Source organism: Bacillus sp. T-10(2022), from assembly GCF_056502895.1.
The window spans coordinates 100,001-156,387 of sequence record NZ_CP113518.1; the positions used below are offsets into that span (position 1 = coordinate 100,001).

Here is a 56,387-nt window from a genome sequence, read left to right on the forward strand (position 1 = left end):
GTGGAGCGCTTAGAAGTGAGAATGCCGGTATGAGTAGCGAAAGAAGGGTGAGAATCCCTTCCACCGAATGCCTAAGGTTTCCTGAGGAAGGCTCGTCCGCTCAGGGTTAGTCGGGACCTAAGCCGAGGCCGAAAGGCGTAGGCGATGGACAACAGGTTGATATTCCTGTACCACCTATACATCGTTTGAACGATGGGGGGACGCAGAAGGATAGGGTAAGCGCGCTGTTGGATATGCGCGTCCAAGCAGTTAGGCCGGAAACGAGGCAAATCCCGTTTCCATTAAGGCGGAGCTGTGATGGCGAGGGAAATATAGTACCGAAGTTCCTGATTCCACGCTGCCAAGAAAAGCCTCTAGTGAGATGTAAGGTGCCCGTACCGCAAACCGACACAGGTAGGCGAGGAGAGAATCCTAAGGTGTGCGAGAGAACTCTCGTTAAGGAACTCGGCAAAATGACCCCGTAACTTCGGGAGAAGGGGTGCTTTTTAGGGTGAATAGCCCAGAAAAGCCGCAGTGAATAGGCCCAGGCGACTGTTTAGCAAAAACACAGGTCTCTGCGAAGCCGCAAGGCGAAGTATAGGGGCTGACACCTGCCCGGTGCTGGAAGGTTAAGGGGAGAGGTTAGCGCAAGCGAAGCTTTGAACCGAAGCCCCAGTAAACGGCGGCCGTAACTATAACGGTCCTAAGGTAGCGAAATTCCTTGTCGGGTAAGTTCCGACCCGCACGAAAGGTGTAACGATCTGGGCACTGTCTCAACGAGAGACTCGGTGAAATTATAGTACCTGTGAAGATGCAGGTTACCCGCGACAGGACGGAAAGACCCCGTGGAGCTTTACTGCAGCCTGATATTGAATTTTGGTACAGCTTGTACAGGATAGGTAGGAGCCTGAGAAGCCGGAGCGCCAGCTTCGGTGGAGGCGTTGGTGGGATACTACCCTGGCTGTATTGAAATTCTAACCCGCGCCCCTTATCGGGGTGGGAGACAGTGTCAGGTGGGCAGTTTGACTGGGGCGGTCGCCTCCTAAAGAGTAACGGAGGCGCCCAAAGGTTCCCTCAGAATGGTTGGAAATCATTCGTAGAGTGTAAAGGCACAAGGGAGCTTGACTGCGAGACCTACAAGTCGAGCAGGGACGAAAGTCGGGCTTAGTGATCCGGTGGTTCCGCATGGAAGGGCCATCGCTCAACGGATAAAAGCTACCCCGGGGATAACAGGCTTATCTCCCCCAAGAGTCCACATCGACGGGGAGGTTTGGCACCTCGATGTCGGCTCATCGCATCCTGGGGCTGTAGTCGGTCCCAAGGGTTGGGCTGTTCGCCCATTAAAGCGGTACGCGAGCTGGGTTCAGAACGTCGTGAGACAGTTCGGTCCCTATCCGTCGCGGGCGCAGGAAATTTGAGAGGAGCTGTCCTTAGTACGAGAGGACCGGGATGGACGCACCGCTGGTGTACCAGTTGTCTTGCCAAAGGCATAGCTGGGTAGCTACGTGCGGACGGGATAAGTGCTGAAAGCATCTAAGCATGAAGCCCCCCTCAAGATGAGATTTCCCATGGCGCAAGCTAGTAAGATCCCTGAAAGATGATCAGGTTGATAGGTCAGAGGTGGAAGCATGGTGACATGTGGAGCTGACTGATACTAATAGATCGAGGACTTAACCAACGCTTTTTAAAAAATGAAATACCTTCTTATTATCTAGTTTTGAAGGAACAACGTTCCTTTTATGTTTGGTGGCGATAGCGAAGAGGTCACACCCGTTCCCATTCCGAACACGGCAGTTAAGCTCTTCAGCGCCGATGGTAGTTGGGGGTTTCCCCCTGTGAGAGTAGGACGCCGCCAAGCCATTTATTAAGATCAGCCATCCAGCTGGTCTTTTTTGATGTTCGTAATTAAAAAAGTTTTTTATTTCAGGGACAGCATGGGCTGGCCTTATTTTTGGTGAGCTGAGAATTGGGCAGAATTTAAGTTGTGAAACCTTAAGGAGAAGGAAAAAATAGCAGGTTTTGCATTTATCTTTTTAGGGTATTAATGTAAGATATTTCAACTTTAATGTTCAATGGGGTATGTAACTACATATAATTTGGAGAAAATGGATATTACAGAAAGAAAGTGCGTTTAAGTTGCAAAATGCATTTTTCCTTGTATAATAATAGTCAAATATAGTCAAAGTCAGAATGGAGGAGGCTGAGTGAGAAACATATCTGATGTTATCGAAACTTATTTGAAGCAAGTACTTGAAATAAGTCAAAAAGATATCTTGGAGATTAAAAGAAGTGAAATAGCAGATAAATTTCAGTGTGTTCCTTCTCAAATCAATTACGTAATCAATACCAGGTTTACCATCGAGAGAGGTTATGTTGTAGAGAGTAAGCGTGGGGGCGGCGGTTATATACGCATCATGAAGGTGGAATCACAGGATTCCGTGCAACTTATCAACCAATTATTATCGCTTATTGGTTCCAGGGTAACTCAATCGATGGCTGAAGGAGTAATTTCACGGCTGATGAATGAAGACGTCATTAATGAAAGAGAAGCAAAGATAATGATGAGCGTCATAGATAGATCGGTGATTTATATCGACCTACCTGACCGCGATGAACTTAGGGCTAGAATTTTAACTGCGATGCTTACGACTTTAAAATATAAATGAAACTGGCAGAGGTGATGAACGTTGATTTGCCAAGAATGTCATCAAAGGCCTGCTACCCTGCACTTCACCAAAATCATCAATGGAAAAAAGACTGAAGTCATGATTTGTGAGAAATGTGCTCAGGAAAAAGGCGAAATATTCATGGATGCAGGCGGACCTGGTTTTTCAATAAATAATTTATTAGCAGGATTGTTGAATATGGAGTCGAATATTCAACAGACGAAGGCAAATGCATTTCCTAAAACGGAAGAGAGGCGTTGTCCGCATTGTCATCGATCTTATAAAGAATTTGTCCATATTGGCAAGTTTGGCTGTGCCGAATGTTATAAAACGTTCAATGAACAGTTAAATCCCATTTTAAAGAGAGTTCATAGCGGAAATACAGCACATATAGGGAAAATTCCAAAAAGGATCGGTGGCACCATCTATCTTCGAAAGCAAATTTCAGATTTGAAAGAAGTTTTAAAGGCCCACATTGATCAAGAGGAATTCGAGAAAGCGGCAGAGGTAAGAGATAAGGTACGTTCCCTTGAAAAAAGGTATGAAGCCCAAGAGGGAGGCGAGGAATTATGAGCTTGGAAAAGTTTGTAGAAAACGCTTTGAGTTCCTGGATGAGTGCCGAAGGGCCGGAAATCGATATTGTATTGAGTTCGCGGATTCGGCTGGCCAGGAATTTCAAAGACTTTACCTTCCCAACCTCCTTTTCTAACGAAGAAGCTAAAAAAATAATTGAATTGGTCAAAAAAAGAAGTGAAGAGGAAGTGACTCCAGAGATTGGGAAACTGGAACTTTTAGAGATTGACCAATTGCAGCCACTGGAAAAGCGCGTTCTCGTTGAAAAACATTTAATCAGTCCTCATTTAGTCGAAGATTCAGCGAAAAGCGCATGTCTCCTTTCGGAAAATGAAGAAATAAGCATCATGATAAATGAAGAGGATCATCTCCGTATTCAATGTTTAATGTCGGGATTGCAGCTGAAGGAAACCTTAAAGATTGCAAATGTTCTTGACGATTGGATTGAAGAATCCATAGACTATGCATATGATGAAGAAAGAGGATACCTAACTAGTTGTCCGACTAATGTGGGAACAGGATTAAGGGCTTCAGTCATGATGCATCTTCCCGGCCTGGTCCTTACACAGCAGATGAATAATATCATACCGGCTATCAACCAATTGGGGTTGGTGGTTCGAGGGATTTATGGAGAGGGCAGTCAAGCTTTAGGGAATATTTTTCAAATCTCAAATCAAATTACTCTTGGAAAGTCGGAAAGGGATATCGTTGAAGACCTAACAAGTGTAGTGCAACAAATCATAGCCCAGGAACGGTCAGCGAGGGATGCATTAGCGAGGACTTCCCACATACAATTAGAAGATAGAATTTTCCGCTCATATGGAATTTTGTCCAATGCTCGAATCATCGAGACCAAGGAGGCAGCTACCTGTATCTCCGACGTTAGGTTAGGGATAGATCTTGGGTATATAAAAAATATTTCCAAAAGCATTTTAAATGAGTTGATGATTTTGACGCAGTCGGGATTTTTACAAAAGTACGCAGGCGGCCCTTTAAGAACCCATGAAAGGGATATTCGTAGAGCAGCACTCATCCGGGAACGCTTGAATTTCACGGAATCTTCCTCCACTTAGAGGTCATTGACCTCTTTAGGGAGTATCAAATTTCATGTAATAGATATGGAGCAAGAATAAGCTTCTGCCATTACTTAGAGAATTGCCAGCAACTTTATTCAAAACGAAAATTCTTAAGGAGGAATTCCCTATGATGTTTGGTCGTTTTACTGAAAGAGCCCAGAAAGTATTAGCATTAGCCCAAGAAGAGGCAATCCGTTTAGGTCATAATAATATTGGCACGGAACATATTTTACTGGGTCTTGTCCGAGAAGGTGATGGTATTGCAGCCAAAGCGTTATATGCTCTTGGATTGGGTCCGGAAAAGATTCAGAAAGAAGTGGAAAATTTAATTGGCCGTGGACAGGATACGGCTCAAACGATACATTATACCCCGAGAGCCAAGAAAGTCATTGAACTTTCCATGGATGAGGCAAGAAAATTAGGTCACTCATATGTTGGGACAGAGCATGTTCTTCTAGGTCTTATACGAGAAGGGGAAGGTGTAGCTGCCCGCGTATTGAATAATCTCGGTGTAAGTTTAAATAAAGCCAGGCAACAAGTATTACAGCTTTTGGGCAGCAATGAATCAGGTGGTCATCAAGGTTCTGCCGCTTCAAATGCGAGCACACCGACACTGGATGGCTTAGCCCGTGATTTAACGGCGATTGCCAGGGAGGGAAGCCTGGATCCCGTTATCGGAAGAAGTAAGGAAATACAGCGTGTCATTGAGGTATTAAGCCGTCGTACAAAAAATAACCCAGTATTGATCGGTGAACCTGGGGTAGGTAAAACAGCCATTGCTGAAGGGCTTGCCCAACAGATCATCAATAATGAGGTACCTGAAATTTTACGCGATAAACGCGTAATGACACTTGATATGGGTACTGTTGTGGCTGGTACTAAATACCGTGGTGAATTTGAGGACCGGTTGAAGAAAGTCATGGATGAAATACGTCAGGCGGGTAATATCATCCTATTCATCGATGAATTGCATACATTGATTGGTGCAGGTGGTGCAGAAGGTGCCATTGATGCCTCCAATATCCTAAAACCATCATTGGCCCGTGGTGAATTACAATGTATCGGTGCTACAACATTGGATGAATACCGTAAGTATATTGAAAAGGATGCTGCGCTTGAACGTCGCTTCCAGCCAATCCAAGTCGATGAGCCGACTATTTTGGAATCCATCCAAATTCTCAAGGGGCTGCGTGACCGTTATGAGGCACATCACCGCGTATCGATTACTGACGAAGCGATTGATGCCGCAGTCAAATTATCCGACCGTTATATTTCCGATCGCTTTTTACCGGATAAAGCAATTGACTTGATTGATGAAGCTGGCTCCAAGGTTAGACTGCGCTCATACACAACGCCACCTAACTTAAAGGAACTTGAAGTGAAGCTAGATGATGTTCGCAAGGAAAAGGATGCTTCCGTTCAGAGTCAGGAATTTGAAAAAGCTGCTTCGCTTCGCGATACGGAACAACGCTTAAGAGAACAATTGGAAGAAACGAAAAAAACTTGGAAAGAAAAACAAGGGCAGGAGAACAGTGAAGTCACTGTGGATGACATTGCACATGTCGTATCCAGCTGGACGGGAGTGCCAGTCACTAAATTGGCGCAAACAGAGTCAGATAAACTGCTTAATATGGAGTCAATCCTCCATGATCGTGTAATTGGGCAGGAAGAGGCCGTCATTGCGGTTTCTAAAGCAGTACGACGTGCCAGGGCAGGTTTGAAAGATCCTAAACGTCCAATTGGTTCATTCATCTTCTTGGGACCTACAGGGGTCGGTAAAACCGAGCTTGCCCGTGCTTTGGCTGAATCCATATTTGGTGATGAAGATGCCATGATTCGCATCGATATGTCTGAATATATGGAGAAACATTCGACTTCACGTCTTGTTGGATCCCCTCCAGGATATGTTGGATACGAAGAAGGCGGTCAGTTAACGGAAAAAGTGCGGAGGAAACCATACTCCGTCGTTCTGCTTGATGAAATAGAAAAGGCGCATCCGGATGTCTTCAATATCCTTCTTCAAGTATTGGAAGACGGAAGACTGACAGATTCCAAGGGGCGTACTGTCGATTTCAGGAATACCATTCTGATCATGACATCGAATGTAGGTGCGTCGGCCTTGAAAACCGATAAGTATGTCGGCTTTAACATCCAGGATACTGGCCAGGACTATAAAAATATGAAAGGGAAAGTGATGGAAGAACTCAAACGTGCATTCCGTCCGGAATTCCTGAATCGTATTGATGAAACCATCGTGTTCCACTCATTAGAGAAGGATCATTTGAAACAAATCGTTACATTAATGTCAAATCAGCTTACTACCCGTTTGAAAGAACAGGAGATATACTTGGAGCTGACAGATGCGGCTAGAGAAAAAATTGCTACGGAAGGTTTTGATCCGGAATATGGGGCAAGGCCAATCCGTAGGGCGCTTCAGAAGCATGTAGAAGATTATCTATCCGAAGAGTTGCTTAAGGGCAACGTGAAAAAAGGGCAAACGGTCGTAATGGATGTCGTTAATAATGAGTTTGCAATCCGGCAAGGCGAGCCTGTTAATGTAAGTGAATAACCTGATCCTAAACTTCGAGGTACACGCAGATTCTTTTGCAGTGTACCTCTGTTTTTTATCTATAGGTAGATATGAGTATAAACGGGACAAGCAAAGTGAATATTTTTTTAAAAAAACTTAGCCTTAAGAAGGTTTAAATAAAACAGAGATATAATATCCTTAATATAGATATTTTTTCCAAAGGAAGAGGAGTAATTTATGGCTGTAAAAAAGAAAACAAAATTTATGTGTCAGTCTTGTGGATATGAGTCCGCGAAATGGATGGGGAAATGCCCAGGCTGCGGTGAATGGAACAAAATGGTCGAGGAAACCGAAATTGTTAAACCTGCTAGAAAGGGCGCTTTTACCCATTCGGAGGTTAGAGGTTCCGGGGAACGGGAGAAGGCAGCACCCATAACGACCATTCAATCAGAAAAAGAACCACGGATTAAGACGGATTTAATGGAATTGAATCGTGCTCTTGGGGGCGGGATCGTACAGGGGTCACTTGTATTGATCGGAGGGGACCCGGGTATCGGTAAGTCCACCCTGCTTTTACAGGTATCATCCCAATTGGCGCATAAACAGAAAAAAGTGCTATATATATCAGGTGAAGAATCAGTCAAGCAGACCAAATTGAGAGCGGACCGGCTTGGGACCATGTCGGAACATCTATTCGTTTATGCTGAAACCGATATGGACTATATCCAACAGGCCATTACAGAGGTAAAACCGGATTTGGTCATTATTGACTCCATTCAAACGGTATATCATTCGGAGGTTACATCTGCCCCGGGAAGCGTTTCACAAGTGAGGGAATGCACAGCCTCACTCATGCGCATAGCTAAAACGAACGGGATCGCGATTTTTATCGTCGGTCACGTTACAAAGGAAGGGGCCATTGCAGGGCCGCGACTGCTTGAGCACATGGTTGACACCGTTTTATATTTTGAAGGAGAAAGACACCATACATATCGAATTATACGCGCGGTCAAAAATCGCTTTGGTTCGACGAATGAGATGGGTATTTTTGAAATGAAAGAACATGGATTGGAAGAGGTTGCGAATCCATCGGAAATTTTCCTTGAAGAACGGTCGCAAGGAGCTTCGGGTTCCACGGTCGTCGCATCCATGGAGGGCACAAGGCCGGTGCTTGTCGAAATTCAAGCATTGATTTCACCTACGAGTTTTGGAAACCCAAGGCGAATGGCCACGGGAATTGACCACAATCGAGTTTCGCTTTTAATGGCTGTTCTGGAAAAGAGAGTGGGCTTGCTGCTCCAAAACCAGGATGCGTATTTAAAGGTTGCTGGTGGGGTCAAGCTTGATGAACCGGCAATTGACCTCGCTGTTGCAATAAGCATTGCATCAAGCTTCCGTGATAAACCAACAAACCCTGCCGATTGCATCATTGGTGAAGTGGGGCTGACTGGGGAAGTCAGAAGGGTGTCACGGATAGAACAAAGGGTGCAGGAAGCAGCGAAGTTAGGGTTTGAGCGGGTTATCATACCGGCTAATAATATAGGGGGATGGACCGCCCCGAAAGGTATTAAGATCGTTGGTGTTTCATCGGTTTCGGAGGCTCTTAAACAAACGTTAGGGGGTTAAGTATGACAGATAAAAAAGGGTATGAGAAAACAAAATTGGAAATTCTGCAAATTGTAGCACCGGGTACCCCGCTTCGGGAGGGCATTGAAAATGTCCTGAGGGCAAATACAGGTGGTTTGATAGTTGTCGGATATAACGAGAAGGTGCGAACGATCGTGGATGGCGGCTTCGAAATCAACTGCAACTGTACCCCCAGCACATTATATGAGTTGGCGAAGATGGACGGGGCCATCATTTTAAATGAAACGGCCGATAAGATCATTTTTGCAAATGCCCAATTAGTGCCGGATAATAGCACACCTTCCACTGAAACGGGAATGCGGCATAGGACAGCGGAACGTGTGGCAAGGGAGACCAAGTCGTTGGTCGTCGCAATCTCACAACGCCGGAATGTCATCACTTTATATCAGGGCAATTTCCGGTATGCCCTTAAAGATATAGGTGTCATACTCGCCAAGGCTAATTTGGCCATCCAGACCCTGGAAAAATACAAGGTGGTCCTGCAGCAGAGCATATCGGTTTTAGGAGCGCTCGAGTTTGAGGAAATCGTGACCTATGCCGACCTTTTGCAGGTATTTCACCGTTATGTAATGGTGCTCAGAATCAAGGCCGAGCTACTAACGTACCTTAATGAGCTTGGTACGGAAGGAAGATTGATCCGTTTGCAAATGAATGAAATCCTGGCAGATATTGAAACGGAAGGAAAATGGCTTATCAAGGATTATACCTCCAGTAATGATGAAAATCCCGAGGAAATCATTTTTAGGCTTCAAGAGTTGGCCATGCAGGAAAAACTGGATGAAAGCATTCTTCTAAAGGTGCTGGGCTATCATGGATACATACATCTTGATGAGTCAGTACATCCCCGTGGTTACCGTATTCTTCATAAAATCCCACGCCTGCCGGGTTTGATCATCGAAAATTTAGTGAAACAGTTCGGAAGCTTTAGTGAAGTCAATAAAGCAACGGTTGAAAACCTTGACGATGTGGAGGGTATAGGCGAAGTCCGCGCCAATAAAATCAAAGAAGGACTCCGCATTTTAAAAAATCAGCTGGTCACAAATAGAAGGATGTAAGGAGCAGTTGGCCTTTTAACATTCACCTGAACCAGCTTGAAATTGATTGGTGTTTATTTTTGACACTCAAAACTCAGGGTGCTAGGCTAATATTACGAAAAAGAGAAGAAGTCGTATTTGTAAATCCACTAATTCCTTAAGTGAATTTAACGTATATAATGAAAACGAATTTTCGAAGGTTTCATTTTATTTTATTGGTCAATAATGAGTAGAGGGAGGTGAAAGGGATGTTAAAACGCATTATACAAGCATGCTTCTTAATAGTCGGCGGAACACTTGGTATGTTACTAATTCCTGAATTATTAATTGTTTTACATGCAGACGATATTGCTTTATTAAACAATCCTTATGTAAGTGTACTGTTGGGTGCCATTATCTTTTATCTTATAACTTTTTGGGCAGTAGATCATGTGATCTATTTTATGAAGTGGCTGGAGGAACAGCTTGTTAAGATACCGATTACGGATATAATCTTTGGCAGCGTCGGCCTTTTAGTTGGACTGCTTGCGGCGTTCTTGGTTGGCTCCGCCTTCAGTGCCATCAAGGTTCCTATTTTAAATACAGTGGTACCTATCATCCTTACGCTTTTATTTGGTTATCTTGGTTTTCAGGTGGGCTTTAAAAAACGTGATGAGCTATTGAGTTTATTCATGAAAAGCAATAAGAAAAAGAATACTGATGGTGAAGCGAGCGAAGAGGATGAAGAGGGGTATAGCAAGCGGCTGAAGATTCTCGATACTAGCGTCATCATTGATGGTAGAATTGCGGATATCTGTCAGACGGGCTTTCTGGAGGGTACCATAGTCATTCCTCAATTCGTATTAAACGAACTGCAGCACATTGCCGATTCATCTGATGCATTGAAAAGGAATCGCGGAAGACGCGGTTTGGATATCTTGAATCGAATTCAAAAAGACCTACCGATTAAAGTGGAGATGTACGAGGGGGATTTTGAAGACATTCAGGAAGTGGACAGTAAACTAGTGAAGCTTGCCAAAATATCGGGCGGAATGGTCGTTACCAATGATTTCAATTTAAACAAAGTATGCGAGTTTCAAAATGTGGCGGTCCTTAATATCAATGACCTGGCCAATGCTGTAAAACCTGTTGTACTTCCTGGGGAAGAGATGAATGTTCAAGTCATCAAGGACGGGAAAGAGCAGAACCAAGGCATCGCTTATTTGGATGATGGCACCATGATTGTAGTCGAGGGTGGCCGTGATCATATCGGGAAACGGATCGATGTACTTGTCACAAGTGTATTGCAAACCTCTGCAGGCCGGATGATATTCGCTAAACCGAAACTATTAGAAAAAGCATTATAAAGAAGAGTAGGAGAAACCGTTATGTTTTATGAAGTAGTGATACCTGCAGCTGGACAAGGCAAAAGAATGAAGGCGGGCAAGAATAAACTTTTTATTGAACTATCGGGTATCCCGATCATTGTTTATACACTGCGTGTCTTCGAAGAAGATCCTGACTGTCGGGGGGTTATCCTTTCGATAAACCCGGCAGAAAAGGATTATTTCAATCAATTGATAGCAGCGTATGGGCTTAAAAAGGTCAAGAAACTGGTCATGGGCGGCAAGGAGCGCCAACAAAGCGTGTATAATGGACTGCAACATGCAGAAGAAGACATCATCCTGGTCCATGACGGTGCCCGCCCTTTTATCAATCTTGGGCAAATCAGTGAATTGACTACTTCCGCCTCCCTGCATGGAGGTGCCGTAATTGCAGTGCCCGTTAAGGATACGATTAAAAAAGCGGCAAACAAAGAGGTAGTGGAAACAGTGGAACGATCAAGCTTGTGGGCGGTACAAACTCCACAAGCTTTTCGTTTATCCATATTAAAAAATGCGTATGAACAGGCAGAAGCTGAAGCATTTTTAGGGACGGATGATGCAAGTTTGCTAGAGCGGATCAATGAACAGGTAGTTATTATTGAGGGCAATTATGATAATATTAAAATTACGACTCAGGAAGACCTTTATTTTGCAGAAGCGATTTTACATAAACAACAACATGGAAAAAGATGATTGGGGAGAATGATATGTTTAGAATAGGACAAGGATATGACGTTCATCAGCTTGTGGAAGGAAGACCTTTGATAATTGGCGGGATTACGATTCCGTATGAGAAAGGTCTGCTAGGTCATTCGGATGCGGATGTCCTTCTGCATACTGTTTCCGATGCTTGCTTGGGGGCAATTGGTGCAGGGGATATCGGTAAGCATTTTCCGGATACCGACCCTGAATTTAAAGATGCCGATTCGGCAAAACTGCTGCAGCATATTTGGGCGATCGTAAAAAAAGAAGGATATTCCCTAGGCAATGCGGACTGTACAATCATTGCACAAAGCCCAAAAATGGCACCGTATATCGAGGAAATGCGAGGCAGGATTGCTGAACTTTTAGATGCGTCGATAGACAGAATTAATGTAAAGGCGACCACTACCGAGAAACTTGGATTTACAGGCAGGAGCGAAGGAATCGCGGCACAGGCTGTAGTCTTATTGGTTAAATCAAACTAAATTGTTTTTAGGGTGGATGCCTTTATCCCAATGTATTTAAATGATAATATATACAATAGAATTGAACGACTGGGAGGTCTATATATATCATGAGCAGCGATATTCGAGTTCGCTATGCACCGAGTCCGACTGGACATTTACATATTGGTAATGCACGGACTGCTTTATTTAATTATTTATACGCACGAAATAAAGGCGGGAAATTCATCATCCGTATTGAAGATACCGACCAAAAGAGAAATATTGAAGGCGGAGAGGAAAGTCAGCTTAAATATTTGAAATGGCTTGGCATGGATTGGGATGAAGGTGTTGATGTAGGCGGTGAATACGGGCCATATCGTCAATCCGAAAGGAACGACCTTTATCAGGAATTGTATCAAGAGCTTTTGGATAAGGGTTTAGCATATAAATGCTATTGTACGGAAGAAGAGCTTGAAGCAGAGCGTGAAGGACAGGTCGAACGCAATGAAACGCCAAAATATTCTGGGAAGTGCAAGCATTTAACTGAGGAAGAGCAAGCGGAACTAGTGGCACAAGGAAGAAAACCGAGCATTCGCTTTGCCGTTCCAGCTGGGAAGGTCCTTACTTTCAAAGATATGGTCAAGGATGAGGTTTCATTTGAAACAGATGGCTTTGGTGATTTTGTTATCGTTAAAAAAGATGGCATTCCAACTTATAACTTTGCAGTGGCCGTCGATGATCATTTGATGAAGATTTCCCATGTCCTTCGCGGTGATGATCATATCTCCAATACTCCAAAACAATTGATGATTTATGAAGCTTTCGGCTGGGAACCGCCGGTATTCGGACATATGACGCTGATTGTAAACGAAAGCAGGAAGAAACTGAGTAAACGTGATGAGTCGATCATTCAATTCATTGAGCAATATGAAGAGCTAGGTTATGTTCCTGAAGCGTTATTCAATTTCATTACATTACTAGGATGGTCTCCGGTCGGGGAGGAAGAGATTTTCACGAAGGAAGAATTCATTAATAATTTCGATGCTGACCGGCTGTCTAAATCACCTGCACTTTTCGATAAACAAAAGCTTACATGGATGAATAACCAATATGTGAAGCAATTGGACGTCAATCGTGCAGTGGACTTGTCAATGCCTCACTTAATTAAAGCGGGGAAGGTTTCAGAGACACTGACCGCCGAAGAAGAAGAGTGGGTACATGGGCTAGTTTCCCTTTTTCAAGAGCAGATGAGTTATGGAGCGGAAATAGTCGAGCTATCTGAACTGTTTTTCAAGGATGAGGTCGTGTTCGAGGAAGAAGCTAAGGAAGTGCTGGCTGAAGAACAGGTGCCGGAAGTCATGAAAGCTTTCCTTCAGGAGATTGAAGGGCTTGAAGAATTTAACGCGGATGAAATCAAGAAGTCGATTAAAGCCGTACAAAAAGGCACAGGTCATAAAGGGAAAAAATTATTCATGCCGATAAGGGCTGCCGTCACGGGCCAAACTCATGGTCCTGACTTGCCTAAGGCGATTTCATTACTGGGCAAGGAAAAAATTAAACAGCGTATTCAGAGTATTTTATATTAACAATTTGTCGAAAATGTAATATAGTATTTAATAATCTTACAAAAGAACGCGTAGATGGGGAGAAGTAAGTAAACGAAGCTTTTTAGAGAGAACCATAACCTGCTGAAAGTGGTTCAAGCCTCTCGTTTTCTGAAATGCACCCTTGAGTCCTTTGCTGAACTAACTTATAGTAGGCACAGGCGGAATTTCCTCCGTTACAGGGATTAAAGTTGGGGATGAAAAAAACAGGAAAAAGCTTTATCTGGTTTTTACATTCCAAACAGAGTGGAACCGCGCTTCAAGCGTCTCTGTCTATTTGGACAGAGACGCTTTTTTATATGCTTTAAAAGCTTCAAAAGGGGATGTTGGAAAAGGACGGCACATAGGGGGGAATCATTTTGTTAAAGATGTTTAAAGAGGATATCGAAGTGGTTTTTGATCAAGATCCTGCTGCGCGCAGCTATTTGGAAGTCATATTGACGTACGCGGGTTTACATGCGATTTGGAGTCATAGGATGGCTCACGCACTATTCAAGAAGAAATTCTTTTTCCTGGCAAGAAGTATATCTCAAATCAGTCGGTTTTTTACCGGAATTGAAATTCATCCAGGGGCTACGATTGGCCGTCGTTTCTTCATTGACCATGGAATGGGGATCGTCATTGGCGAAACTTGTGAAATTGGCGACAATGTATCCGTCTTTCAAGGTGTAACCCTCGGGGGGACAGGAAAGGAAAAGGGAAAACGTCATCCTACGATAAAGGATAATGTCCTGATTGCTACAGGAGCAAAAGTGCTGGGTTCCATCACTGTTGGGGAAAACTCAAAAATCGGTGCAGGATCGGTTGTTTTAAAAGAGGTGCCGCCTAATTCTACAGTGGTTGGCATTCCAGGTAAAGTGGTCATTCAAGATGGTATCAAAATCAACAAAGACCTAAATCATTGTGATCTTCCTGACCCAATCGCTGATCGCTTTAAGGAATTGGATAGTGAACTCAGGGCCTTAAGAGAGAAGTTGGCTGAACAGAAGCAGGAAGAAAGGAGTCTATAATATGGCGATTAAAATATATAACACAGCAACAAGAAAAAAGGAAACCTTCGTCCCGATTGAAGAGGGAAAGGTGAAGATGTATGTATGCGGGCCCACTGTCTATAATTACATTCATATAGGTAATGCAAGACCGGCAATCGTATTCGATACCGTTCGTAGGTATTTGGATTACCGTGGATATGATGTGCAATTCGTTTCGAACTTTACGGATGTGGATGATAAGCTGATTCGCGCGGCAAAAGAATTGGGTGAAGATGTCCCGACCATCTCAGAGCGTTTCATCAAGGCTTATTTTGAAGACGTGTCGGCATTGGGCTGCAAAAAAGCGGATGCTCACCCAACCGTAATGGAGAACATGGATGCAATCATTGAATTCATCTCGGCATTAATTGAAAAAGGATTCGCTTATGAATCTGAAGGGGATGTGTATTACCGCACTCGTAAGTTTGAGGGATATGGAAAGCTTTCACATCAGTCCATCGATGAGCTGCGAGTGGGGGCCCGTATTGAAATAGGGGAGAAAAAACAAGATGCCCTTGATTTTGCCCTTTGGAAAACGGCCAAGGATGATGAAATATCTTGGGAGAGCCCATGGGGTAAGGGGCGTCCTGGCTGGCATATAGAATGCTCCGCAATGGTCAAAAAGTATTTGGGCGATACGATCGATATTCATGCAGGGGGTCAAGATCTGGCTTTTCCGCATCATGAAAATGAAATTGCACAATCTGAGGCATTGACGGGTAAGACCTTTGCGAATTATTGGATGCATAACGGGTATATAAATATTGAGAATGAAAAAATGTCTAAGTCCTTAGGCAATTTCGTCCTTGTGCATGACATCATTCAGAAGCATGATCCACAAGTGTTACGCTTCTTCATGTTATCTGTACATTACCGTCATCCCATCAATTATAGCGAAGAAGTGCTTGAAAATGTAAAAGCGTCCCTTGAACGCTTAAGGACATCTTATCAAAACTTAAAGCATCGTCTTCAAGTAAGTGACGGATTGACTGAGAATAATGATGTTTGGTTGGAGAAGCTTAATGAATTACAGGAACAATTCATTAAGGAAATGGACGATGATTTCAACACAGCTAATGCAATATCCATGCTCTTTGAACTTTCCAAACAGGCGAATTATTACTTGATGGAGAAAAACACAGACAAGGAAGTAATTAATGCTTTCCTTGATAAATTCAACATCTTATTTTCTGTCCTGGGGTTATCCCTTGAAGAAGAGGGGCTTTTGGATGAAGAAATTGAAGGGTTGATACAGCAGAGAATTCAAGCGCGGAAAGACCGCAATTTTGGGTTATCTGATGAAATTCGTGATCGCTTGAAAAACATGAATATCATATTAGAGGATACCCCTCAAGGTACAAGATGGAAAAGAGGGTAATTAATGCTTCATTACGATAGTAAGGTAGATGCAAAAATGCTGAACAGTCTTGCTTTAGCATATATAGGTGATGCCGTATTCGAAACATATATACGGCATCACCTCATTCAAAAAGGATCGGTCAAGCCTAATCTACTTCATAAAAAAGCTACATCTTTTGTAGCGGCTAAGGCGCAAAATAAAGTCATCCACTTTTTCCTGGAGTCAGATTGTTTATCGGAAGAGGAATCCGCAGTCGTTAGGCGCGGGCGAAATGCAAAATCCGGTACGGTACCGAAGAATACAGATGTGCAAACGTATCGCTACAGTACAGCCTTCGAGGCACTTATGGGATTTTTGTATTTATCCGGCCGAATAGAAAGAATGGAAGAACTCATCAAAAAATCCATTGAATACATTGAAGAAGAAAAGGGGAGTAACCCATGAGCGAAGAATATATCATTGGCAGAAACCCCGTATTGGAAGCTCTTCGCTCCGAACGGGATATTAATAAAATTTGGATAGCCGAAGGCTCGCAAAAAGGCTCGATGCAACCACTCATCGGTCTGGCGAAGGAAAAGAAGGTATTCGTGCAAATCGTACCGAAGAAAAAAATTGACCAAATGGCAGAAGGCATCCATCAAGGCGTTGTCGCACAAGTTGCTGCATATGAATATGTGGAGCTGGATGATTTATTCGCAAAAGCGGCTGAACGGGACGAAGCACCTTTTTTCATGATTCTTGATGAAGTTGAAGATCCGCATAATTTAGGGTCGATCATGAGGACGGCTGATGCAGTCGGTGCCCATGGAATCATCATTCCAAAAAGGAGAGCGGTGGGCTTGACTGCAACAGTGGCAAAAGCCTCGACGGGTGCAATCGAGTATATTCCGGTAGCTCGCGTTACAAATTTGGCAAGAGCGGTTGAAGAGTTGAAAGAGCGTGGGGTATGGATAGTCGGTACCGATGCGAAAGGCAGCGATGATTACCGTAACATGGATGGAAAGATGCCTATCGGACTTGTTATCGGCAGCGAAGGAAAAGGCATGGCCCGGTTAATGAAGGATAAATGTGATTTTCTCGTCCGTCTCCCTATGGCAGGTCAAGTAACTTCGTTAAATGCATCGGTAGCAGCCGGTTTATTGATGTATGAGGTTTATAGAAAAAGAAATCCTCTAGGGCAATGATGAAATGAATATTCTGTTGGTGGACGGTTATAACATTATTGGAGCTTGGCCGGAACTGAGAGAATTAAAGGAACGGGATCTTGCTGCTGCAAGGGACCGGTTGATAGAAATGATGGCGGAATATCAAGCATTTACCGGATACCGTGTAATTGTCGTATTTGACGCTCAATATGTTCAGGGAATTGCCCGCATATTCAAAAATCACAAAGTTGACGTAATTTTTACAAAAGAAAATGAAACTGCGGATGAAAGAATTGAAAAGATGGCCATTGAACTGAATAATGTCAAAACGCAAATTCAAGTGGCAACCTCTGACTTCACGGAACAGTGGGTGATCTTCGGCCAAGGGGCCCTAAGGAAATCCGCTCGTGAACTGCTTATTGAAATGGAAGAAATTCAAGGCGAAATCAAGAAAGATGTAAGAAAAACAACGACGATAAGACCCGTGGCTAAAATTCCTTTAAGTGAAGAAGTGGCAGAAATTTTCGAAAAATGGCGCCGGGGTAAAATATGAACCATTGACGGGTAAAATTTACCTGCTGTATAATATTTCTATCTGAGTCAGGTCAGGGGGATATAATGTGGGTCTCAAATTCGGAATGAAGCTTAACGAAAAGTATCTGCAGTTTGAGGATGATGAATTGATAGGGTTGGTGCACACTGGAGACAGTGAAGCGCTGGATTATTTGATCCAAAAGTATCGTAATTTTGTAAGAGCGAAGGCAAGGACTTATTTCTTGATTGGTGCCGATAAGGAAGACATCGTGCAAGAAGGTATGATTGGTTTATATAAGGCCGTCCGTGATTTTAAAGGGGATAAATTATCTTCTTTTAAAGCATTTGCAGAACTATGCATTACGAGGCAGATCATTACAGCTATCAAAACAGCAACACGTCAAAAACATATTCCGCTCAATTCCTATGTTTCCCTGGACAAGCCCATTTACGATGAGGAATCGGATCGAACTCTAATGGATATTATATCGGGTACGAAAGTTTTGGACCCGGAAGAACTGATCATCAACCAAGAAGAGTTTGACGATATCGAATTAAAGATGGCCGAGCTCCTGAGTGATCTTGAGAGAAAAGTGTTAGCTCTTTACCTGGATGGACAAACCTACCAAGAAATTTCGGAAGAGTTGAACCGGCATGTTAAGTCAATCGACAACGCCCTTCAGCGGGTGAAAAGAAAGCTCGAGCGCTATCTGGAAGTAAGGGAAATCAGTTTATAATCCCTCCGCTTTTTCCGCTTAATTTCATCTGTCCCTTCTCCACATGGAAGTTTTTTATTCACAAAGATTTTTAATGGATGTCAAGTAAACCGATATTCTGATTTCCGGTGCCCATAATCGTCGAAACCCGCTTTGATATTGACAATAAAAAACAGCCGTGATAAGGTTTTATGGATATAGTAGATAGGATAGGTGTATCTAATGCGAAAAAAAATAGTTCTTGCCTGCACTGATTGCGGTACAAGGAATTATAGTTATGAGAGCAAACAATCGACAAGCGGCGAACGACTGGAAATCAAGAAATTTTGCAGTACGTGCAACTCACACTCGATTCATAAGGAAACGAAATAACCGTTCTATAAATAGATTGACAGAAGCTTCTAATGCTTGGAGGTACATTCATGAAACGTTTTACCGAATTTTTCAGCGGAGTCGCTCGCGAAATGCAAAAAGTAAGCTGGCCGAAACGCAAGGAGCTTACCAAATATACAATCGTGGTGGTAACGACTGTAGTATTTATGGCTTTATTCTTTACAGTGGTGGATTTGGGTATTTCCGAATTAATTCGCTTAGTTATTGAATAAGAGATTCGAAAATAAGGTATAATAGTGATAGAATAATATGTGTCAGCAGAAAAGCCCGGAAACGGGTTTTTTAATTTGTCTTTTTTAATAAGTGAAGAAGTTCAAAATCGAGCACTGCTGTAATATGTTCATCACAATATATTCTAGTTAAGTCGGGATGACGCCGTATGGTTTTTTGGCTAAAACGTTCAAAGATAAAGATTAATAAAGAAAATGATTGATTGCAGGGAGGGAAGGACGTTAAAGTCCTAACACATGGAAAAGAATTGGTATGTAGTTCACACCTATTCAGGTTATGAGAACAAAGTTAAGGCTAACTTGGAAAAACGTGTTGAAACTATGGGGATGGAAGACAAGATCTTTCGCGTTGTAGTTCCAGAAGAAGAAGAAACAGAAGTGAAAGATGGCAAAAAGAAAGTGACCAAAAAGAAAGTATTTCCAGGATATGTGTTGGTTGAGATCATCATGACTGATGATTCATGGTATGTTGTCCGGAATACGCCTGGAGTAACAGGTTTCGTAGGTTCATCTGGAGCTGGTTCAAAACCGACTGCATTGCTGCCGGAAGAAATTGAAGTCGTTCTTAAGCGAATGGGCGTAGATGAAAGCAAAATCGAGGTTGATTTTGAAATCGGTGATACGGTTCAAGTTAAGGAAGGACCATTTGCAACATTTGCCGGCCCTATTGAAGAACTTGATAAAGACAAAGGTAAAGTAAGGGTTCTAGTCAATATGTTCGGCCGTGATACACCGGTTGAACTTGATTTTAATCAAGTGGAAAAATTATAAACGGAAAAAAACTTGAAATTGCCTTTTGAAAGTGGTAAAATTTCAAAGGTCAGTATGTTTCAATTTTTAGGCCTCAACGATACAAGCATTCTTTATTAATATATAAAGAATTCAAGATGAGTGGGAGGGTATTACCCTATTACCACATCACGGACTTATAAGGAGGTGTGTCTCGTGGCTAAAAAAGTAATTAAAATGGTTAAATTGCAAATTCCTGCTGGTAAAGCGAATCCGGCACCGCCAGTCGGTCCTGCATTAGGTCAAGCTGGTGTAAACATCATGGGATTCTGTAAGGAGTTCAACGCTCGTACAGCAGATCAAGCTGGTCTAATTATTCCTGTTGAAATCACGGTATTTGAAGACCGTTCATTTACATTCATTACAAAAACTCCACCGGCTGCAGTATTGCTTAAGAAAGTAGCTGGTATCGAGTCTGGTTCTGGTGAACCTAACCGTAATAAAGTTGCTACAGTCAAGCGTGATCAAGTGCGCGAGATTGCTGAAACTAAAATGCCTGACCTAAACGCTGCAAGCGTTGAAGCTGCAATGCGTATGGTTGAAGGTACTGCTCGCAGCATGGGTATTGTCATCGAAGACTAATCCATGTAATTGCTATTTGTTTCTACGGGGTTGCGATTGATACTCGCAACCTTTATTCGTGGGAGGTCATTCCGTTAAAACCACAATTTAGGAGGATTTATATCATGGCTAAAAAAGGTAAAAAGTATCTTGAAGCAGCTAAGCTTGTAGAAGTATCTAAGGCTTATGCTGTAACTGAAGCAATCGAAGTTGCTAAAAAAGCAAACTTCGCAAAATTCGATGCGACTGTTGAAGTTGCTTTCCGTTTAGGCGTAGACCCTAAGAAAGCCGACCAACAAATTCGTGGAGCTGTTGTTCTTCCGAATGGTACTGGTAAAACTCAACGCGTATTAGTATTCGCAAAAGGCGAAAAAGCAAAAGAAGCGGAAGCTGCTGGTGCTGACTACGTTGGCGAATCTGACTACATCAACAAAATCCAACAAGGATGGTTCGAATTCGATGTAATCGTTGCGACTCCAGACATGATGGGTGAAGTTGGTAAACTTGGCCGTGTATTAGGACCTAAAGGTTTAATGCCTAACCCTAAAACTGGCACAGTAACTTTCGATGTAACGAAAGCTGTTAATGAAATCAAAGCTGGTAAAGTTGAATACCGCGTAGATAAAGCTGGTAACATCCACGCTCCAATCGGTAAAGTATCTTTCGAAGATGCTAAACTAGTGGAAAACTTCACTACTATCTATGATACATTATTGAAAGTTAAACCTGCGGCTGCTAAAGGAACTTACATGAAAAACGTTTCTGTAACAACTACAATGGGCCCTGGTGTGAAAGTTGATCCTTCTTCTTTCAAATAAATAATTGACATACCAAAACTATTATTGTTATAATAAGTTTTGTTGTGAATAAATGAATACTATTTGTACCGTAGACAGTAGGTGCTCATTACGAGCTTAATTCCCTGCCGAGGTAATTCGATAATAATAGTCCTGGACTATGACTTTTGAAATTACTGCCTTCATGTCTGCAATAGAGATGAAGGCTTTTTCTTTGAAACGGTATAAATGTTTTCAAGCAAATCTACAGGAGGTGTAAGGATGAACGCAATTATTGAACAAAAGCAAAAAATCGTTGCTGAGATTTCTGAAAAGTTAACTTCAAGCCAATCAACAGTAGTTGTTGACTACCGTGGATTGACTGTTGCTGAAGTAACAGAACTTCGTAAGCAACTTCGTGAAGCTGGCGTTGAGTTTAAAGTTTACAAAAACTCTATGACTCGCCGTGCTGCTGAAAGTGCTGAACTTAGCGCTTTGAACGAATCATTAACAGGTCCAAACGCAATTGCATTCTCAACTGAAGATGTTATTGCGCCAGCAAAAATCCTTAACGATTTTGCGAAAAAACATGAAGCTTTAGAAATCAAAGCTGGAGTTATCGAAGGAAATGTTGCAACTGCTGAAGAAATTAAAGCTCTTGCAGAACTACCTTCACGCGAAGGCCTACTTTCAATGCTACTCAGCGTGCTACAAGCACCTATGCGCGGACTTGCTCTTGCTACAAAAGCTGTTGCAGAGCAAAAAGAAGAACAAGGCGCGTAAGCTGACCGCTTATTTAGCCTGCTGATTCAAAAAAAACCAACCATTTCGAGGAGGAAATAAAAATGACTAAAGATCAAATCATTGAAGCAGTTAAAAATATGACTGTTTTAGAATTAAACGACCTTGTAAAAGCTATCGAAGAAGAATTCGGCGTAACTGCTGCTGCACCTGTAGCTGTAGCTGCTGCTGGTGGCGCTGCTGCTGAAGAAAAAACTGAGTTTGATGTAATCCTTACATCTGCTGGAGATCAAAAAATCAAAGTTATCAAAGCTGTACGTGAAGTTACAGGTCTTGGACTTAAAGAAGCAAAAGAACTTGTTGACAACACTCCAAAAGCAATCAAAGAAGCTGCTTCTAAAGAAGAAGCTGAAGAAATCAAAGCTAAACTTGAAGAAGTTGGAGCTGGCGTTGAAGTTAAGTAATCTTGCATAAACAAAAAGCTCGCTATCACTGGCGGGCTTTTTTTCTTCATTTTTAAAGAAATGACGGAAATTAGCCGTTAATGGTTTGATAACGAGGATTTCGTTATTACGACATTCCGGCATGCAAGCATCCATTCTTCAATTCTCTTCTCTCATTAAATCTTCAATATTCCTTTCTGATAGGGGGAGATGACTCTGACAGAGCATTACTACTCACAAAAACCGGATGTCGTAAGCAATCCGAAATTTTGGGATTTCACATTAAAGGGACGTACATTTCGCTTCAAAAGTGATAATGGTGTTTTTTCGAAAAAGGAAGTTGATTTCGGATCGCGTCTTTTGGTTGAGAGTTTTAACCTTAATGAGGCTGTGGAAGGAAATATTCTCGATGTTGGTTGCGGTTATGGACCAATTGGAATATCGATTGCGGCAGCTTATCCCAATAGAACGATAGAAATGATTGATATAAATAGCCGGGCAGTTGAATTGTCAAGAGAGAATGCTGCATCTAATGGGATCGCAAACGTGAAGATTTACGAAAGTGATCGTTTTGACAAAGTTGCCTCCAATCAATTCGCAGCGATTCTTACGAACCCTCCCATTCGCGCAGGTAAAAGTGTAGTCCACGAAATTTTAGAAGAAAGCTATCGCAGTTTGGTAGCTGGTGGAGAATTATGGGTTGTCATTCAAAAAAAACAAGGAGCTCCATCCGCAATGGATAAAATGGAGCAATTATTTGGAAATGTTGAGGTGCCCGTTAAGAAAAAGGGTTACTATATACTATTATCCAAAAAGGTTTGACTCTAAATTTTCGCTATGTTAGTATTATAAAATGCATATATATAATTCCGTAACTATGCAATTTTTATACCATTGGTGTATAATCAATGGATAATATGGGAAAAATATATAAATAATAGTTCGTTTTATGAGAAATAGTGGTTTTTAAAATAAAAACCATTTTCTTTTTGTCTATGGAAATGATTCCTTTTCCGAGGCAAATGGATCCTTATAACGCTTGATTTAAGGGGTGAATCAGTTGACAGGTCAACTTGTTCAGTATGGACGACACCGCCAACGTAGAAGTTATGCAAGAATCAGTGAGGTTTTGGACCTTCCGAATCTGATTGAAATTCAAACAGCTTCTTATCAATGGTTTCTAGATGTAGGTTTAAAGGAAATGTTCCAGGATATTTCTCCTATTGAGGATTTTACAGGTAATTTATCGTTAGAATTCATCGATTACAGCTTAGCTGAGCCGAAGTATTCTGTGGAAGAAACAAAGGAACGCGATGTTACGTATTCTGCACCACTTCGTGTGAAAGTGCGCCTTGTTAACAAAGAAACAGGGGAAGTGAAAGACCAGGATGTATTTATGGGTGACTTCCCGCTGATGACTGAAACAGGTACATTTGTCATCAATGGTGCTGAACGGGTAATTGTATCCCAATTAGTGCGCTCACCGAGTGTTTACTATAATGGGAAAATGGATAAAAACGGTAAGCTTGGATTCTCTGCGACCGTTATTCCTAATCGTGGCGCATGGCTCGAATATGAAACAGACGCCAAGGATGTTGTGTATGTTCGAATCGACCGCACCAGGAAATTACCGATCACGGTATTAATGCGTGCTCTTGGATTCGGAACAGATCAAGAAATCATCGATTTGATCGGAGACAACGAATACCTTCGCAACACTCTTGAAAAGGATAACACCGAGAGTGTGGAAAAAGCATTACTGGAAATCTATGAGCGTCTACGCCCAGGTGAACCACCTACTGTCGAAAACGCGAAAAGTCTTTTAGTATCACGCTTTTTTGATCCAAAACGTTATGATTTAGCTAATGTAGGCCGTTATAAAATAAACAAAAAACTGCATATCAAGAACCGTTTATTCGGACAACGTATTGCAGAGACTTTGATTGATCCTGAAACAGGTGAAATCATCGTTGAAAAAGGTACAATGCTTGATCGTCGGACTCTTGATAGGATCCTGCCTCATATCGAAGGTGGAATCGGATTCAAAACATTCCATCCATCAGGTGGTGTAGTGGAAGAAGAAACTCTTCTACAACCTATTAAAGTGTTTGCACCAAACGATGCTGAAGGCGAAAAAGTGATCAATATCATCGGTAATGCATATGTGACCGACCAGGTCAAAAACATTACACCGGCTGATATCATTTCTTCCATCAGTTATTTCTTTAACTTATTGCATGGTGTGGGAATCACGGATGACATTGACCATTTAGGTAACCGTCGTCTGCGTTCCGTTGGTGAATTGCTGCAAAACCAATTTAGAATTGGTTTATCCCGTATGGAGCGTGTTGTTCGTGAAAGAATGTCCATTCAGGATACGAATACAATCACTCCGCAGCAACTAATCAACATTCGCCCGGTCATTGCATCAATTAAAGAGTTCTTTGGAAGCTCACAGCTTTCCCAGTTCATGGATCAAACGAATCCGCTTGCTGAATTGACGCATAAACGTCGTCTATCTGCATTGGGACCTGGTGGTCTGACACGTGAGCGTGCTGGCTTTGAAGTACGTGACGTTCATTATTCCCACTATGGTCGCATGTGTCCGATTGAAACGCCTGAGGGACCGAATATTGGTTTGATTAACTCGTTATCCAGTTTTGCAAAGGTAAACCCATATGGCTTCATTGAAACACCATATCGTCGTGTGGACCCTGAAACAGGTAGAATTACAAGCCAAATCGATTACTTAACAGCTGATGAGGAAGATAATTATGTAGTTGCCCAAGCGAATGTACGACTGTCGGATGACGGCTCATTCCTTGATAATGATGTTGTTGCACGTTTCCGCGGTGAAAATACCGTTGTTCCGCGTGACCGCGTAGATTACATGGATGTATCTCCTAAACAAGTTGTATCTGCTGCGACTGCATGTATTCCTTTCTTGGAAAACGATGACTCCAACCGTGCCCTTATGGGAGCGAACATGCAACGTCAAGCAGTTCCTTTGCTTCAACCGGAAGCCCCTCGAGTCGGAACGGGTATGGAGTATGTTTCAGCGAAAGACTCCGGTGCTGCTGTAATCTGTAAACACCCTGGTATCGTAGAGCACGTTGAATCACGTGAAGTATGGGTACGTAGGGTAAGTGAAGTAGACGGACAGCAAGTAAAAGGAAATCTTGATAAATATCGTCTATTAAAATTCATTCGTTCCAACCAAGGAACGTGCTATAATCAACGCCCTATCGTCAGTGTTGGCGACAACGTCGTAAAAGGTGAAATTCTTGCTGATGGTCCTTCAATGGAAAAAGGTGAGTTGGCACTTGGACGTAACGTATTGGTTGCCTTCATGACATGGGATGGATATAACTATGAAGATGCCATCATCATGAGTGAACGATTGGTTAAAGATGATGTGTACACTTCTATTCATATTGAAGAATATGAATCTGAATCACGCGATACAAAATTAGGGCCTGAAGAAATCACACGTGATATCCCTAACGTAGGGGAAGATGCGCTTCGTAATCTTGATGAGCGCGGAATTATCCGTGTGGGTGCTGAAGTGAAAGACGGAGACCTCCTTGTTGGTAAAGTAACGCCTAAAGGTGTAACGGAACTGACTGCCGAGGAACGTCTATTACATGCAATCTTCGGTGAAAAAGCACGTGAAGTAAGGGATACATCACTTCGTGTACCTCACGGCGGCGGAGGAATCGTTCTTGATGTTAAAGTATTCAACAGAGAAGACGGCGATGAACTGCCTCCTGGTGTAAACCAACTCGCACGTGTATATATCGTTCAAAAACGTAAAATCCATGAAGGCGATAAAATGGCTGGACGACATGGTAACAAAGGGGTAATCTCCAGGATTCTTCCTGAAGAAGATATGCCTTATTTACCGGATGGCACTCCAGTCGACATCATGTTAAACCCATTGGGTGTACCTTCACGTATGAACATCGGTCAGGTGCTGGAGCTTCACTTAGGTATGGCTGCACGCGCACTTGGCATCCATGTAGCATCTCCTGTATTCGATGGTGCCACAGAGGAAGATGTTTGGGGTACGATTGAAGAAGCCGGGATGTCCCGTGATGCAAAAACTGTCCTTTATGATGGCCGTTCAGGTGAAGCATTCGATAACCGTGTATCAGTTGGTGTCATGTATATGATCAAACTGGCACATATGGTCGATGATAAACTTCATGCACGTTCAACTGGTCCTTACTCCCTTGTTACGCAGCAACCACTTGGTGGTAAAGCGCAATTTGGTGGACAGCGTTTCGGTGAGATGGAAGTATGGGCACTTGAAGCTTATGGTGCTGCTTATACATTACAAGAAATCCTAACCGTTAAATCAGATGATGTCGTCGGTCGTGTGAAAACGTACGAAGCGATTGTCAAAGGTGAAAATGTCCCTGAACCAGGCGTTCCTGAGTCATTCAAAGTATTGATTAAGGAGCTTCAAAGTTTAGGATTGGATGTTAAAATCCTCAATGCCGAAGATCGTGAAATCGAAATGCGTGATTTGGAAGATGAAGATGAAGCCAACCAAGCTGACAAATTAAGCCTTGATTCAGAAACTAAAGATATGGTTGCTTCCGAAGTAGGGGCACCTGTCAAAGAATAAAATTAAATATAAACATATCTAGTTATATATTACCCGCTCTGACTGGCAGCGAGATGTTCATTGGAAGATCATGCTGCCTTGTTAGAGCCTTATTGATTCAATCAACCATCATCCGGTGTAAGATTGCCTGATATTTGACGGCAATCAAGGGTTAAACCTGGAGATTAAAAGGGAGGTAGGCCCCTTGTTAGACGTTAATAATTTTGAGTATATGAAAATTGGTCTTGCTTCACCAGACAAGATTCGTTCTTGGTCCCATGGAGAAGTTAAAAAACCAGAAACAATCAACTATCGTACGCTAAAGCCAGAAAAAGACGGTTTATTCTGTGAGAGAATTTTTGGACCTCAAAAGGACTGGGAATGTCATTGCGGAAAATATAAACGTGTTCGTTATAAAGGCGTAGTCTGTGACCGTTGTGGCGTTGAAGTCACTCGTGCTAAGGTGCGTCGTGAGCGTATGGGTCATATTGAGCTGGCAGCTCCAGTTTCTCACATATGGTATTTTAAAGGAATTCCTAGCCGTATGGGACTTGTACTTGACATGTCTCCACGGGCTTTGGAAGAAGTTATTTACTTTGCATCTTACGTCGTAACTGAAACGGGCGATACAACTTTAGAAAAGAAACAGCTTCTTTCTGAAAAAGAATATCGTACATACCGTGAAAAATACGGTAAGAAATTCCAAGCTGCCATGGGTGCGGAAGCTATTAAAAAACTTTTACAAGATATTGATACGGAAAAGGAAGTAGAGTCGTTGAAAGAGGAGCTTAAAACAGCTCAAGGACAACGCAGAACCCGTGCAATCAAACGCTTGGAAGTGCTTGAAGCATTCCGTAACTCCGGAAATGAGCCTTCATGGATGATCCTTGACGTGCTTCCGGTAATTCCACCGGAACTTCGTCCTATGGTTCAACTTGATGGAGGACGTTTTGCCACATCTGATCTAAATGATTTATATCGCCGTGTTATCAACCGTAATAATCGTTTGAAAAGATTACTGGATCTTGGAGCACCAAGCATTATCGTTCAAAATGAGAAGCGTATGCTGCAGGAAGCTGTCGATGCTCTTATCGATAATGGCCGTCGTGGCCGTCCGGTAACTGGACCTGGTAACCGTCCGTTAAAATCTTTATCTCACATGTTAAAAGGTAAACAAGGTCGTTTCCGTCAAAACCTTCTTGGTAAACGTGTTGATTACTCTGGCCGTTCCGTTATCGTAGTAGGACCAAACTTAAAGATGTACCAATGTGGTCTTCCTAAAGAAATGGCGATTGAATTATTCAAACCATTCGTTATGAAGGAGCTTGTTCAAAGAGGTCTAGCGCATAACATCAAATCCGCTAAGCGTAAAATTGAACGTTTATCTCCTGAAATATGGGATGTGCTTGAAGAAGTTATTAGAGAACACCCAGTACTATTGAACCGTGCACCGACTCTTCATAGACTTGGTATCCAAGCGTTTGAACCAACGTTGGTTGAAGGTCGCGCAATTCGTTTGCATCCGCTTGTATGTACAGCTTACAACGCTGACTTTGACGGTGACCAAATGGCGGTCCACGTTCCTCTATCTTCTGAAGCCCAAGCCGAAGCACGCATGCTTATGCTTGCAGCACAGAACATTTTGAACCCTAAAGATGGTAAACCTGTCGTTACACCTTCTCAAGATATGGTATTAGGTAACTATTACTTAACGTTGGAAAGAGAAGGCGCTATCGGCGAAGGTATGATCTTTAAAGATACAAGTGAAGCATTGCTTGCATACCAAAACGGATATGTACACTTGCATTCCCGTTGTGCCGTACATGCATCATCACTGAATAATGAAACATTCACTGAAGAACAAAACCGCCAACTGCTTATTACCACTGTCGGTAAATTGATCTTCAATGAAATTTTACCAAAATCATTCCCGTATATTAACGAGCCGACACGATATAATTTGGAAACCAAAACTCCAGAGAAATATTTTGTGGAAAAAGGCGCTAATATCCCAGAATTGATTAAGGCTCAACCTGCTATCGATCCTTTCAAGAAAAAAATTCTTGGTAATATCATCGCGGAAGTCTTTAAACGCTTTAAGATTACCGAAACATCCAAAATGCTTGACCGGATGAAAGATCTTGGATTCAAATATTCGACAAAAGCCGGTATTACCGTTGGTGTGGCTGATATTGTCGTTTTAAAAGAAAAACAAGAAATCATTACTGAGGCTCAAACCAAAGTGGATAACGTCTTGAAACAGTTCAGACGTGGTCTAATTACAGAGGATGAGCGTTATGATCGCGTCATTTCCATCTGGAGTGCTGCCAAGGATACCATCCAGTCCAAACTTATGGACTCACTGGACCGACGCAACCCGATCTTCATGATGAGTGACTCCGGTGCCCGTGGTAATGCTTCCAACTTTACGCAGCTTGCGGGTATGCGTGGTTTGATGGCCAACCCGGCTGGACGTATCATTGAATTACCGATCAAATCAAGTTTCCGTGAAGGTTTAACAGTGTTGGAGTACTTCATCTCTACACATGGTGCGCGTAAAGGTCTTGCCGATACAGCCCTTAAAACAGCCGATTCCGGTTACCTTACCCGTCGACTTGTTGACGTTGCCCAAGATGTCATCATCCGTGATGACGATTGTGGAACGGACCGCGGCTTGAAAATTTCAGCCTTAAGAGAGGGTACTGAAATAATCGAGCATCTTGAAGAGCGCCTAGTGGGCCGTTATGCAAGAAAAGCGATCAGACATCCTGAAACAAATGAAGTAATCGTGGCTGAAAACGATCTTATTACTGAAGATCTTGCTAATTATATTGAATCACTTGGAATTGAAACAGCATGGATCCGTTCTGCCTTTACATGTAACACCAGCCATGGTGTATGTAAAAAATGTTATGGACGCAACTTGGCTACCGGTCAAGAAGTTGAAGTGGGCGAAGCAGTCGGTATTATTGCCGCTCAATCCATCGGAGAACCTGGTACACAGTTGACGATGCGTACGTTCCATACAGGTGGGGTTGCCGGGGATGATATCACTCAAGGTCTTCCTCGTATCCAAGAAATATTTGAGGCGAGAAATCCTAAAGGTCAAGCTGTCATTTCTGAAATCGAAGGAACGATTGTTTCGATCAATGAAATTCGGGATAAACAACAGGAAATCGTCGTTCAGGGTGCTGTTGAATCACGCACGTATACTGCGCCGTACACAGCGCGTCTAAGAGTAACTGTTGATACACCTGTCCGTCGTGGTGAAGAGTTGACGGAGGGTTCCATCGATCCGAAAGAATTGCTGAAGGTTACAGACGTGCTTACTGTTCAGGAATACCTGCTTCATGAAGTTCAAAAAGTATACCGGATGCAAGGTGTTGAAATCGGTGATAAACATATCGAGGTAATGGTTAGACAAATGATGCGTAAAGTCCGTGTGCTTGATGCAGGTGAAACTGAAGTGCTTCCAGGAACATTATTGGATGTTAACCAGTTCACTACTGCAAACACAGATGCATTGCTGACCAACAAATTACCAGCTACAGGCCGCCCTGTATTGCTAGGTATCACAAAAGCATCTCTAGAAACGGATTCCTTCTTGTCCGCAGCGTCATTCCAAGAAACGACTAGAGTCTTGACTGATGCAGCAATAAAAGGAAAACGTGATGAATTGCTTGGTCTTAAAGAAAATGTCATCATCGGTAAACTTGTCCCAGCAGGAACGGGAATGCTTAGATACAGAAAAGCAAACCCTGTCGTCGTTGGTGACGAAAGTGCCGATACAGTAACAGTGGATTAAAGGAAAATGGACCAGCTCAATCATTTATACTGAAAACCGCTCTCCTGTTTACTATTGGAGCTGAAGGATCAGAATTTATTGAGCTGGTCTCTCTTATTACTCATGGCCGGCTGAAAAGCCCTATGAGGATTTGATATATTCCGTTTAGGCAAATTAATAATCTTGATAGAATTATGTAAGGAAAACCTTTTGCTAGAATTATTTTTTTGAAAGAAGTTGACAGTATCCGACTAATAATGATACTATAGCAAAGGTGCTCCTATGTTACCCTGTAACTTTGGAGGATATGGACCATGTCTTATGAAAAAGTAATACAGGCAAAGTCAGTGATTATAGGGACGAAGCAAGCAGTTAGAGCTCTTAAAAACAATTTAATTCAAGAAGTTATCATCGCTGATGATGCAGATATATACTTGACTGGGCGTGTCGTTGAGACTGCCAAAGAATTGGATGTTCCTATCACATATGTTGATTCGATGAGAATGCTTGGCAAAGCATGTGGTATTGATGTCGGAGCAGCAACTGTTGCCATCAAAAAGTAAAGATGTTTTTGCAATAATATTTGCAAAGACTTTGTTTTTACCCATTTATGAACCACCTGGATGTGTGGTACTAGAAATGAAAACGTGAAGGGAGGAAAAATGTAATGCCTACTATTAATCAATTAGTGCGTAAAGGACGCGAGTCTAAAGAGGTTAATTCAAAATCTCCGGCACTTAACAAAGGCTACAACAGCTTTAAAAAAGCACAAACTAACGTATCATCTCCGCAAAAACGTGGTGTTTGCACTCGTGTGGGTACTATGACACCGAAAAAACCAAACTCCGCGTTACGTAAATATGCGCGTGTACGTTTAACAAACGGTATCGAGGTAACAGCTTATATCCCAGGTATCGGTCACAACCTACAAGAACACAGCGTGGTTCTTATCCGTGGCGGTCGTGTAAAAGATTTACCAGGGGTACGTTACCATATCGTACGTGGTGCTCTTGATACAGCTGGAGTTAACAATCGTATGCAAGGCCGTTCTAAATACGGTACTAAGCGTCCGAAAGCAGCAAAAAAATAATCTTAAACAAAAATTGAACTTTCTTGAAAGGAGGAAATACAATGCCTCGTAAAGGACCTGTAACGAAAAGAGACGTATTACCAGATCCAATATATAATTCAAAACTTGTGACTCGCTTAATCAACAAATTAATGGTTGATGGACAAAGAGGTAAATCACAAAAAATTCTTTACTCTGCATTTGATTTAATCAAAGAACGTACTGGCAATGAGCCGATCGAAGTTTTCGATCAAGCACTTAAAAACATCATGCCTGTACTAGAAGTAAAAGCACGCCGTGTGGGTGGAGCTAACTACCAAGTACCAGTTGAGGTGCGTCCAGATCGCAAATCGACTCTAGGACTTCGTTGGTTAGTAAACTACTCTCGCCTTCGTGGAGAAAAAACGATGGAAGAGCGTTTAGCTTATGAAATCATGGATGCTGCCAACAATACTGGAGCAGCAGTTAAGAAACGTGAAGATACACACAAAATGGCTGAAGCCAACAAAGCTTTCGCACATTATCGCTGGTAAGATCAATCACTATAAAATCCTTATAGAAGGAAGGAGAAAGACAAATGGCAAGAGAGTTCTCCTTAGCAAACACTCGTAATATCGGTATCATGGCTCACATCGATGCCGGTAAAACGACAACAACAGAACGTGTTCTATATTACACTGGTAAAATCCACAAAATTGGTGAAACGCACGAAGGTGCATCTCAAATGGACTGGATGGAACAGGAACAAGAACGCGGAATCACGATCACTTCCGCTGCAACAACTGCACAGTGGAAAGGTCACCGTGTAAACATCATCGATACACCAGGACACGTAGACTTCACAGTTGAAGTTGAACGCTCTTTGCGCGTACTTGATGGAGCTGTAGCTGTACTTGATGCCCAATCAGGTGTTGAGCCTCAAACTGAAACAGTTTGGCGCCAAGCTACAACTTACGGTGTACCACGTGTTGTATTCGTAAATAAAATGGACAAAATCGGTGCAGATTTCTTGTATTCAGTTGGAACAATCCACGATCGTTTACAAGCTAACGCTCACCCAGTTCAGTTACCAATCGGAGCAGAGGATCAATTCTCTGCAATCATCGACCTTATTGAAATGAAAACTCATTTCTATGGTAATGACCTAGGAACTGACATCACTGTCGGTGAAATTCCTGAAGAACACCGGGAATTAGCTGAAGAGTACCGTGAAAAGTTAATTGAAGCAGTAGCGGAAGTAAATGAAGACTTAATGGAAAAATACCTTGGCGGCGAAGAAATCAGCATTGCTGAATTGAAAGCAGCTATTCGTACAGCAACCGTTAATGTTGAGTTCTTCCCTGTTATTTGCGGATCAGCTTTCAAAAACAAAGGTGTTCAATTAATGCTTGATAACGTTATCGACTTCCTTCCATCTCCATTGGATGTACCAGCTATCAAAGGTACATTACCGGATTCAGAAGAAGAAGTGGAACGTCATTCAGATGATTCTGAACCGTTCTCAGCTTTAGCGTTTAAAGTTATGACTGACCCTTACGTTGGTAAACTTACATTCTTCCGTGTGTACTCAGGTACATTAGAATCAGGATCTTATGTAATCAACTCAACTAAAGGAAAACGTGAACGTATTGGACGTATCCTTCAAATGCACGCTAACAGCCGTGAAGAAATCTCTACTGTATACGCAGGGGATATCGCAGCTGCAGTCGGATTGAAAGATACTACAACTGGAGATACTCTATGTGATGACAAGAACCAAGTAATTCTTGAATCCATGGTGTTCCCAGAGCCAGTTATCTCACTATCAGTTGAACCGAAATCAAAAGCAGACCAAGACAAAATGTCTCAAGCTTTACAAAAGCTACAAGATGAAGATCCAACATTCCGTGCGCATACTGACCAAGAAACTGGTCAAACAATCATCGCTGGTATGGGTGAACTTCACTTGGACATCCTTGTTGACCGTATGCGTCGTGAATTCAAAGTGGAAGCAAACGTTGGTGCTCCTCAAGTAGCATACCGTGAAACTTTCCGTGGTTCAGCTAAAGTTGAAGGTAAATTCGTTCGCCAATCTGGTGGTCGTGGACAATTCGGACACGTATGGATCGAATTTGGTCCAAACGAAGAAGGTAAAGGTTTCGAATTTGAAAATGCTATCGTCGGTGGTGTAGTACCACGTGAATACATCCCTGCTGTACAAGCTGGATTAGTTGATTCACTTGACCGTGGTGTACTTGCTGGTTACCCGCTAGTCGACATCAAAGCAAAATTATTCGACGGATCTTACCATGACGTTGACTCCAATGAAATGGCATTTAAAATCGCTGCATCAATGGCACTAAAAAATGCAGCATCTAAATGTAGTCCTGTCATCCTTGAACCTATCATGAAAGTGGAAGTAGTTATTCCAGAAGATTACCTAGGCGACATCATGGGAGATATCACATCTCGTCGTGGTCGTGTAGAAGGTATGGAAGCTCGCGGTAACACGCAAATGGTTAAAGCGATGGTTCCACTATCTGAAATGTTCGGATATGCTACATCTTTACGTTCTAACACTCAAGGACGCGGAACATTCTCTATGCACTTCGATCATTATGAAGAAGTACCTAAGAGCATTTCTGAAGAAATCATCAAAAAAAATAAAGGTGAATAATTGATTTTCATCTCTTATTAAAGTATAACTATCTTATGTAAGCTGTGATGGAAGAATTAGTCTTCTTTCACAGCCCTTATATACTTAATCTTTTATTTATAATTTTAAGGAGGAATTCCTAATGGGAAAAGCTAAATTTGATCGTTCAAAACCGCACGTTAACGTTGGAACAATTGGTCACGTTGACCATGGTAAAACAACTCTAACTGCTGCAATCACAACTGTACTTGCTAAATCTGGTGGCGCAGAAGCTCGCGCTTATGACCAAATCGATGGTGCTCCAGAAGAAAGAGAACGTGGTATCACAATCTCTACTGCACACGTTGAGTACGAAACAGCTACTCGTCACTATGCACACGTTGACTGCCCAGGACATGCTGACTATGTTAAAAACATGATCACTGGTGCTGCACAAATGGACGGCGGAATCTTAGTAGTATCTGCTGCTGATGGCCCAATGCCTCAAACTCGTGAGCACATCCTTCTTTCTCGTCAAGTAGGTGTACCATACCTAGTAGTATTCATGAACAAATGCGACATGGTAGATGACGAAGAACTTCTTGAATTAGTAGAAATGGAAATCCGTGATCTTCTATCTGAATACGAATTCCCTGGCGATGACATTCCAGTTATCAAAGGATCTGCACTAAAAGCTCTTCAAGGAGAAGCAGCATGGGAAGAAAAAATTCATGAATTAATGACAGCTGTTGACGAGTATATCCCAGAACCAACTCGTGACACTGACAAACCATTCATGATGCCAGTTGAGGATGTATTCTCAATCACTGGTCGTGGAACAGTTGCTACTGGTCGTGTTGAGCGTGGACAAGTTAAAGTCGGTGACGTTGTTGACATCATCGGATTCAACGAAGAGTCTAAACCAACAACAGTAACTGGTGTTGAGATGTTCCGTAAACTTCTTGACTATGCTGAAGCTGGTGACAACATCGGTGCACTACTTCGTGGTGTATCCCGTGAAGATATCCAACGTGGACAAGTACTTGCTAAACCAAGCACAATCACTCCACACACAAAGTTCAAAGCTGAAGTTTATGTTCTTTCTAAAGAAGAAGGTGGACGTCACACTCCATTCTTTACAAACTACCGTCCTCAGTTCTACTTCCGTACAACTGACGTAACTGGTATTTGTAACCTTCCTGAAGGCGTAGAAATGGTTATGCCTGGAGACAACATTGAAATGACTGTAGAACTTATCGCTCCAATCGCTATCGAAGAAGGTACTAAATTCTCTATCCGTGAGGGTGGACGTACTGTAGGCGCTGGCGTAGTTGCTACAATCCAAGAATAATTGATTCGTAAAACAATATTGGAAGGGACGCCTTCCGGAAGAAGCAGATGGGACGCCATCTGCTTCTTTTCTTTTTCTAAAGAATATTGAATCTTTCTTCTATAATACCTGTAAAAGTGAAGTGTATTTAATCGGTATCATGAGGATTATCGAATTGAAGAAAATGGATATGAAAGACCATATAGAATGTACTTGTAAATACTTGTGATAGTATGTATAATAATAAAAGTGTGCTGCACAAGAAAAATTCAAGTTTAACTTGCGTTCTGCTTGTGTTTTATGTATAATAGACAATGTTGGTCTTTGACTGCGATGATATGGAAGGTTGCTGACACACCCGGCCGCTTTGCCATGGCGAGTGTGTGGGAAATTTCCATTGAGAAGGTCTATTTCAAAATAGGCGAAAAGGAGGGAAAATTATGGCAAAACAAAAAATTCGTATCCGTTTAAAAGCATATGATCACAGAATTCTTGATCAATCTGCTGAGAAAATTGTTGAAACTGCAAAACGTTCTGGTGCGGCTGTATCTGGTCCAATTCCATTACCTACTGAAAGATCGGTATATACGATCCTACGTGCGGTTCATAAATACAAAGATTCTCGTGAACAATTCGAAATGCGTACGCATAAACGTCTAATCGACATCGTTAATCCAACTCCACAAACAGTTGATTCATTGATGCGTTTAGATTTACCATCAGGCGTTGACATTGAAATCAAATTATAATTCATATAAATATGAACAATTACTCTAGGAGGTGTGACTTATGACCAAAGGAATCTTAGGAAGAAAAATCGGTATGACTCAAGTTTTTGCTGAAAACGGTGAACTTATTCCGGTAACAGTTATCGAAGCTGCTAATAACGTGGTTCTTCAAAAGAAAACTGTTGAAACTGATGGCTATGAAGCAGTTCAAGTTGGTTTTGAAAACAAACGTGAAAAGCTTTCTAACAAACCTGAAAAGGGCCATGTTGAAAAAGCAAATACTACTCCTAAGCGCTTCATTCGCGAATTCCGCGGAACGGATCTTACTGAATATGAGATCGGTCAAGAAGTCAATGTAAGTATTTTCGCTGAAGGCGATTTAGTAGATGTATCAGGAATTTCAAAAGGTAAAGGATTCCAAGGCTCTATCAAGCGTCATGGACAATCTCGCGGACCTATGTCTCATGGTTCTCGTTACCACCGTCGCCCAGGTTCAATGGGTCCTGTAGCTCCAAACCGCGTATTCAAAGGTAAACTTTTACCAGGACGTATGGGTGGAGAGCAAATCACTGTTCAAAACTTAGCTATCGTTAAAGTTGATGTTGAACGTAACCTACTATTGATCAAAGGTAATGTACCTGGTGCTAGAAAAGCATTGATCAAAGTTAAATCTGCTGTTAAAGCAAAGTAATTTCTGAGAAAGGAGGAGCAATAGAATGCCAAAAGTTACATTGTTCAACCAAACAGGTTCACAAGTTGGCGACATCGAACTAAATGAATCCATCTTTGGTATCGAACCTAATAATCACGTATTATTTGAAGCAATCATCATGCAACGAGCTTCCTTACGTCAAGGAACTCATAAAGTTAAAAACCGTTCTGAAGTTGCAGGCGGTGGACGTAAACCTTGGAAACAAAAAGGAACTGGACGTGCGCGTCAAGGTTCTATCCGTTCTCCACAATGGCGTGGCGGTGGCGTTGTTTTTGGACCAACTCCAAGATCTTACGCTTACAAGCTACCTAAAAAGGTACGTCGTTTAGCTATTAAATCTGCATTGTCTGCAAAGGCATTGGAAGAGAACATTTTGGTACTTGAAAGCTTGTCTTTCGAAGCTCCAAAAACAAAAGAGTTTGTAGCTGTACTTAAAAACCTTTCTGTTGATACTAAAACGTTGGTAGTTACTGACGGTTTAGATGAGAAAGTTGCTCTTTCTGCACGTAACATCCCTGGTGTTACTGTAGTTGAAGCTGATGGTCTTAATGTTCTTGATGTTGTTTCACACAACAAATTGATCTTGACTAAATCAGCTGTCGAAAAAGTAGAGGAGGTGCTTGCATAATGGATGCACGCGATATCATTAAGCGCCCCGTAATCACTGAACGCTCTTCAGACATAATGGCTGAAAAGAAATATACTTTTGAAGTTGATGTTAGAGCTAATAAAACTCAAGTTAAAGATGCTGTTCAAGAAATTTTCGGCGTTAAAGTTGAGAAAGTAAACATCATGAACTACAAAGGTAAATTCAAACGCATGGGCAAACATGCAGGCTATACTAACAAGCGCCGTAAAGCTATTGTTAAATTAACTGCTGACAGCAAAGAAATCGAGCTATTCGAGGCTTAATTCATTAGAGAAGGAGGGAAATACAAATGGCGATTAAGAAGTATAAACCTACCTCTAACGGTCGACGTAATATGACAACTTCCGATTTTGCTGAGATCACTACAGACAAACCGGAAAAATCATTACTTGCTCCTTTACACAGCAAAGGCGGCCGTAATAACCAAGGTAAGTTAACAGTTCGTCATCAAGGTGGCGGCCACAAGCGTCAATACCGTATCATCGATTTCAAACGGAATAAAGATGGTATACCAGGACGCGTTGCTACTATTGAGTACGATCCAAATCGTTCTGCAAACATTGCATTAATTAATTACGTTGATGGAGAAAAACGTTATATCCTAGCTCCGAAAAACCTAGAAGTAGGTTTGGAAGTTATGTCAGGTCCAGAAGCTGACATCAAAGTGGGTAACGCACTTCCTCTTATTAACATCCCAGTTGGTACAGTAATTCATAACATCGAACTTAAACCAGGAAAAGGTGGACAATTAGTCCGTTCAGCAGGAACATCTGCTCAAGTACTTGGTAAAGAAGGTCGTTATGTACTTGTACGTTTAAACTCAGGTGAGGTTCGTATGATTCTTGCTACTTGCCGTGCTTCAATCGGTCAAGTTGGTAATGAACAACATGAACTTATCAACATTGGTAAAGCTGGCCGTAACCGTTGGTTAGGTAAACGCCCAACAGTTCGTGGATCTGTAATGAACCCGAATGATCACCCACACGGTGGTGGTGAAGGTAAAGCGCCAATCGGACGTAAATCACCAATGTCTCCATGGGGTAAACCTACTCTTGGATTCAAAACTCGTAAGAAGAAAAACAAATCCGATAAATTTATCGTACGTCGTCGTAAAAAATAACGGGATTGAGCTACGGTTCATATATAGAACCGTAGAACAGTCACGAAGGGAGGTACTCGCATGGGTCGTAGCTTAAAAAAAGGGCCTTTTGTTGATGATCATTTATTGGTAAAAGTTGAAAAATTAAATGAAGCTGACAAGAAACAGGTAGTAAAAACTTGGTCTCGTCGCTCAACAATCTTCCCGCAATTCATCGGACACACAATCGCCGTTTATGACGGTCGTAAGCATGTGCCGGTTTATGTAACAGAAGATATGGTAGGTCACAAACTAGGCGAATTCGCGCCTACACGCACTTATAAAGGTCACGCAAGTGATGACAAGAAAACAAGACGTTAATGAGAGGAGGGCATCTCATGCAAGCTAAAGCTGTCGCTAAAACAGTTCGTATTGCTCCTCGTAAAGTGCGTTTAGTCGCAGATTTAATTCGAGGAAAACAAGTAGGTGAAGCAGTAGCGATTCTTCGCTTAACACCAAAATCTGCTTCTCCAGTCGTAGAAAAAATTCTGAAATCTGCTATCGCAAATGCAGAACACAACTACGAAATGGATATTAATAACCTAGTCGTTTCAGAGGCATACGTTAACGAAGGACCAACATTAAAACGTTTCCGTCCTCGCGCTCAAGGTCGTGCGAGTGCAATTAACAAACGTACTAGTCATATTACAATCGTTGTATCAGAAAAGAAGGAGGGGTAATCTGTGGGTCAAAAGGTAAATCCAATCGGTATGCGTATCGGGATAATCCGTGACTGGGAATCCAAATGGTACGCTGATAAAGACTACGCAGTTCTTTTGCATGAAGACATCAAAGTTCGTGAATATATCGCGAAACGTCTAAATGATGCTTCTGTTTCAAAAGTTGAAATCGAGCGTGCAGCTAACCGTATCAATGTATCTGTCCACACTGCTAAACCAGGAATGGTTATCGGTAAAGGCGGTACTGAGGTCGAAGCACTTCGTAAAGCTTTGAACCAGTTGACTGGCAAAAGAGTTCATATCAATATCATCGAAATTAAAAGAGCAGATCTTGATGCAAAATTGGTTGCAGAAAACATCGCTCGTCAATTAGAAAACCGTGTTTCATTCCGTCGCGCTCAAAAGCAAGCTATCCAACGTACTATGCGTTCTGGAGCAAAAGGAATCAAAACACAAGTTTCTGGTCGTCTTGGCGGTGCTGATATTGCTCGTGCTGAACATTACAGCGAAGGAACAGTTCCACTTCACACACTTCGTGCAGACATAGATTATGCTCATGCTGAAGCAGATACTACTTACGGTAAGCTAGGCGTGAAAGTTTGGATCTACCGTGGAGAAGTTCTTCCTACTAAGAAGAAATCTGAGGAAGGAGGAAAATAATATGTTATTGCCAAAACGCGTAAAATACCGTCGTGAACACCGCGGTAAGATGAGAGGGATGGCTAAAGGCGGCACTGAAGTTCATTTCGGAGAATTTGGACTTCAAGCTCAAGAAGCTTCCTGGATCACGAACCGTCAAATCGAAGCAGCTCGTATTGCGATGACTCGTTATATGAAACGTGGAGGGAAAGTTTGGATCAAAATCTTCCCAAGCAAACCTTACACAGCTAAGCCGCTTGAAGTACGGATGGGTTCCGGTAAAGGTGCTCCTGAAGGTTGGGTAGCAGTAGTTAAACCGGGCAAAGTTATGTTTGAAATCTCTGGTGTATCTGAAGAGGTGGCAAGAGAAGCATTGCGCCTTGCAGCACACAAACTTCCAATCAAATGCAAGTTTGTAAAAAGAGAGGAAATTGGTGGTGAAACAAATGAAAGCTAATGAAATCAAAGATCTAACCACTGCTGAAATTGAACAAAAACTAAAATCTCTTAAAGAAGAACTATTTAATCTTCGTTTCCAGTTAGCTACTGGACAACTTGAAAATACAGCTCGCATCCGTGAAGTTCGCAAATCGATTGCTCGTATGAAAACAGTTGTTCGTCAAAGAGAGATCGGTGTCACTAATCGATAATGAATGGAGGTTTGCAGAATGAGCGAACGCAACCAACGCAAAATCTACACTGGACGCGTAGTATCCGACAAAATGGATAAAACAGTTACAGTTGTTGTAGAAACCTATAAAAAGCATTCTTTATACGGTAAACGCGTGAAATACTCTAAAAAGTTTAAAGCTCATGACGAGCTAAACGAAGCTAAAGCAGGCGACGTAGTACGTATCATGGAAACTCGTCCACTTTCAGCTACAAAACGCTTCCGTCTTGTAGAAGTAGTAGAAAAAGCAGTAATCATTTAATATAGTTCGGATTAAGCTAATTCCGAAGGGAGGTACCGTACATGATTCAACAAGAATCTCGTTTAAAAGTCGCTGACAATTCTGGTGCTCGTGAAGTGCTAACAATTAAAGTCCTAGGTGGTTCTGGCCGTAAAACTGCAAACATCGGTGATATCATCGTTTGTACAGTCAAACAGGCAACACCAGGAGGCGTTGTTAAAAAAGGTGAAGTCGTTAAGGCTGTTGTTGTCCGTACAAAACGTGGTATGCGTCGTCCTGACGGTTCTTACATTCGTTTCGATGAAAACGCATGTGTAATTATCCGTGACGATAAGAGCCCACGTGGAACGCGTATTTTTGGACCTGTTGCTCGTGAATTACGTGACAATAGTTTCATGAAAATCGTTTCTCTTGCTCCAGAAGTTCTATAATATGTAAAATTTGTATAAAGCCTTTCAAGGAGGTGCCAAGCTAATGCATGTTAAAAAAGGTGACAAAGTCGTAGTCATCTCTGGTAAGGACAAAGGCAAACAAGGAACAATTCTTTCTGCATATCCGAAACAAAATCGTGTGCTTGTTGAAGGAATTAACATCGTGAAAAAGCATTCCAAGCCATCTCAACTTAATCCACAAGGTGGAATTATAAGCAAAGAAGCTGCTATTCACGTATCCAATGTAATGCCACTTGATCCTAAATCAGGTAAACCGACTCGTGTTGGATATAAGATCGAAAATGGTAAAAAAGTACGCGTAGCTAAAATATCAGGTGAATCTTTAGATAAATAAGTCATAAATGAAGGGAGGTACACTAAGCAATGAGCCGCCTTAAAGAAAAATTCAGAAGTGAAATTACACCGTCATTGATGGGTAAATTCAACTATCAATCAGTAATGCAAGTACCAAACATTGAGAAAATCGTTATTAACATGGGTGTGGGTGACGCAGTTTCTAACTCGAAAGCTTTAGATACAGCTGTTGAAGAACTTACATTGATCACTGGTCAAAAACCAGTTATAACAAAAGCAAAAAAATCAATCGCAGGTTTCCGTTTGCGTGAAGGTATGCCTATCGGAGCGAAAGTTACATTACGTGGAGAGCGTATGTATCAATTCCTTGATAAGCTAGTATCTGTATCTTTACCGCGTGTACGTGATTTCCGCGGCGTTTCAAAGAAATCCTTTGACGGACGTGGGAACTATACATTAGGCGTTAAAGAACAACTTATCTTCCCTGAGATTGATTACGATAAAGTGAGCAAAGTTCGTGGTATGGACATCGTTATCGTAACGACTGCCAACACTGACGAAGAAGCTCGTGAACTACTTACTCAAGTTGGAATGCCGTTCCAAAAGTAATCTCTAAATAAAGGGAGGCGAAATCGTGGCTAAAAAGTCTATGATCGTAAAGCAAAAACGCGAACAGAAGTTTAAAGTACAAGAATATACACGTTGCGAACGTTGCGGACGTCCACATTCAGTACTACGTAAATTTAAACTTTGTCGTATTTGTTTCCGCGAACTTGCATATAAAGGACAAATTCCTGGCGTTAAAAAAGCTAGCTGGTAAAACCCGAGTTTGGGAAGGAGGTAAAATATAATGGTCATGACAGATCCTATTGCAGATATGCTTACTCGCATCCGTAATGCGAATATGGTTCGTCACGAAAAACTGGAAGTTCCTGCTTCAAAGATCAAAAAGGAAATTGCTGAGATCTTAAAAAGTGAAGGCTTCGTACGTGACTTTGAATTAATCGAAGACAACAAACAAGGTATCATCCGTATCTTCTTAAAATACGGTGCAAACAACGAACGTGTTATCACTGGTCTAAAACGTATCAGCAAACCTGGTTTGCGTGTATATGCAAAAACTGGAGAGGTACCACGCGTTCTTAACGGTTTAGGTATCGCAATTGTTTCTACTTCTCACGGAGTTTTAACAGACAAGGAAGCTCGCTCTAAACAAGTTGGCGGAGAAGTTTTAGCATACGTTTGGTAATACATTTTCACAAGAATGGAGGTGCACATTATGTCTCGTATAGGTAAAAAACCTATTGAAATCCCTGCAGGCGTGACAGTTACTATTACTGGAAGTGAAGTAACTGTTAAAGGACCTAAAGGTGAATTAACTAGATCATTCAATCCTGACCTTTCAATCGTTGTTGAAGAGAACGTGTTAACTGTTACACGTCCGTCTGACGAGAAGGCTCACCGTTCTTTACACGGTACTACTCGCGCACTTATCTCTAACATGGTTGAAGGTGTATCAACAGGTTTCGTAAAATCACTTGAACTTATTGGGGTTGGGTACCGTGCACAAAAGCAAGGTAACAAGCTTGTCCTTAACGTAGGATATTCCCACCCTGTAGAAATAGAGCCAGAAGCTGGCGTTGAAGTCGAAGTTCCTTCTAATACAAAAGTAATCATCAAAGGTGCAAGCAAAGAACGTGTAGGAGCTCTAGCAGCTAATATCCGTGATGTTCGCCCGCCTGAGCCGTATAAAGGTAAAGGTATCCGTTACGAAGGCGAATTCGTTCGTCGTAAAGAAGGTAAAACTGGTAAGTAATGCCGCATAAGTAAACGAAAGGAGTGACGTAAATGATTACGAAGCTTGATAAAAATGCTACTCGTCAGAAAAGACATGCGCGTGTACGTGCTAAGCTTTCTGGAACAGAAGCTCGTCCTCGTTTAAATGTGTTTCGTTCAAACAAACACATTTACGCACAATTAATTGACGATGCAAAAGGCGTAACATTGGCAAGTGCTTCAACTCTTGATAAAGAGATCAATATCGAAGCAGGTAGCAATGCTGAAGCAGCTCAAAAAGTTGGCGAACTTATTGCGAAACGTGCTGTTGAAAAAGGTTTCAAAGCTGTGGTGTTTGACCGCGGTGGTTACCTCTTCCATGGTCGTGTAAAAGCATTGGCTGACGCTGCTCGTGAAAACGGCTTAGAATTTTAATGGATAAGGAGGGACATAACAGATGCGTAGCATTGATCCTAATAAATTAGAACTTGAAGAACGCGTAGTTACAGTTAATCGTGTAGCTAAAGTTGTTAAAGGCGGACGTCGTTTCCGTTTCACTGCACTAGTTGTTGTTGGTGATAAAAATGGTCATGTTGGATTTGGTACTGGTAAAGCTCAAGAAGTTCCGGATGCTATCCGTAAAGCTATTGAGGATGCTAAGAAAAATCTAATTACTGTACCGATGGTTGGTACTACTATTCCTCATCTTGTGAACGGTCGCTATGGCGCAGGTCACATTCTATTGAAACCAGCTTCTGAAGGTACAGGAGTAATTGCTGGTGGTCCTGTTCGTGCGGTACTTGAATTAGGCGGAGTTAGCGATATCTTGTCTAAATCACTAGGTACTAATACACCTATTAATATGGTTCGCGCAACAATTGAAGGATTGAAGCAATTGAAACGTGCTGAAGACGTAGCTAAGTTACGTGGAAAATCAGTACAAGAACTGTTAGGATAAGGAGGGAAATCGAATTATGGCTAATAAATTAGAAATCACCCTCACTCGCAGCTTGATTGGTCGTCCTGAAGATCAACGTGTTACAGTTAACACTTTGGGTTTACGCAAAATGCATCAAACGGTTGTTCAAGAAGATAACCCTGCGATTCGCGGTATGATTACCAAAGTTGCTCATCTTGTTACTGTAAAAGAACAATAAAATAATTTTTAACTTAACAAGGAGGTGCCAACATGAAACTTCATGAGTTAAAAGCTGCAGAAGGTTCTCGTAAAGAACGTAAACGTAAAGGTCGCGGTATTGGATCTGGTAACGGTAAAACAGCAGGTAAAGGACACAAAGGACAAAACGCTCGCTCCGGCGGCGGTGTGCGTCTTGGATTTGAAGGGGGTCAAACTCCTCTATTCAGACGTTTACCTAAACGTGGATTTACCAACATCAACCGTAAAGACTATGCTATCGTGAATCTTGATACGTTAAATCTTTTCGAAGACGGTACTGAAGTAACACCAGCTCTTTTACTTGAGACTGGGGTTGTAAGTAAAGAAAAAGCAGGAATCAAAATTCTTGCCAAAGGAAGCATTGAGAAAAAGCTTACTGTTAAAGCTCACAAATTCTCGTCTACTGCTAAAGAAGCTATCGAAGCTGCTGGCGGTAATACAGAGGTGATCTAATGTTTCGCACGATCTCCAATTTTATGCGCGTGGGTGAAATAAGGAATAAGATTATTTTTACCCTACTAATGTTAATCGTCTATCGCATCGGTACATTTATACCTGTACCGCATGTGAATGCCGATTTTCTCGCTGAACAGGACCAGCTGAGCGTCATCGGTCTTTTAAATACCTTTGGCGGCGGAGCACTGCAAAACTTTTCGATATTAGCGATGGGTATCATGCCTTACATCACGGCATCCATCATCGTTCAGCTGTTACAGATGGATGTTGTTCCTAAGTTCACTGAATGGTCTAAACAAGGGGAAGCAGGGCGCCGTAAATTAGCTCAATTCACTCGTTACTTCACTATTATCCTAGGATTTATCCAAGCTGTTGGTATGTCTTATGGGTTCAATAATATGTCAGGTGGACAGTTGATTGAAAATCCTGGAATTGCAACATACTTGCTTATTGCGACTGTCTTAACGGCAGGAACAGCTTTTCTTTTGTGGTTAGGGGAGCTGATCACTGCTAAGGGTGTGGGTAATGGGATCTCCATCATCATCTTTGCTGGTATCGTAGCTAGTTTGCCAACTACGGCAAATCAGATTTACGCCCAACAATTTGAAAATGCCGGTGATCAATTATTCTTACGAATCATAACGATTATCCTCATTGTTTTAGCAGTATTAGCAATCGTGGTTGCTGTTATCTTCATTCAGCAGGCATTACGTAAAATTCCTATTCAGTATGCGAAACGTGCTGCGGTAGGTCGTACACAAATGGGTGGCCAGTCTACTCATTTACCATTGAAAGTAAATGCTGCGGGGGTTATTCCGGTAATCTTTGCAATGGCATTTATCATTACTCCCACTACAATCGCTTCTTTCTTTGGAAAGAACAGCGTGACTAGTTGGATATCAACAAATCTTGATTATACCAAGCCAATTGGTATGATCATATATGTTGCTCTTATCATTGCTTTTGCGTATTTTTATGCATTCATTCAGGTTAACCCTGAACAAATGGCTGAGAATTTGAAAAAGCAAGGTGGCTATGTGCCTGGGATCCGTCCAGGTAAGAGTACACAAGAATATTTAACACGTGTTTTATACCGTCTGACGTTTGTAGGCTCTATATTTTTAGCCATCATTGCCGTTTTACCGGTATTTTTCATTAAGCTTGCTGATCTGCCTCAATCTGCACAGATTGGTGGAACCAGTTTGCTGATCGTAGTGGGGGTTGCCCTTGATACGATGAAGCAGCTGGAATCACAACTTGTGAAGAGACACTATAAAGGCTTTATAAAGTAATGAGTTTTGGGAACGGCTTGTTCCCTTTACCCATTATAGAGTTTGAGGGGGAAGAAAATTGAATCTAGTGTTAATGGGTCTGCCTGGTGCTGGTAAGGGCACTCAAGCTGAACAAATCGTAGAAAAATATAATATCCCTCATATCTCTACTGGAGATATGTTCCGAACAGCTATCAAAGATGGAACAGAATTAGGTCTAAAGGCGAAATCATTCATGGACAAAGGCGAGTTGGTACCTGATGAAGTTACCATTGGCATCGTACGTGAACGGTTAAGCAAGGAAGACTGCCTCAAAGGATTTTTGCTTGATGGATTTCCACGTACTGTGGCACAGGCGGAAGCACTTGAGGGCATTCTTGCTGATTTAGATCGCAAAATGAATTTTGTCATTAATATCGATGTTGATAAAAGCATCTTAATGGAAAGATTGACAGGACGTCGTATTTGCAAATCATGTGGTGCGACATACCATCTTGTTTTCAATCCTCCTGCTAAAGATGATGTATGCGACCGCTGCGGCGGAGAATTATATCAACGTGCCGACGATAATGCAGAAACGGTTCAAAATCGCTTAGATGTGAATTTGAAACAAACCAAGCCACTTCTTGATTTCTACGGAGATAAAGGATACTTGGTCAACATTAACGGACAGCAAGATATTAATAAGGTATTTGAAAATATCGATGTGTTGCTTGGTGCTTTACAAAATTAATCATTCGTATTGATTTATGAAATTCATACCATTTTTATAACTTACTAGTTAAACTTGGTGCATTCCTATATTACAAAGGGTATAATGGATTTCGCGAGAGCATTCGCACATTTATTAATCAGGTTCTTGTACTTGGTATTCCCTGAATTGGGCGATTACTTTTTAAGTGATCTTCATGGACATATCCGGTCGGCAAAATTGATGAAGAAATGCAGTGACTCTATTGGGATTCCTAAAGAGTCGTGATATAGAGGGTTGAAAGAAGCTATGTCAGGCGTGCGCCTTTCAAACATCTCCCATGCTATTCAAACCTATGTCGAGACTAATTGCTTCTCTATTTCGAGAGTATGTCGGTCACGGAATCGGTCAAGACTTACATGAGGGCCCATAAAATCCTCATTTCGGTCCAACTGATAAAGGTCCTCAGTTAAAGCCTGGTTCTACAAAATGGTGAATACTTGATGCAGAATTGTAAGACTTATGAGGATGATTGGACTGTAGTAATGTTGACGGAAAGATGTGTACCTTTAATAGGTTCACGCATAGAGAAGGGAGAATCACTTTAATGGCGAAAGATGATGTAATTGAAGTAGAAGGCACAGTACAAGAGACTTTGCCAAATGCAATGTTTAAGGTAGAATTAGAAAATGGTCATACTGTTTTAGCTCATGTATCCGGTAAAATTCGTATGCACTTTATTCGCATTTTGCCTGGAGATAAAGTTACGGTTGAGCTTTCCCCGTATGATCTAACTCGCGGCAGAATCACATACCGGTTCAAATAATCCGGTTTCGCTCCGATCTGTATAAGGAGGTTAGATAGCAATGAAAGTCAGACCATCAGTCAAACCAATCTGCGAAAAGTGTAAAGTTATCCGCAGAAAAGGTAAAGTTATGGTTATTTGCGAAAACCCTAAACATAAACAAAAACAAGGCTAAATAGAAGGAGGTGCACTCAAGCATGGCACGTATTGCTGGAGTAGATATTCCCCGTGACAAACGTATTGTTATCTCATTAACATATATATATGGTATTGGAAAACAAACAGCGATCAAGATTCTTGCAGAAGCAGGCGTTTCTGAAGAAACTCGCGTTCGTGACTTAACGGAAGACGAATTGAACAAAATTCGTGATATCATTGACAAGCTTAAAGTAGAAGGCGACCTTCGTCGTGAAATCTCCCTAAACATCAAACGTTTAATGGAAATCGGTTCATACCGTGGTTTACGTCACCGTCGTGGTCTTCCTGTTCGCGGTCAAAATACAAAAAACAATGCTCGTACGCGTAAAGGACCTCGTCGTACTGTAGCTAACAAGAAAAAATAATTAGTAAAGGAGGTTACTTTTCATGGCACGTAAAACTAATACACGTAAACGTCGTGTGAAAAAGAATATAGAAACTGGTATTGCACATATTCGTTCAACATTCAATAACACTATCGTTACGATCACTGACTCTCATGGTAATGCTATTTCTTGGTCAAGTGCTGGAGCTCTAGGATTCCGTGGATCTCGTAAATCCACTCCGTTCGCTGCACAAATGGCTGCTGAAACAGCTGCTAAAACATCAATTGAACATGGTATGAAAACTCTTGAAGTTACAGTTAAAGGACCTGGTGCTGGACGTGAGGCTGCTATTCGTGCACTTCAAGCTGCTGGCCTAGAAGTAACTGCAATTAAAGATGTAACTCCAGTTCCACATAACGGATGCCGTCCACCAAAACGTCGCCGTGTTTAATTTTTCTGTATAGATTTTGTATTCCTGTCAATAATGGGATATAATACTGAGTTTGCGTTCTTACAGAGGATTAATTTTCAGTTGTTGCGCACAGCGGGAACGTATACATGGGGAATTTCGGTTTAAGTGAATTCGTTTTACTTGCCGGGGTTTTGACGTTTTGAAGGAGGGTTTATTGATGATCGAAATAGAAAAACCAAAAATCGAAACGGTTGAAATCAACGACGATACCAAATACGGTAAATTCGTCGTAGAGCCACTAGAGCGTGGGTATGGTACTACATTGGGTAACTCCTTACGTCGTATCCTTTTATCCTCACTCCCAGGTGCTGCTGTCACAGCTATACAAATTGATGGAGTGCTACATGAGTTCTCAACAATTGAAGGCGTCGTGGAAGATGTAACATCTATCATTCTTAATGTGAAAAAACTAGCTCTTAAGATTTACTCTGATGAAGAGAAGACGCTGGAAATTGACGTTCAAGGTGAAGGAGTCATCACGGCTGCTGATATCACTCATGATAGTGATGTAGAAATTCTTAATCCGGATTTATATATTGCTACAATTGGTAAAAACGGTCATATGCGTATGCGTTTATCTGCACGTCGCGGCCGCGGCTACACTCCTGCTGTTCAAAACAAGAGAGAAGACCAGCCAATTGGTGTAATTCCAATCGATGCTCTTTACACTCCAGTTTCACGCGTATCTTTCCAAGTTGAAAATACACGTGTTGGACAGTTGTCTAACTTTGACAAGTTAACGTTCGATGTTTGGACTGATGGCAGTACTGGTCCGCAAGAAGCGGTAGCACTTGGAGCTAAGATTTTAACAGAGCATTTAAATATCTTTGTTGGTTTAACCGATGAAGCTCAAAATGCTGAAATCATGGTTGAAAAAGAAGAAGATCAAAAAGAAAAAGTTCTTGAGATGACGATCGAAGAATTAGACCTTTCTGTTCGTTCTTACAACTGCTTGAAACGTGCTGGAATCAATACCGTTCAAGAGCTAGCTCATAAAACGGAAGAAGATATGATGAAAGTACGTAATCTAGGACGTAAATCACTTGAAGAAGTGAAAGCGAAACTAGAAGAATTAGGCTTAGGTCTTCGTAAAGACGACTGATAACATGGCGGAATCAATCCATTATGTTGTGAGCCTTGTTATAGACACACAATATAGAACTTCAACAAAGGAGGGAATCTCTAATGGGTTACAGAAAGTTAGGACGCACTAGCGCACAACGTAAAGCATTACTTCGTGATTTAGCTACGGATCTTATTATCCATGAGCGCATTGAAACTACTGAAGCACGTGCAAAGGAATTACGTTCTGTAGTAGATAAAATGATCACTCTTGGTAAACGTGGTGACTTGCATGCACGCCGTCAAGCTGCATCTTTCATCCGTAACGAAATCGCTGACGCTGAGAATGGCACAGATGCCCTTCAAAAACTATTCAGTGACGTGGCTCCACGTTATGAAGAACGTCAAGGTGGATACACTCGTATCATGAAAGTTGGTCCACGCCGCGGTGACGGTGCACCAGTCGTGGTTATTGAATTAGTTTAATAACAACGATGAAAAAGGGCGGGACAAATGAATATACTCACTTGTTCTATGCCCTTTTTCTTTTTTTAAAATAGAAATTCTGTACTTTAGAAATTCGCATTGAGTGTTACGATGGCTGGCGGAACCTGTATCATGCAGGGAGCCTTCACGTCTAGCTCAAGCATCCCTTCCCGCTTTTGATAAGCGATCATAAGATAACCTGTTTTTCGTAACAGGCCCGCTGTTAGCTGCTCTTAATTTACCGAAAATTCTTTCGGTGGAAGGGGTGCAGCGTTTTTTTATATTTTCAGAAGGAAAAACTACTATATTTATATTGAGTGAGCAGAGTTAGTTTAGACGAGTGCAGTCGAGAATGAGGAGGGCCACATGGTGAAGAAGCTGGTTTCTTTAAATAATATTGTTTTTAAATATGAGGGTCAGTCTCGAAACGCCTTGGATGATGTTTCTTTTGATATTCATCAGGGGGAGTGGCTTGCGATTGTCGGACATAATGGCTCTGGCAAGTCGACATTAGCGAAGTTACTGAATGGTCTTCAGTTCGCTAACTCAGGTACCATTACGATTAATGATCAACTTTTGACAGAAGAATCGGTTTGGGATGTACGCCAGAAAATTGGCATGGTTTTTCAAAACCCAGATAATCAATTTGTAGGCACTACAGTTCAGGATGATGTGGCTTTTGGTTTAGAAAACGCCGGTGTTTCTCAGCAGGTTATGGTGGAGCGTGTTCATGGTGCGTTAAATAAGGTTAAAATGAATGCCTTTCTTAATCAAGAGCCGCACCATCTATCCGGCGGTCAAAAGCAAAGAGTGGCCATAGCAGGTGTAATAGCCCTGCAGCCAGACATAATCATCTTAGATGAAGCAACCTCCATGCTTGACCCAAGAGGCCGTGAAGAAGTGCTTGAAACAGTTAGGGAATTAAAGCAGGAAAACGATATTACTGTCATATCAATCACCCATGATCTTGAGGAAGCTGCGAAAGCTGATCGAATGATAGTCATGAACCAAGGTCGGCTATATCGTGAAGGATCGCCTCAGGATATTTTTGAGTTAGAGGAAGAATTGATTGCTCTTGGTCTGGATATTCCCTTTTCAGTGAAACTAACCAAGGAGTTACAAAAAAATGGTGTTCGTGTAGTTGATGGGCATTTGACAGAGGAAGAGTTGGTGAAGGATTTATGCGAATTACACTCGATGATGTAGAATACCGCTATCAGGTGAATACTCCTTTTGAACATCTAGCCCTTCATGATGTCAATATTTCAATGGAGCCGGGAACCTATACCGCAATCATCGGGCATACAGGGTCCGGGAAATCCACGCTACTGCAGCATTTGAATGCTCTTTTAAAACCGACGAAGGGTCGGGTTTTCATTGGGGATCGGACGATTGAAGCCGGAAGAAAAGAAAAGGCTTTGCGGCCAATAAGACAAAAGGTCGGAATTGTTTTTCAGTTTCCGGAACATCAGTTATTTGATGAAACGGTTGAAAAGGATATATGTTTCGGTCCGATGAACTTTGGCGTTTCTGAAATCGATGCTAAGAAACTGGCCAGGAAAGCCATAGCGCAAGTCGGACTGAATGAGGAAGTTCTAGAAAAATCTCCATTCGACTTATCCGGCGGACAAATGCGACGGGTGGCCATCGCTGGGGTACTTGCCATGGAGCCGGAAGTATTGGTGCTTGATGAGCCTACAGCGGGTCTGGATCCGCGAGGACGCAAAGAAATCATGGATATGTTTTATGATCTGCATAAAGCAAGAGGCATTTCAACGATTCTGGTGACTCATAGCATGGAGGATGCAGCCAAGTACGCGGATGACATCATTATCATGCATAAGGGTACGGTGTTCAAAAAAGGAACCCCGCAGGAAATTTTCTCGGAGCCGGAACAATTAATGGAGCTTGGCCTGGATGTTCCTGATACGGTCCGCTTTCAGCTAAAGCTCCAGAAGGAACTTGGTGTTCGATTTGATCATCCATGTCTTAATATCGGTGATTTAGCGATAGAAATAGATAAAGCCATGAAACGGGGGAACCGCTGATGCTGGATAAAATGATTATCGGGCGTTATGTCCCTGCAAATTCACTGATGCACAAGATGGATCCAAGGGCTAAATTGCTCCTCGTGTTCCTGTTTGTTTGTGTCGTCTTTTTGGCGAATAATGTCGTTTCTTACGGTTTGCTTGCTGTATTCACCATCCTTTTGATCATTCTTTCCAAAATACCGCTTCGTTATCTTTATAATGGGTTAAAACCAATCTTTTTCTTGATTGTATTTACATTCCTTCTCCATATATTTTTTACGAAAGAAGGGGATTTGCTTTTTGAATACGGTTGGTTTGAAATCTATGAAGGCGGTCTGATTCAAGGTTTTTTCATATCAGTAAGATTTACTTTATTAATCCTTGTTACGTCACTTTTAACTTTGACGACATCCCCGATATCCATTACAGATGGGATGGAAGAGCTGTTGGGGCCCTTGAAAAAGTGGAAGATGCCTGTACATGAACTGGCATTGATGATGTCCATTGCCCTTCGTTTCATTCCAACGCTAATGGAGGAAACGGAAAAAATCATGAAGGCTCAAACTGCAAGGGGCGTTGACTTTTCATCTGGCCCGATAAAGGACAGGGTTAAATCGATTGTACCGCTGCTTGTTCCTTTATTTGTTAGTTCGTTCAAACGGGCTGAGGAATTGGCAACTGCCATGGAATCAAGAGGATACCGTGGCGGGGAAGGCCGCACGAAATATCGCCAATTGAACTGGAAGATGAGTGATAGTCTTTTGATGGTCTCAATCGGTGTTCTAACGGTCATGTTATTTTTATTACGTTCATAATAAGGAAGAGAACTATGCCAAAATATAAATGTGTGATCGCTTATGACGGCACGGATTTTGCTGGTTATCAGGTGCAGCCTGAGAAGCGCACCATACAAAGTGAATTCGAGGCAGTCTTGGCCCAAATGCATAAAGGCACAATTATAAAAGTGACTGCTTCAGGCAGGACAGATTCAGGGGTCCATGCAAAGGGGCAGGTGCTTCACTTTGAATCGCCCCTTACATTCCCTACGGAAAATTGGGTAAAGGCGTTCAGCGCCCTTCTTCCGACCGATATCATCGTTCTGGAAGTCGACATCGTGCCTGACGATTTTCATGCAAGGTTCCATACGACTGGGAAAGAGTACCGGTATATCATAGCCCGCTCGAAACTGCGGGATCCGTTCCAGCGAAATTACTCTTATCATTATCCCTACCCATTAGATGGGGAGGCGATGAAGGAAGCAATCTCCTACTTGATCGGGACACATGACTTTACAAGTTTTTGTTCGGCTAAAACGGAAGTGGTCGATAAAGTTCGAACGATACAAGTGATGGATTTTGAAGAGAGCGATGGTTTCATGATTTTCCGCTTCGTTGGCGAAGGTTTTTTGTATAACATGGTGCGTATCTTGGTTGGGACGCTCCTGGATGTCGGCAGCGGCAAGATGTCACCCCGTGATATGAGCGGGATTTTGGCCAAAAAGGACCGCAGTTTTGCAGGGAAAACAGCACCAGCCCAAGGCTTATATTTATGGAAAGTTTTTTACAAATAAAATTATTTTCGAAGTGATACCAGTTTTTTTACAACTGGGAAACGAGATGAACTCAGTAATGGAGCGGTTTGACGCTACACTGAACTTTTCATGGAGTTGCAGAGAGTGTTTTATAGACAACTTATCCTAGTGTAACATTCCCTTGACAATGAATCTGGGAGAAGTTAATATAATATGGTATGTATTTTAATCCCACGATAAGCCCCGGAAGTTTATTGTGATTGAAAATAAATATAAAAAATTAAAAAGTTTTTTAGGAGGTTAACCATGCGTACGACATTTATGGCGAAAGCTAATGAAGTAGAACGTAAATGGTATGTGATTGACGCTGAAGGCAAAACTTTGGGTCGCCTTTCTACTGAAGTAGCATCCATCTTACGTGGTAAACATAAACCAACTTTTACACCGAACATTGACACTGGTGATCATGTAATTCTAATCAATGTTGAAAAAATCCACTTGACTGGTAAAAAATTGACTGACAAAATTTATTACCGTCACACTATGCATCCAGGCGGTCTTAAAACTAGAACTGCTCTTGAAATGCGTACAAACTACCCTGAGAGAATGCTTGAACTTGCTATCAAAGGTATGCTTCCAAAGAATTCTCTTGGTCGTCAAATCTACAAAAAATTACACGTATACGCTGGAGCTGAGCACCCACACGCTGCTCAACAACCAGAAGTATACGAATTACGCGGATAATTACTAAGGAGGTTACTATCTTGGCACAAGTTCAATATTATGGTACTGGTCGCCGTAAGAGCTCAGTAGCTCGTGTACGTTTAGTACCAGGCGAAGGTCGCATCGTTATTAACGGTCGTGACATCAATGAATATATTCCTTTCGCAGCATTACGTGAAGTTGTAAACCAACCACTAGTTGCAACAGAAACTACTGGAAATTACGACGTTCTAGTAAACGTTAGCGGTGGTGGATACACTGGTCAAGCTGGAGCAATCCGTCACGGTATCGCTCGTGCATTGCTTCAAGTTGATCCAGAATACCGTCCATCTCTTAAAACTGCTGGTTTACTAACTCGTGACCCACGTATGAAAGAGCGTAAAAAATACGGTCTTAAAGGCGCACGTCGTGCACCTCAGTTCTCAAAACGTTAATTCCATTACCGTTTCAAAGACTCTCAACCATTTTGGTTGGGAGTCTTTTTTATGCCCGGAAAATGTGTGTAACTAAAATATTAAAAAGCATATCCGGGATCTCCCGGATATGCTTTATTTTAAATACTCATTTAATAATTTTAGTTATGAGATTCACCTTGGCTTTTTTTGATTGCGGCTTTTCCCGGCATGAAGCATGCAAAAATTAACGCCACAAAAGATAAGACTAACATGAAAACATAGGCATCACTTGAGCCAAAAATGGAGGCTAATGCCTCTAGTTGTATAGCTGTAATGTTTTCATTTTGCATTGATAGCTCAGAAGCGTGTGAAGTTGCCTGCATTGTATATACTGTGATGACAACTGCTGTTCCGATGGCCCCTGACAATTGGCGAATGGTATTATTTACAGCTGAACCATGGGAACCCAATTCTCTTGGTAAAGCATTCAACTCTGCTGTATTTAATGGCATGGTAATGAAGCTCAAGCCAATTCGTAATATTATGGTACGAACCATTATATAGCTATAGGTTGTGGATTCGCTTATATCTATGACTCCCCACATTGACACAATGATAAATACCAAACCTGTAATAAAGAGTGGTTTAGCACCATATTTATCAAACATTTTACCTGTGACAGGGGATAAGAAGGCATTAATCACAGCTCCGGGTAATAGCAGTAAACCTGCTTCAAATGCTGTAAAACCTCGTCCATTCTGCAAGTAGATTGGTAAAAGAATTAAATCCGCATACATGATCATCGTAATTGATACATTGATGAAGGATGTAAGCGTGAAAACTTTATACTTGAATACAGATAAATTTAATAGTGGATCGCTGGATTTCATTTGACGTAAACAGAATAGAGTCGACACGATCATTCCGACGAGTATTGCAGTGATGACAACGGGATCATCCCATCCCTTGCTTCCTGCGCTACTAAATCCCAATAATATACAGCCAAAACCAATCGTTGATAAAATGACACTTGTGATAT

67 protein-coding genes, 2 rRNA genes and 2 other annotated features (2 of these 71 running past the window's edge) are annotated in these 56,387 nt (G+C 41.9%); of the genes, 68 read left to right on the forward strand and 1 reads right to left on the reverse strand.

Features of this window, described 5'->3' with window-relative positions:
- The 68 genes from OSJ91_RS00535 to rpsI form a co-directional block, all read left to right on the forward strand.
- Positions 1-1,657 (forward strand): 23S ribosomal RNA (locus OSJ91_RS00535) (it extends 1,276 nt beyond the left edge of the window).
- Between the two features lie 64 nt (positions 1,658-1,721).
- Positions 1,722-1,837: ribosomal RNA gene (gene rrf / locus OSJ91_RS00540) — 5S ribosomal RNA — on the forward strand.
- Between the two features lie 346 nt (positions 1,838-2,183).
- Entirely contained in the window at positions 2,184-2,645 is a 462-nt protein-coding gene (locus OSJ91_RS00545; protein WP_048677843.1) for a CtsR family transcriptional regulator, read from the forward strand.
- A gap of 21 nt (positions 2,646-2,666) precedes the next feature.
- The gene (mcsA, locus tag OSJ91_RS00550; protein WP_350300864.1) at positions 2,667-3,218 is read left to right on the forward strand and encodes a protein-arginine kinase activator protein McsA; all 552 of its coding nucleotides are present in this window, start codon (positions 2,667-2,669) and stop codon (positions 3,216-3,218) included.
- Entirely contained in the window at positions 3,215-4,291 is a 1,077-nt protein-coding gene (mcsB, locus tag OSJ91_RS00555) for a protein-arginine kinase McsB (protein ID WP_413020134.1), read from the forward strand. The genes mcsA and mcsB overlap by 4 nt, the downstream gene beginning before the upstream one ends.
- Before the next feature lie 130 nt (positions 4,292-4,421).
- Positions 4,422-6,863, forward strand: coding sequence for an ATP-dependent protease ATP-binding subunit ClpC (gene clpC, locus OSJ91_RS00560; RefSeq protein ID WP_305161971.1), 2,442 nt, complete (start codon positions 4,422-4,424; stop codon positions 6,861-6,863).
- Positions 6,864-7,061: 198 nt separating this feature from the next.
- Complete coding sequence (radA, locus tag OSJ91_RS00565) at positions 7,062-8,450, forward strand: DNA repair protein RadA (RefSeq protein ID WP_350300866.1); 1,389 nt, start codon at positions 7,062-7,064, stop codon at positions 8,448-8,450.
- Positions 8,451-8,452: 2 nt separating this feature from the next.
- Positions 8,453-9,526: a DNA integrity scanning diadenylate cyclase DisA gene (disA, locus tag OSJ91_RS00570; protein WP_063235780.1), complete on the forward strand. Its 1,074-nt coding sequence runs from the start codon at positions 8,453-8,455 to the stop codon at positions 9,524-9,526.
- 227 nt (positions 9,527-9,753) lie between these two features.
- On the forward strand, positions 9,754-10,851 hold the full coding sequence (locus OSJ91_RS00575; protein ID WP_137016904.1) for a PIN/TRAM domain-containing protein: 1,098 nt from the start codon (positions 9,754-9,756) through the stop codon (positions 10,849-10,851).
- 21 nt (positions 10,852-10,872) lie between these two features.
- Positions 10,873-11,562, forward strand: a complete 690-nt coding sequence (gene ispD, locus OSJ91_RS00580) for a 2-C-methyl-D-erythritol 4-phosphate cytidylyltransferase (protein ID WP_350300867.1) — start codon at positions 10,873-10,875, stop codon at positions 11,560-11,562.
- Positions 11,563-11,576: 14 nt separating this feature from the next.
- A complete protein-coding gene (ispF, locus tag OSJ91_RS00585) occupies positions 11,577-12,056 on the forward strand; it encodes a 2-C-methyl-D-erythritol 2,4-cyclodiphosphate synthase (RefSeq protein WP_485890824.1) in 480 nt (159 codons plus the stop codon).
- A gap of 89 nt (positions 12,057-12,145) precedes the next feature.
- The gene (gene gltX / locus OSJ91_RS00590) at positions 12,146-13,603 is read left to right on the forward strand and encodes a glutamate--tRNA ligase (protein WP_350300868.1); all 1,458 of its coding nucleotides are present in this window, start codon (positions 12,146-12,148) and stop codon (positions 13,601-13,603) included.
- Between the two features lie 42 nt (positions 13,604-13,645).
- Positions 13,646-13,895: a binding site (T-box leader), on the forward strand.
- 94 nt (positions 13,896-13,989) lie between these two features.
- Positions 13,990-14,631 (forward strand): serine O-acetyltransferase, encoded by a 642-nt coding sequence (gene cysE, locus OSJ91_RS00595; protein WP_286198069.1) that lies wholly within the window; start codon positions 13,990-13,992, stop codon positions 14,629-14,631.
- 1 nt (position 14,632) lies between these two features.
- A complete protein-coding gene (gene cysS / locus OSJ91_RS00600) occupies positions 14,633-16,030 on the forward strand; it encodes a cysteine--tRNA ligase (RefSeq protein WP_350300869.1) in 1,398 nt (465 codons plus the stop codon).
- Between the two features lie 3 nt (positions 16,031-16,033).
- Positions 16,034-16,456 carry a Mini-ribonuclease 3 gene (locus OSJ91_RS00605; RefSeq protein ID WP_350300870.1) on the forward strand — a complete coding sequence of 141 codons (423 nt, stop codon included), beginning with the start codon at positions 16,034-16,036 and terminating at the stop codon, positions 16,454-16,456.
- Complete coding sequence (gene rlmB, locus OSJ91_RS00610) at positions 16,453-17,196, forward strand: 23S rRNA (guanosine(2251)-2'-O)-methyltransferase RlmB (RefSeq protein WP_350300871.1); 744 nt, start codon at positions 16,453-16,455, stop codon at positions 17,194-17,196. The genes OSJ91_RS00605 and rlmB overlap by 4 nt, the downstream gene beginning before the upstream one ends.
- Before the next feature lie 4 nt (positions 17,197-17,200).
- Positions 17,201-17,710: an NYN domain-containing protein gene (locus OSJ91_RS00615; protein WP_034305067.1), complete on the forward strand. Its 510-nt coding sequence runs from the start codon at positions 17,201-17,203 to the stop codon at positions 17,708-17,710.
- Between the two features lie 85 nt (positions 17,711-17,795).
- A complete protein-coding gene (sigH, locus tag OSJ91_RS00620; RefSeq protein ID WP_094246690.1) occupies positions 17,796-18,428 on the forward strand; it encodes an RNA polymerase sporulation sigma factor SigH in 633 nt (210 codons plus the stop codon).
- Positions 18,429-18,629: 201 nt separating this feature from the next.
- Positions 18,630-18,779, forward strand: a complete 150-nt coding sequence (rpmG, locus tag OSJ91_RS00625) for a 50S ribosomal protein L33 (RefSeq protein WP_101225867.1) — start codon at positions 18,630-18,632, stop codon at positions 18,777-18,779.
- Positions 18,780-18,829: 50 nt separating this feature from the next.
- Positions 18,830-19,012, forward strand: a complete 183-nt coding sequence (gene secE / locus OSJ91_RS00630; RefSeq protein ID WP_034305062.1) for a preprotein translocase subunit SecE — start codon at positions 18,830-18,832, stop codon at positions 19,010-19,012.
- Positions 19,013-19,267: 255 nt separating this feature from the next.
- A complete protein-coding gene (nusG, locus tag OSJ91_RS00635) occupies positions 19,268-19,801 on the forward strand; it encodes a transcription termination/antitermination protein NusG (protein ID WP_048677866.1) in 534 nt (177 codons plus the stop codon).
- Between the two features lie 174 nt (positions 19,802-19,975).
- Entirely contained in the window at positions 19,976-20,401 is a 426-nt protein-coding gene (gene rplK / locus OSJ91_RS00640; RefSeq protein ID WP_034305057.1) for a 50S ribosomal protein L11, read from the forward strand.
- 104 nt (positions 20,402-20,505) lie between these two features.
- A complete protein-coding gene (gene rplA / locus OSJ91_RS00645) occupies positions 20,506-21,198 on the forward strand; it encodes a 50S ribosomal protein L1 (RefSeq protein ID WP_048677868.1) in 693 nt (230 codons plus the stop codon).
- A gap of 50 nt (positions 21,199-21,248) precedes the next feature.
- Positions 21,249-21,399 (forward strand) — a sequence feature (ribosomal protein L10 leader region).
- 39 nt (positions 21,400-21,438) lie between these two features.
- A complete protein-coding gene (rplJ, locus tag OSJ91_RS00650) occupies positions 21,439-21,939 on the forward strand; it encodes a 50S ribosomal protein L10 (protein ID WP_048677870.1) in 501 nt (166 codons plus the stop codon).
- Between the two features lie 62 nt (positions 21,940-22,001).
- Positions 22,002-22,361 carry a 50S ribosomal protein L7/L12 gene (rplL, locus tag OSJ91_RS00655; RefSeq protein ID WP_034305050.1) on the forward strand — a complete coding sequence of 120 codons (360 nt, stop codon included), beginning with the start codon at positions 22,002-22,004 and terminating at the stop codon, positions 22,359-22,361.
- A 195-nt stretch (positions 22,362-22,556) separates the two neighbouring features.
- Positions 22,557-23,162, forward strand: coding sequence for a class I SAM-dependent methyltransferase (locus OSJ91_RS00660; protein ID WP_350302758.1), 606 nt, complete (start codon positions 22,557-22,559; stop codon positions 23,160-23,162).
- A gap of 238 nt (positions 23,163-23,400) precedes the next feature.
- A complete protein-coding gene (rpoB, locus tag OSJ91_RS00665; protein ID WP_241593943.1) occupies positions 23,401-26,970 on the forward strand; it encodes a DNA-directed RNA polymerase subunit beta in 3,570 nt (1,189 codons plus the stop codon).
- A gap of 184 nt (positions 26,971-27,154) precedes the next feature.
- Positions 27,155-30,754 carry a DNA-directed RNA polymerase subunit beta' gene (gene rpoC, locus OSJ91_RS00670; RefSeq protein ID WP_241593944.1) on the forward strand — a complete coding sequence of 1,200 codons (3,600 nt, stop codon included), beginning with the start codon at positions 27,155-27,157 and terminating at the stop codon, positions 30,752-30,754.
- Positions 30,755-31,047: 293 nt separating this feature from the next.
- On the forward strand, positions 31,048-31,296 hold the full coding sequence (locus tag OSJ91_RS00675; protein WP_034305040.1) for a 50S ribosomal protein L7ae-like protein: 249 nt from the start codon (positions 31,048-31,050) through the stop codon (positions 31,294-31,296).
- A 104-nt stretch (positions 31,297-31,400) separates the two neighbouring features.
- Positions 31,401-31,823, forward strand: coding sequence for a 30S ribosomal protein S12 (gene rpsL / locus OSJ91_RS00680; RefSeq protein WP_034305038.1), 423 nt, complete (start codon positions 31,401-31,403; stop codon positions 31,821-31,823).
- Positions 31,824-31,864: 41 nt separating this feature from the next.
- The gene (gene rpsG, locus OSJ91_RS00685) at positions 31,865-32,335 is read left to right on the forward strand and encodes a 30S ribosomal protein S7 (RefSeq protein ID WP_048677878.1); all 471 of its coding nucleotides are present in this window, start codon (positions 31,865-31,867) and stop codon (positions 32,333-32,335) included.
- A 44-nt stretch (positions 32,336-32,379) separates the two neighbouring features.
- A complete protein-coding gene (fusA, locus tag OSJ91_RS00690; protein WP_053537044.1) occupies positions 32,380-34,458 on the forward strand; it encodes an elongation factor G in 2,079 nt (692 codons plus the stop codon).
- 121 nt (positions 34,459-34,579) lie between these two features.
- Positions 34,580-35,767 carry an elongation factor Tu gene (gene tuf, locus OSJ91_RS00695; protein ID WP_054398381.1) on the forward strand — a complete coding sequence of 396 codons (1,188 nt, stop codon included), beginning with the start codon at positions 34,580-34,582 and terminating at the stop codon, positions 35,765-35,767.
- Between the two features lie 419 nt (positions 35,768-36,186).
- Positions 36,187-36,495: a 30S ribosomal protein S10 gene (rpsJ, locus tag OSJ91_RS00700; protein ID WP_019244375.1), complete on the forward strand. Its 309-nt coding sequence runs from the start codon at positions 36,187-36,189 to the stop codon at positions 36,493-36,495.
- A gap of 40 nt (positions 36,496-36,535) precedes the next feature.
- Complete coding sequence (gene rplC / locus OSJ91_RS00705) at positions 36,536-37,165, forward strand: 50S ribosomal protein L3 (protein WP_076372869.1); 630 nt, start codon at positions 36,536-36,538, stop codon at positions 37,163-37,165.
- 25 nt (positions 37,166-37,190) lie between these two features.
- On the forward strand, positions 37,191-37,814 hold the full coding sequence (gene rplD, locus OSJ91_RS00710) for a 50S ribosomal protein L4 (protein WP_034305025.1): 624 nt from the start codon (positions 37,191-37,193) through the stop codon (positions 37,812-37,814).
- Positions 37,811-38,098 (forward strand): 50S ribosomal protein L23, encoded by a 288-nt coding sequence (gene rplW / locus OSJ91_RS00715; RefSeq protein WP_170946989.1) that lies wholly within the window; start codon positions 37,811-37,813, stop codon positions 38,096-38,098. Before rplD ends, rplW begins: the two co-directional genes overlap by 4 nt.
- Positions 38,099-38,124: 26 nt before the next feature.
- A complete protein-coding gene (gene rplB / locus OSJ91_RS00720; RefSeq protein WP_034305021.1) occupies positions 38,125-38,955 on the forward strand; it encodes a 50S ribosomal protein L2 in 831 nt (276 codons plus the stop codon).
- 60 nt (positions 38,956-39,015) lie between these two features.
- Positions 39,016-39,294 (forward strand): 30S ribosomal protein S19, encoded by a 279-nt coding sequence (gene rpsS, locus OSJ91_RS00725; protein ID WP_034305018.1) that lies wholly within the window; start codon positions 39,016-39,018, stop codon positions 39,292-39,294.
- Positions 39,295-39,311: 17 nt separating this feature from the next.
- Complete coding sequence (rplV, locus tag OSJ91_RS00730) at positions 39,312-39,653, forward strand: 50S ribosomal protein L22 (protein WP_034305017.1); 342 nt, start codon at positions 39,312-39,314, stop codon at positions 39,651-39,653.
- A 3-nt stretch (positions 39,654-39,656) separates the two neighbouring features.
- On the forward strand, positions 39,657-40,313 hold the full coding sequence (gene rpsC / locus OSJ91_RS00735; RefSeq protein ID WP_034305014.1) for a 30S ribosomal protein S3: 657 nt from the start codon (positions 39,657-39,659) through the stop codon (positions 40,311-40,313).
- A 1-nt stretch (position 40,314) separates the two neighbouring features.
- Positions 40,315-40,749 (forward strand): 50S ribosomal protein L16, encoded by a 435-nt coding sequence (gene rplP, locus OSJ91_RS00740; RefSeq protein ID WP_034305012.1) that lies wholly within the window; start codon positions 40,315-40,317, stop codon positions 40,747-40,749.
- A complete protein-coding gene (gene rpmC / locus OSJ91_RS00745; RefSeq protein ID WP_034305010.1) occupies positions 40,739-40,942 on the forward strand; it encodes a 50S ribosomal protein L29 in 204 nt (67 codons plus the stop codon). Before rplP ends, rpmC begins: the two co-directional genes overlap by 11 nt.
- Before the next feature lie 18 nt (positions 40,943-40,960).
- The gene (gene rpsQ, locus OSJ91_RS00750; protein WP_048677887.1) at positions 40,961-41,224 is read left to right on the forward strand and encodes a 30S ribosomal protein S17; all 264 of its coding nucleotides are present in this window, start codon (positions 40,961-40,963) and stop codon (positions 41,222-41,224) included.
- A gap of 41 nt (positions 41,225-41,265) precedes the next feature.
- Positions 41,266-41,634 carry a 50S ribosomal protein L14 gene (gene rplN, locus OSJ91_RS00755; protein WP_034305005.1) on the forward strand — a complete coding sequence of 123 codons (369 nt, stop codon included), beginning with the start codon at positions 41,266-41,268 and terminating at the stop codon, positions 41,632-41,634.
- Between the two features lie 43 nt (positions 41,635-41,677).
- Entirely contained in the window at positions 41,678-41,989 is a 312-nt protein-coding gene (gene rplX, locus OSJ91_RS00760; protein WP_034305002.1) for a 50S ribosomal protein L24, read from the forward strand.
- A gap of 29 nt (positions 41,990-42,018) precedes the next feature.
- Positions 42,019-42,558 carry a 50S ribosomal protein L5 gene (gene rplE, locus OSJ91_RS00765; protein WP_034305000.1) on the forward strand — a complete coding sequence of 180 codons (540 nt, stop codon included), beginning with the start codon at positions 42,019-42,021 and terminating at the stop codon, positions 42,556-42,558.
- 25 nt (positions 42,559-42,583) lie between these two features.
- Positions 42,584-42,769 (forward strand): type Z 30S ribosomal protein S14, encoded by a 186-nt coding sequence (locus OSJ91_RS00770; protein ID WP_034304998.1) that lies wholly within the window; start codon positions 42,584-42,586, stop codon positions 42,767-42,769.
- A gap of 30 nt (positions 42,770-42,799) precedes the next feature.
- A complete protein-coding gene (gene rpsH / locus OSJ91_RS00775; protein WP_034304995.1) occupies positions 42,800-43,198 on the forward strand; it encodes a 30S ribosomal protein S8 in 399 nt (132 codons plus the stop codon).
- Positions 43,199-43,228: 30 nt separating this feature from the next.
- A complete protein-coding gene (gene rplF / locus OSJ91_RS00780) occupies positions 43,229-43,765 on the forward strand; it encodes a 50S ribosomal protein L6 (RefSeq protein ID WP_192207445.1) in 537 nt (178 codons plus the stop codon).
- Positions 43,766-43,797: 32 nt separating this feature from the next.
- A complete protein-coding gene (gene rplR, locus OSJ91_RS00785) occupies positions 43,798-44,160 on the forward strand; it encodes a 50S ribosomal protein L18 (protein WP_101225873.1) in 363 nt (120 codons plus the stop codon).
- 22 nt (positions 44,161-44,182) lie between these two features.
- Entirely contained in the window at positions 44,183-44,683 is a 501-nt protein-coding gene (gene rpsE, locus OSJ91_RS00790) for a 30S ribosomal protein S5 (RefSeq protein ID WP_034304987.1), read from the forward strand.
- A gap of 16 nt (positions 44,684-44,699) precedes the next feature.
- Positions 44,700-44,882 (forward strand): 50S ribosomal protein L30, encoded by a 183-nt coding sequence (gene rpmD, locus OSJ91_RS00795; protein WP_034304984.1) that lies wholly within the window; start codon positions 44,700-44,702, stop codon positions 44,880-44,882.
- Positions 44,883-44,914: 32 nt separating this feature from the next.
- Complete coding sequence (gene rplO / locus OSJ91_RS00800) at positions 44,915-45,355, forward strand: 50S ribosomal protein L15 (protein ID WP_034304982.1); 441 nt, start codon at positions 44,915-44,917, stop codon at positions 45,353-45,355.
- On the forward strand, positions 45,355-46,650 hold the full coding sequence (secY, locus tag OSJ91_RS00805; protein WP_034304981.1) for a preprotein translocase subunit SecY: 1,296 nt from the start codon (positions 45,355-45,357) through the stop codon (positions 46,648-46,650). Before rplO ends, secY begins: the two co-directional genes overlap by 1 nt.
- A 58-nt stretch (positions 46,651-46,708) precedes the next feature.
- On the forward strand, positions 46,709-47,362 hold the full coding sequence (locus OSJ91_RS00810; protein WP_350300872.1) for an adenylate kinase: 654 nt from the start codon (positions 46,709-46,711) through the stop codon (positions 47,360-47,362).
- A 565-nt stretch (positions 47,363-47,927) separates the two neighbouring features.
- Complete coding sequence (gene infA / locus OSJ91_RS00815; protein WP_028390440.1) at positions 47,928-48,146, forward strand: translation initiation factor IF-1; 219 nt, start codon at positions 47,928-47,930, stop codon at positions 48,144-48,146.
- Between the two features lie 40 nt (positions 48,147-48,186).
- Complete coding sequence (gene rpmJ, locus OSJ91_RS00820) at positions 48,187-48,300, forward strand: 50S ribosomal protein L36 (protein ID WP_003156543.1); 114 nt, start codon at positions 48,187-48,189, stop codon at positions 48,298-48,300.
- 22 nt (positions 48,301-48,322) lie between these two features.
- Complete coding sequence (gene rpsM, locus OSJ91_RS00825) at positions 48,323-48,688, forward strand: 30S ribosomal protein S13 (protein WP_034304978.1); 366 nt, start codon at positions 48,323-48,325, stop codon at positions 48,686-48,688.
- 22 nt (positions 48,689-48,710) lie between these two features.
- A complete protein-coding gene (rpsK, locus tag OSJ91_RS00830) occupies positions 48,711-49,100 on the forward strand; it encodes a 30S ribosomal protein S11 (protein ID WP_028390438.1) in 390 nt (129 codons plus the stop codon).
- Positions 49,101-49,278: 178 nt separating this feature from the next.
- A complete protein-coding gene (locus OSJ91_RS00835; RefSeq protein ID WP_485890825.1) occupies positions 49,279-50,223 on the forward strand; it encodes a DNA-directed RNA polymerase subunit alpha in 945 nt (314 codons plus the stop codon).
- An 83-nt stretch (positions 50,224-50,306) separates the two neighbouring features.
- The gene (gene rplQ / locus OSJ91_RS00840; RefSeq protein WP_034304973.1) at positions 50,307-50,669 is read left to right on the forward strand and encodes a 50S ribosomal protein L17; all 363 of its coding nucleotides are present in this window, start codon (positions 50,307-50,309) and stop codon (positions 50,667-50,669) included.
- A 366-nt stretch (positions 50,670-51,035) separates the two neighbouring features.
- Positions 51,036-51,875: an energy-coupling factor ABC transporter ATP-binding protein gene (locus tag OSJ91_RS00845; RefSeq protein WP_101225875.1), complete on the forward strand. Its 840-nt coding sequence runs from the start codon at positions 51,036-51,038 to the stop codon at positions 51,873-51,875.
- Positions 51,851-52,717: an energy-coupling factor ABC transporter ATP-binding protein gene (locus OSJ91_RS00850; RefSeq protein WP_053537046.1), complete on the forward strand. Its 867-nt coding sequence runs from the start codon at positions 51,851-51,853 to the stop codon at positions 52,715-52,717. Before OSJ91_RS00845 ends, OSJ91_RS00850 begins: the two co-directional genes overlap by 25 nt.
- The gene (locus OSJ91_RS00855) at positions 52,717-53,514 is read left to right on the forward strand and encodes an energy-coupling factor transporter transmembrane component T family protein (RefSeq protein ID WP_137024085.1); all 798 of its coding nucleotides are present in this window, start codon (positions 52,717-52,719) and stop codon (positions 53,512-53,514) included. The genes OSJ91_RS00850 and OSJ91_RS00855 overlap by 1 nt, the downstream gene beginning before the upstream one ends.
- A 14-nt stretch (positions 53,515-53,528) precedes the next feature.
- Positions 53,529-54,269: a tRNA pseudouridine(38-40) synthase TruA gene (gene truA / locus OSJ91_RS00860; protein ID WP_413020144.1), complete on the forward strand. Its 741-nt coding sequence runs from the start codon at positions 53,529-53,531 to the stop codon at positions 54,267-54,269.
- Between the two features lie 267 nt (positions 54,270-54,536).
- A complete protein-coding gene (gene rplM / locus OSJ91_RS00865) occupies positions 54,537-54,974 on the forward strand; it encodes a 50S ribosomal protein L13 (RefSeq protein ID WP_034304960.1) in 438 nt (145 codons plus the stop codon).
- 20 nt (positions 54,975-54,994) lie between these two features.
- Positions 54,995-55,387: a 30S ribosomal protein S9 gene (gene rpsI / locus OSJ91_RS00870; protein WP_034304957.1), complete on the forward strand. Its 393-nt coding sequence runs from the start codon at positions 54,995-54,997 to the stop codon at positions 55,385-55,387.
- 140 nt (positions 55,388-55,527) lie between these two features.
- On the opposite strand, the gene OSJ91_RS00875 is transcribed toward rpsI, so the two are convergent.
- Positions 55,528-56,387, reverse strand: partial view of a DHA2 family efflux MFS transporter permease subunit gene (locus OSJ91_RS00875; RefSeq protein ID WP_485890826.1) — the 3' portion only. The gene runs 589 nt beyond the window's last position; only the last 860 of its 1,449 coding nucleotides appear in the window; the start codon falls outside the window, past its right edge; it ends in the stop codon at positions 55,528-55,530.

Excerpts from the sequence above, each read along its gene's own strand:
- mcsB (WP_413020134.1), top strand. The coding sequence starts at position 3,215 with ATGAGCTTGGAAAAGTTTGTAGAAAACGCTTTGAGTTCCTGGATGAGT.
- clpC (WP_305161971.1), top strand. The coding sequence starts at position 4,422 with ATGATGTTTGGTCGTTTTACTGAAAGAGCCCAGAAAGTATTAGCATTA.
- radA (WP_350300866.1), top strand. The coding sequence starts at position 7,062 with ATGGCTGTAAAAAAGAAAACAAAATTTATGTGTCAGTCTTGTGGATAT.
- disA (WP_063235780.1), top strand. The coding sequence starts at position 8,453 with ATGACAGATAAAAAAGGGTATGAGAAAACAAAATTGGAAATTCTGCAA.
- OSJ91_RS00575 (WP_137016904.1), top strand. The coding sequence starts at position 9,754 with ATGTTAAAACGCATTATACAAGCATGCTTCTTAATAGTCGGCGGAACA.
- ispD (WP_350300867.1), top strand. The coding sequence starts at position 10,873 with ATGTTTTATGAAGTAGTGATACCTGCAGCTGGACAAGGCAAAAGAATG.
- ispF (WP_485890824.1), top strand. The coding sequence starts at position 11,577 with ATGTTTAGAATAGGACAAGGATATGACGTTCATCAGCTTGTGGAAGGA.
- gltX (WP_350300868.1), top strand. The coding sequence starts at position 12,146 with ATGAGCAGCGATATTCGAGTTCGCTATGCACCGAGTCCGACTGGACAT.
- cysE (WP_286198069.1), top strand. The coding sequence starts at position 13,990 with ATGTTTAAAGAGGATATCGAAGTGGTTTTTGATCAAGATCCTGCTGCG.
- cysS (WP_350300869.1), top strand. The coding sequence starts at position 14,633 with ATGGCGATTAAAATATATAACACAGCAACAAGAAAAAAGGAAACCTTC.
- OSJ91_RS00605 (WP_350300870.1), top strand. The coding sequence starts at position 16,034 with ATGCTTCATTACGATAGTAAGGTAGATGCAAAAATGCTGAACAGTCTT.
- rlmB (WP_350300871.1), top strand. The coding sequence starts at position 16,453 with ATGAGCGAAGAATATATCATTGGCAGAAACCCCGTATTGGAAGCTCTT.
- OSJ91_RS00615 (WP_034305067.1), top strand. The coding sequence starts at position 17,201 with ATGAATATTCTGTTGGTGGACGGTTATAACATTATTGGAGCTTGGCCG.
- sigH (WP_094246690.1), top strand. The coding sequence starts at position 17,796 with ATGAAGCTTAACGAAAAGTATCTGCAGTTTGAGGATGATGAATTGATA.
- rpmG (WP_101225867.1), top strand. The coding sequence starts at position 18,630 with ATGCGAAAAAAAATAGTTCTTGCCTGCACTGATTGCGGTACAAGGAAT.
- secE (WP_034305062.1), top strand. The coding sequence starts at position 18,830 with ATGAAACGTTTTACCGAATTTTTCAGCGGAGTCGCTCGCGAAATGCAA.
- nusG (WP_048677866.1), top strand. The coding sequence starts at position 19,268 with ATGGAAAAGAATTGGTATGTAGTTCACACCTATTCAGGTTATGAGAAC.
- rplA (WP_048677868.1), top strand. The coding sequence starts at position 20,506 with ATGGCTAAAAAAGGTAAAAAGTATCTTGAAGCAGCTAAGCTTGTAGAA.
- rplJ (WP_048677870.1), top strand. The coding sequence starts at position 21,439 with ATGAACGCAATTATTGAACAAAAGCAAAAAATCGTTGCTGAGATTTCT.
- rplL (WP_034305050.1), top strand. The coding sequence starts at position 22,002 with ATGACTAAAGATCAAATCATTGAAGCAGTTAAAAATATGACTGTTTTA.
- OSJ91_RS00675 (WP_034305040.1), top strand. The coding sequence starts at position 31,048 with ATGTCTTATGAAAAAGTAATACAGGCAAAGTCAGTGATTATAGGGACG.
- rpsL (WP_034305038.1), top strand. The coding sequence starts at position 31,401 with ATGCCTACTATTAATCAATTAGTGCGTAAAGGACGCGAGTCTAAAGAG.
- rpsG (WP_048677878.1), top strand. The coding sequence starts at position 31,865 with ATGCCTCGTAAAGGACCTGTAACGAAAAGAGACGTATTACCAGATCCA.
- fusA (WP_053537044.1), top strand. The coding sequence starts at position 32,380 with ATGGCAAGAGAGTTCTCCTTAGCAAACACTCGTAATATCGGTATCATG.
- tuf (WP_054398381.1), top strand. The coding sequence starts at position 34,580 with ATGGGAAAAGCTAAATTTGATCGTTCAAAACCGCACGTTAACGTTGGA.
- rpsJ (WP_019244375.1), top strand. The coding sequence starts at position 36,187 with ATGGCAAAACAAAAAATTCGTATCCGTTTAAAAGCATATGATCACAGA.
- rplC (WP_076372869.1), top strand. The coding sequence starts at position 36,536 with ATGACCAAAGGAATCTTAGGAAGAAAAATCGGTATGACTCAAGTTTTT.
- rplD (WP_034305025.1), top strand. The coding sequence starts at position 37,191 with ATGCCAAAAGTTACATTGTTCAACCAAACAGGTTCACAAGTTGGCGAC.
- rplB (WP_034305021.1), top strand. The coding sequence starts at position 38,125 with ATGGCGATTAAGAAGTATAAACCTACCTCTAACGGTCGACGTAATATG.
- rpsS (WP_034305018.1), top strand. The coding sequence starts at position 39,016 with ATGGGTCGTAGCTTAAAAAAAGGGCCTTTTGTTGATGATCATTTATTG.
- rplV (WP_034305017.1), top strand. The coding sequence starts at position 39,312 with ATGCAAGCTAAAGCTGTCGCTAAAACAGTTCGTATTGCTCCTCGTAAA.
- rplP (WP_034305012.1), top strand. The coding sequence starts at position 40,315 with ATGTTATTGCCAAAACGCGTAAAATACCGTCGTGAACACCGCGGTAAG.
- rpmC (WP_034305010.1), top strand. The coding sequence starts at position 40,739 with ATGAAAGCTAATGAAATCAAAGATCTAACCACTGCTGAAATTGAACAA.
- rpsQ (WP_048677887.1), top strand. The coding sequence starts at position 40,961 with ATGAGCGAACGCAACCAACGCAAAATCTACACTGGACGCGTAGTATCC.
- rplN (WP_034305005.1), top strand. The coding sequence starts at position 41,266 with ATGATTCAACAAGAATCTCGTTTAAAAGTCGCTGACAATTCTGGTGCT.
- rplX (WP_034305002.1), top strand. The coding sequence starts at position 41,678 with ATGCATGTTAAAAAAGGTGACAAAGTCGTAGTCATCTCTGGTAAGGAC.
- rplE (WP_034305000.1), top strand. The coding sequence starts at position 42,019 with ATGAGCCGCCTTAAAGAAAAATTCAGAAGTGAAATTACACCGTCATTG.
- rpsH (WP_034304995.1), top strand. The coding sequence starts at position 42,800 with ATGGTCATGACAGATCCTATTGCAGATATGCTTACTCGCATCCGTAAT.
- rplF (WP_192207445.1), top strand. The coding sequence starts at position 43,229 with ATGTCTCGTATAGGTAAAAAACCTATTGAAATCCCTGCAGGCGTGACA.
- rplR (WP_101225873.1), top strand. The coding sequence starts at position 43,798 with ATGATTACGAAGCTTGATAAAAATGCTACTCGTCAGAAAAGACATGCG.
- rpsE (WP_034304987.1), top strand. The coding sequence starts at position 44,183 with ATGCGTAGCATTGATCCTAATAAATTAGAACTTGAAGAACGCGTAGTT.
- rpmD (WP_034304984.1), top strand. The coding sequence starts at position 44,700 with ATGGCTAATAAATTAGAAATCACCCTCACTCGCAGCTTGATTGGTCGT.
- rplO (WP_034304982.1), top strand. The coding sequence starts at position 44,915 with ATGAAACTTCATGAGTTAAAAGCTGCAGAAGGTTCTCGTAAAGAACGT.
- secY (WP_034304981.1), top strand. The coding sequence starts at position 45,355 with ATGTTTCGCACGATCTCCAATTTTATGCGCGTGGGTGAAATAAGGAAT.
- infA (WP_028390440.1), top strand. The coding sequence starts at position 47,928 with ATGGCGAAAGATGATGTAATTGAAGTAGAAGGCACAGTACAAGAGACT.
- rpmJ (WP_003156543.1), top strand. The coding sequence starts at position 48,187 with ATGAAAGTCAGACCATCAGTCAAACCAATCTGCGAAAAGTGTAAAGTT.
- rpsM (WP_034304978.1), top strand. The coding sequence starts at position 48,323 with ATGGCACGTATTGCTGGAGTAGATATTCCCCGTGACAAACGTATTGTT.
- rpsK (WP_028390438.1), top strand. The coding sequence starts at position 48,711 with ATGGCACGTAAAACTAATACACGTAAACGTCGTGTGAAAAAGAATATA.
- OSJ91_RS00835 (WP_485890825.1), top strand. The coding sequence starts at position 49,279 with ATGATCGAAATAGAAAAACCAAAAATCGAAACGGTTGAAATCAACGAC.
- rplQ (WP_034304973.1), top strand. The coding sequence starts at position 50,307 with ATGGGTTACAGAAAGTTAGGACGCACTAGCGCACAACGTAAAGCATTA.
- OSJ91_RS00845 (WP_101225875.1), top strand. The coding sequence starts at position 51,036 with ATGGTGAAGAAGCTGGTTTCTTTAAATAATATTGTTTTTAAATATGAG.
- OSJ91_RS00850 (WP_053537046.1), top strand. The coding sequence starts at position 51,851 with ATGCGAATTACACTCGATGATGTAGAATACCGCTATCAGGTGAATACT.
- OSJ91_RS00855 (WP_137024085.1), top strand. The coding sequence starts at position 52,717 with ATGCTGGATAAAATGATTATCGGGCGTTATGTCCCTGCAAATTCACTG.
- truA (WP_413020144.1), top strand. The coding sequence starts at position 53,529 with ATGCCAAAATATAAATGTGTGATCGCTTATGACGGCACGGATTTTGCT.
- rplM (WP_034304960.1), top strand. The coding sequence starts at position 54,537 with ATGCGTACGACATTTATGGCGAAAGCTAATGAAGTAGAACGTAAATGG.